We start from the raw sequence: 57,671 nt of genomic DNA, 5'->3' as shown, positions 1-57,671 counted from the left end.
ATCGCAATCGTGAAGACCAACGGTGGTGGAGCGACCTGAACTAAGCACATAGCCAGCGCAATACCATACGTTTCTTCCTTTACCTGGCTCTAATGCCCCCAAACCATGACGCTCTAATTCTTGGTCGATGGCGCGTAAACGCGGACCGTCATTCCATAGGATTCGAGTGTGCTGGGGCAAGCGCGAAAAGAACTCCCGTGCATATAAAAACTGATCCCGGTCTGCCCTGTCCAAACCAATGACAATTTCATTGAGATAAGGCACTTTCACCAGTTCATCAACAATCGCCGACAGCGCAGGCCCTTCCAGTTCAGAAAAAAGCGAGGGTAAGATCAGCCCCATTGGGCGGCGTTTGGCAAACTGGCAAAGCTCTTGTTCAAGGGCTTCAACTGGCCGGCGTGTTAAGTTGTGAAAATCGGTTATCACACCATTTTGATGGAAATCACTCATACGCTAGCCTCCCGTGACTTGTAATCTGATGCAGCGGCGTCATTCACTGGCGTCATTTCTAGACGCCCGTCATCTCGCCCCCACCAGTGGGCTACCCCCTCAGCCCAGCCAGCTGGCCCAGTCGCGTTTGTTCGATATAGCGCGCTGTTGTGCGGCTCAACATTAAGTGCGTGGCAACCTCGAATCACCACCGCTTGATCGACGGTTTCCAGCATCGTGATATCGTTTGGGCCATCGCCCAAGCCCAATGACAGTGGTTGACTGCCTCGTAATGCAGTAAATCGCTTGATTAGCCACTCTACAGCACCACCTTTGTCAGATAAGCGCCCGATCACATGCCAAAAGCGTCCCCCTTGAGTGAGTTCAAGGCCATCGCCTTCAAGCGCAATGCGAAACGTTTCAAGTGCAGCTGCATTATCCTCCCAAATAAGCGGCTCACTCCCCTCCCGCTGCCGCGCTGCTTTCGCACGGATTTCATCAAGCCCAGTTAACGCCATTACCTGCTGAAGACTTAAGTCGCCCATGCGGGTAAACCGAACGCCCAAGCGCTTACGCCAAACGTTTAGTCGCGCTTTAATGAAGCCACTATCAACGCCGGTGTGTTTAATAACGACGCCATCCCGGCCATTACCAGGGCGATCTAAACGCGCATGACACCAACCAGGCGGCAGACCAATAACGGCACCATTTTCAGCAATAAAGGGAGTCGCCGTTAGCCCAAGGGCTTCACGAAGGGGAATGAGTTCAGCGCGAGTTTTACTGGTAACCGGAATGACCGGAACCCCTAGCTGTTTAAGGCGGGCAAGCCAGGGCTTGGCAGGTGAGAAATCATAACTGTGGTGATCTAGTAATGAACCATCCAAGTCGGTGACTACCAAACGCGGTTGAGGCGCTGGGTCTATTGGTGACTGAGCATCACTGGGCAACGCAGTATGCCTTTGTTCGGTCATAGCACCACCTTTTTGCAATCTTAAAAGTCGTTACACACGCCCACTTTTAGATAAGCAACCAAGCAGTTTGTATGCCAATACAATTTTATTGTTAATAATCAGAAGATTGGCTCATAAAAACCAGCTGTCTTTTTATAAGCACCAAAACAACGCAATCATGACGCACCAAAATAGCGCGCAAATAAATTGAAGAAAATTCGACAAGCCCTTGGCAAAAGCCCACAAATAGCTATACTCAAATTGTACCCACTGGCAACCTTGTACACCCCTCACCTGATGCCAGTGGGCTGCAGTGAGACAAGCCCTTTCATACCCGCCTCCCCGGCGGGTTTTTTTGATCTATTCCCTAGTCAACGTGAATAACCACCTCAACGCGACGGTTGCGCGCTCGCCCTTCAACAGTATCGTTATCTTCTAGTGGCTGGGTTGCGGCTAGTCCAACCGCTCGTAAACGCTCCGGAGCAACCCCTGCGGCTTCCAGTGCCTCAACGATCGCAATCGCCCGCGCACTTGAAAGCGCCCAGTTGGACGAAAACTCTGGGGTATTGATGGATTGGCTATCAGAGTGCCCCTCCACCCATACTTCCCCCTCGAAGCGCTGAATGGTATCCATCAACGACCCCACTAGCGTTGAGCCCCCTTCTGTCAACTGAGCATCGGCAGAGGGAAATAGCAACCGATCTTGTACACGCAGGCTGATCCCTTCGGCGACCCGGGAAACTTCAACGCCTTCCAAATTAGGTAGATACGTCGAGGCCTCCACACGCTCAGCCAATCTCTCATCAAGTGCTAATGCGCTATTCATCGCCACATCAGACACTTTTTGTACATTAATAGGTGGACGGTCGGTGAGCACTACCATGTAATCCGCCAACGGTGAAACAGCCTGACGCTCATCGGTAGGCAGCAGCAACTGCGGAAGACTACTAGTGACAGCCGATGTCTGCGTATCTATCGAGTCTTCTTCAATCCGCGCCAATAAAGGTGGCGCCTCCACAACAGCAGTGCGAGCTTTAGGCAACCCTGCCACACCCAACGCAGCGCTAATCGCAAACGGGCTGAGCGTATCACTACTAGGTGATACGCCGAGTACCGTGCGCTGCTGGCGGACTTCAGCAAGCGCATCCGGCAGGGGTATTTCTCTAGCAGGCGATGACTCATAGCCGTACTCATCGGCTGTTTCTTGCTGAAACAATGATGGGCTTGTCACATTTGCCGCAGCAATAATAATAACGAACAAGGCTACCAGTAGCGTCATGATGTCAATATAGCTAATCATCCAACCGCTATTACTTTCATCTTCTGGATAGGCAGTTAGCAGTGAATCATGGCGCGGACCAGCGCGGTGGTCTTCAAGCATGGGAGTTTTCACTCATTCAAGTTTTTAACCTCGTGGCCGATATAGGGTAAGCGTGGCAAACTAGTCTATCAAAAGCCGTTTCGTAGCGAGAAGGAACAATCAGGTGCGCACCCGACCTATGTCATCAAGAACTGCTTCATTATCGACAATGTCACCATCCATGGTTCAACTATTGCGCCCTGCCTGTATTGGACTGGCGAGCCTGATGCTAAGCGGCTGCTTTTATGCCAACACATCGCAGGCCCCCATTGCGACTACCTACCCTTATAGTGAGCAGCAGCGCATGCAAGCGGCTCAGCACTGGGAAGTGCTAGCCCAACACGAAGCGGCAGGCATTCTTCGCAGTGAACGGGTTCGCTTTAGAGACCTCCATATTCCAGCGCAAGAGCATACATCCGTTAGCGCCTACTATGGTGGCGAATTTGAACGTGGCTTTCGTACGCTATTAACAAGCGAACTGGTGTCGCGTGGTGGAAGCGTGATGACACACCCCAGCACTGGCGGCGCCACCGTCCAAGTAGACGTTGAAGTTGTTGAGCATCGTGATCGCGGCTATATACGCCCACCGTTTGGTGCTTACACCGCCCTTGCCGGTGGCGTGACCGTGGCTAGCATGGCACTAGGAAACTGGAGCGAACCTGCACTTGCATTAATTCCCGCAGCGATGGTGGCAGATACGACCAGCGGCAGTTGGACTTATGAGGGCAAAGAGGAGGTTATCATCACTACCCAGATCGTTGATAATGACCGCATTCTCTACTCCTCTTCTAATATTTATTACATAAATGCTGGTGATCGACGTCACTATGCGCCACATCGTGTTCCTCAAGCGCCTGCAACCCCTACTGTTTCTATCACCAATACTTGGTAATTACATGCTTTCACTCTCTTCCTCTCTGTCTCCACTGCGCGGCTTAGCAGTTGGTGCACGCCTACTTATCGCTGCGTTGCTTATGCTGTTTTTGGCTGGTTGCACTGCACTTGGCAATAACAATGGCACGCGAAATGCCGAGCCTCAGCCAGATCTCTCCGAACTAGCTCATGAGGCTGCCGCGCAAATGGTCGCCAGCAACCCGGACCTTACACGCCACAGCCCGATGATTGCGGCTACTTTTGTAAGTATTGATAACTTAAGCCAATCGTCGACATTTGGCCGTATTAGCTCAGAAATTATGGCGTCTGCTCTCGCAAGGCAAGGCATGCAGGTGCGCGAAGTCAAGATGCGTGACAGCATGTTTATTGAAGAAACCGTTGGTGAATTAATTTTATCCCGCCAAGTTCAACGTCTTAGCGCCCAGCACAATGCACGCTCGATACTGATGGGTACTTATGCACAAGGCCAGGACTATCTCTATGTGAGTGCACGAGTCGTTCGCGCTGGTGATGCGATGGTGCTTGGCAGCGCTGACTTTAAACTGCCGCTGGATAATAACACCCGCAGCTTATTGGAAGGTCAAGGCGGCTGGTAATTGATTCACCGCTTGCCGCGATACGAATGAAAAGGATAAACATGCCCACCCGCACAAGCAAACCACTTATCGTGGCCACTAGTCGCTTGATAAAGCTATGCGCAAACATTACCAAGCTGCTTAGCTATATTTTTCATGCCGTGCTGCCGAACAAGCGCTTCACGCTGCCAGCCTATGCCGCGCCCTGGCTGAAACCTAAAAACAAGTCGACTATTCCTCGTATTATTTGGCAGACCAACTTCACTAATAGAGTGACCCTTCCGGTTTACTTGAATTACTTGTTTAATCGTCTCATGGCCCCTCGTTTCGAATATCGTTTCATGATTACCGACGCGCGGAGTGACTTCATTAAAGAAAATTTCGACGACGCCCTGTTCACCAGCTATTCAAAGTTACAAATTGGTGCGGCGCAGGCTGATTTTTGGCGCCTCATGGTGCTTTACAAATACGGCGGCGTTTACCTTGATATTGACGCACATGCCATCTGGCCGCTTTCCCGTGTTGTCCCTGGTGATATTGACGAACTCTACGTCACGACCCGTAAAGGTGAGCTGAGCAATTACTTCATCGCCAGCAAACCAGGTAACCCCAACCTACGCAGATTGATTGATCAAGTGCAGCAAAACATTGAAGAGAACACTCTCACCAACGTGTTTGAGCTCACTGGTCCTGGCGTATTCATTCAGCTATTAGATCAACGCACCGTCCCCACAGTGTCATACCGTCACGCCTGCAACCAAGGCAATTTTACTAACGAGCACTTCCAGTATATTGATAAAAAAGCGGGCAAATGGACAAGGGAGCAGAAAGAAGTTGCAATTGTCGCTTCTGAAACCGTAGAGCAATCCACAACTTCGCCGCATAAAAACGACTCATAAGTTAATAAACGTCGGCCTATATCCAGCCACAGCTGGTAATAAACCGACGTTTAGACGATTCAGCTTTATAGCATTTTTCTAGCCTTGAAATGCTCTACTGTAAGCACTGTAACATCCCCATATAACAGCTAACCAAAACGCATAAAACATAGCGCCGCTATTATGGGCTAAAAAGGTTTGGGATAGCCCAAAGTCAATGAACGCAACCGGAAGCAGCGTGCCCGCCACCGCTAATGTTCGTATTTGCAGGTTCTCGTGCACCACTCCAGAGGCAAACATTTTAAGCGGCACCATGTAGAGCATTACAAGCACAGCCAACCCCACTACCCCTCTCTTAGCCAGCGCATCGATAAATTCATTGTGCGCATGGCCAAATTGAGCCGCCACTGGAGAGATACTGTGTTGCTGCCCCAAATTAAGCATCGCCGCTTCATACCCCGACTCTCCCCAGCCTAGCAGCGGACGCTGAATAATTAATTGCGATGCCCCACGCCACATTTCAAAACGTAGCCCAAGAGAGGTATTGCTCTCCTCGCCTGAAACATAGAGGCTGATATCGCTAATCGCCGAATTAACGCGCTGCTGAACCCCCGTCTGAGGCAGTACAAATACCAACGTAGCCAGTGTCACAACCAGCCCAGCCACACTCACTTTTAGCGCCAACGGCAACTGACGGCCAAAACCACGATAAAGAACATAGCCAATGACAGGCAGACCCACCCAACCACCACGGCTACCTGACATCAGCGAACCCAGCATTCCCAGCAAAGCCCCTAGCAACAGTAAAACTACCCAAATTACGCGCTGACGCTGAAGTACCGCCCAGCCCAAACCTGCTAGACACAACACGCCCATTAACATGCTTAGATTGCCAAACTGGATGGGATGTAAATAGCCGCCAACACGCTCTATTCCATTGCCAAACCGTTGCCATAACGCCCAGCTACCTGCCCCTATTGCCCCCAGCGACAACCCACTCCATAACCATGCTTGGCGTGGCGGAAAGCGTAAAATGAGTAGCAATACCGGAATAGCTAGTAAAAAGCGTAATGGGCGATCAAAGCCTTTAGCGCCTAGATCTATGATGGAAAGCCCCCCCACGACAACTCCGTAGACCACTAAGGTCAGGATTATTCCGTAGTCTTTCGAGGTGAGTGAATAAGGCGATTGCAAAAACAACAGGGAAATGCTGACAAGTAATAACAACAGAGGGCCAATGGAGTAACCAGACGGAACAATGAGAGCCAAGGCTCCCATTAGAAACACTGCAACCCCAGTAACACTTCTTAGTGATTCAGAAGGAAAAAAAAGATGACTAAACATAAAGGTAGGCGACCCAGCGATTATATGGAAACCACAAATAGTAGCATAACCACCCTGAGAGCCTATTTACCACATTGTGTAACTGCCCGTGACTGAGTAATTTTTCAAAAAGATATCATCGCGGATATACAAGTGGACCAATAAAAACTCAAAGCGCCGTCCGCAAAACTGGCCAAAGACATCAAGTCCGAGAAAGACCTCGGAGCCCTCACCCAGCAACTCGAAAACTCACTGTTGAAACCGCGCTCAATGCCGAATCGTATGAACACCTCGGTTATGAGAAACATGCTCCGGCAGGTCGAGGCACCAGCAACAGCAGTAATGGCCTCTCTGCCAAACGACTAACAGGCCAGCATGGCGACGTACCGATTGAGTCACCCCGTGGCCGGGACGACTCTTTCGAGCCTCAGTTCATCCGCAAGGGGCAGTTCAGACTACCCCTTGCGGATGAACAAATCCTGGCATTGTATGCTAAGGAATTGATCAGACGAGATATCGTGGGCATCTTAAAAGAGATGTACAACCCGAGCATCTCGGCAACGCTGGTTTCCAAAGTGGCCGAGTGTGTAATCGATCAGGTTTACGAGTGACAAAACCGACCTGTTGATCCAATCTGCTCCATTGCTGATCTGGACTGCATCGTTCTGAAAATTCGTCAGGACAAGAAAGTGATTAACAAACTCCTCTACCTGGCTCTGGCCATCAACATGAAAGGCCAGAAGGAGCTGTTAGGTGTGTCGCTGGCCGATTCCTAAGGCGCGAAGTTCTGGCTATCGCGACTCACCGAGCTGCGAAGTCTTAGAGGACATCCTAATCGCCGGTGTGGACTGCCTCAAAGGCTTCCCGGATGCCATTGCAGCAGAATACCCTCTACAAGTCATTCATTCCGAATGGTCTTCAAAGCGGGCCTTAAGCCACGAGCAACTCCTGGGAAAGAGACTCAGAGGTACCAATTATGGGCGAAGTTTCCATAGGCGTTTCCAGTCCCGCGACTGCCTCTTCTTGATGAGAATCTTCGCTCTCGCCTGCCCATTCGATCTCTTCTGCATAAATTTCGTCAAACGCGACCCTCTCGCCACGATCAGGTATCAGTGTTGCTAAATTGGGATCAATGCCATCGAAGCCGCTTTGCCCCATCGCCTCTATAACGCTAAGCATGCTCAGCACACCTTCAAGCACTACCGCGCTTGAGACCGCATCAAAATCAAGCTCTAAGCCTTCAAGCGCTTTTAGGCTCAACTCTTCCAGGCCACGTTGCTCAATAAGCAGTGTAAGAATGCCATCAATACCAATTCCGTTTCGAGCTATCTGAGGCATATCACCACCTGGAAAAAGCGACAAATAGCCATAATCAAAATCTTCAAGACCTTGAGATATCGCCACTGCTGCCTGCTGTGCTGTTGCAGTAATAGCAGGGGCAACGTCATCGTTGGTTGGCCACAAAATCGATATCGTTTCGAGCACGCCTGATTCGTTCATATAACTATTCTGGTTATGGTAATCAAGCATTAGTTCAGGCTGAAATGTTTCCAACGTCTGCTGAACCGCAGTAGCTTCTGGGATCAATGATGCATCAATAACTTCACTGGAATCCCATGTACGGTTGAGATCAATATCTTCAGCGTTACGACGCGGATCAATGGTTGTTTCAGGGTCTAATTCACCGGCAACGAGATCCTCCCAGCGCTCAAAACCGTCAGGATTGACTCTTGGCATCACGGCTAACGTCACTTGCTCACGTAACGCTTGAGCAGCTTCGCTGTCACCACTCAACCACTCTAGCAAATGCATAGCGGCTTCTGTCCCGGTTAGTTCATCACCATACTGTTGCGTCACTATCATTAACTTACGCGGCCCTTCTCCGACCGTAGCACTGTATAAAGGCCTACCCTCCACAGACTCACCTTGCGTTGTGTACCGTTAACCTCCTATGGCTTCTTTCCGGCCGGAGCCCCCACCGTTGGGCAGTGACGCCCTTGCCAGCCGGACTGCCGTCCCCTCAGCCGGGGTGACGTCACTTTCTTTCAGGTAACCGGGTTTGCTGGCTTCGCCGGGCAAACAAAAAGCCAGTCAGCGTTAGCTGACTGGCTCTAGACAAGATATCACTGCCTGACCACTAATTATCTTTAATGCGTCTTTTGTGGCTCCGGAAGCTCATCTTTTAATATACGCGCATAGGCTGCGCGAGCCGTTTGCGCGATAGCCAATTGCTGGTTCAAACGCTGAATCTCTTGATCAGTCACGCGCAGGTTGAGTAGCTGGTTGCGTGCATTTTCAGACAGATCTGACACATTGTATTCACTACCGTCGATAGTTACTGTTTGTGCTTTATCCTTCGCCATACATAGCTCCTTAATGGGTAATCATAAAATTAGAGATGAATTATTACAGCTGTGCACGTGAATATCGAAAGCGTACGCATCTCATGAACCTTCGATTATGCGGCTTTTGCTGCAAGCGCTGACAATAGCCCTTCAATATCAGCTGCTGCTGGCAGCAACTGCGATGAACGACTCGGGTGGCGTAGCGAAAACTCTTTTAGTGCTTTAGCAGGCAGCGCTTTATCCAGAGTCGGTACGCTTACTCGCCAGGCCAAATGCCTTTTGGTTGAGTGGATATCTATTTCAACCACTCCCCAACCCACCACCCCATGACCTTTTACATAACATAACACTCTATCTCCTTGCCGATAATGGCCAGTCGATTCAAAGGTGATCAAGCTTAACGTAGCCGTTCTAGTGGGCCAGTGCTTTTGAGCCCATTCTTTTGAAACACTTTGCCAAAAACTTCTGGTGGTTTCGGATACTGAAGGCTGCCGATGGGGTTTTGGCAACGCACTCGCCAGCAGTAATTGATAATGCTCACGAGCAACATAATGATGCGCTAGCCGTTGATGAAGCTCTGCGATATGCGCATCTACACAGTCTAGGTTTATCAGCTGTTTACGCGATTTAGCGCTTAATGCCCACGTAGGGTAACGACGTCCTTCAATAACAATGCTTTTCGGTAATTTCGCCATCACTTCCCAATCTCGTCGCCTAAAACCAACGCGGCATTGTACTTAATTCAACCAGCCTGGTAAAAATATTCATTCCATACCTTTGACGTCGCTCAATAGAATACATTCAATCGAAGTATTTCTAGCCAAATAGGTATGTATCGATATCTTCCGGCACGCCAATAAGCTGCTCCCTCAGCATCTAGGGTCCGCGCTAAACACCGTCCATAAAGGGAGTCGATTAGCATCTCTCTAGCGTTGGCCCTGCCTTATCATCCAAAAACTCATTGCTTGACGCATACCATGCAGACGACCGATATTGCTGGGTTGATTTCAAACCATTGCGACCCACCAACGCCCCAGAACCTGAGACCCGCGTACCATCATTGAAAGTCGTTTTTATGCAAGCCACGCCGAGTAAGGAAAGATATGGCTATCAAGACCAACGAGGCGAGCTATAGGGCTAGCTACTTTAGGCACTGAGTTTGTTCATCCATTACCCAGATGCTCATCACTTGATACTGAACAGCTTCAAAGAACTCGCAGGTGCTGTACGAGGTTTCGCAGTTGGTCAAGGTTTGTAACTTACCGGCAATGGATAACTCCCAGATTGTAAGAATTAACTATCGAAATCGAAGGCAAAGTCGTCATCGCCTTCGTTGAAGAGTTCATCTAACGACATGGGTGGATCAGCCACATCTGGTGTGCGGGTCATTTGCGCTAGCAGGCCATCTTTGAGGTTGTTGAGCGACATCTGGTGTGCGTACACCAGTGCCAGGGCGCCACTGGTGCGCAACTTAGCCAACGTATCGGCATCGAGTGCAGCCAATGCTTTTTCATCCACCAAACGGATACCGGTTAGACGCTTTCCACCCTTGCCTTCCTCGCCCACAAGGATTTGCCGCTCGGCCAGCAGGCCTACCGCTTCTAGCTCAGCCACCAGGCCTAGGGTGCGGTGATTTTCCCGCTCTAGATTGGTAAGCACCTTCTGAATTTGCTGAAGCGTCTCTGTGGCCTGCCCTTGGTCATCAAAAAGCGCCAGGCCATCAGGGCGCTCCAAGTGGCTCGCCTCGGCATCAAACTGAATAATATACTGCCGCTCGCTGCCTGAGCCCTCTGCCCCCGGAACAGCTGCCAGCATAAAAGGGTAGCGGCGAATATGGGCAGGTATATAGCGGCCAATCCAGTGGCCTGTATCCTCTTTCACATGCATATTTTGGCCGTGGTTAACGCCGACCAGCGCCTGGGGCAAACCGCCGCTTTGCGGAAAAACGATAGGCATTTCACGTGCGGAACGTGATGCTTCCGCCGCGACTAACGGAATCAGCATTTGCCCCTTTGCAAAGTCGTAAGGCTGGCGAGGATTAAAGCGCAACTGCTGGTGTTCGCGGGGCTGTAGTGGGGTCAACTGGCGAAACATGGTATCTCCTTGAGTAGTACTATTTGCTCTCGGCGGCATTAAACCAGCCACCAAACAAAAAGGCCACCCCGAAGGGTGGCCTTACTACGACCACAGTGCAGTCAATAAGTTGCCAAAGGCAGCTTACGCGATACCTGCAAAGTTTTCGTTTACGAGGTCAGTAGAGGTAACGCCGTTCAACAGAATGGTGAAATCCAGACCTTCGCTTGAGGTTACAACGGTGTCGCCAGCAGCAAAGTCAGCGGCCGTGTATCCCTGGTCGAAGTAATCTTGCTGTGCAGCGCCATTCAGTGCGGTGAAGAAGTCATTAGCATCTTGAACAACGATGTCTGCTGCACTATCAACACCCAGATCACGAAGATCGATGATTGACTGGTTAGTCAAATCAACACCACCCTGACCAAACACTTGGAAGTTATCGATCTGCCAAACAATACCTGCTTCACTAGCGTCGGCATTGAAGTCAAAGCTAGAGATGAACTCAGAAGAAGTACCGTTACCGCCAACATTGAAGCTAAAGTTATACTCGTTAGCTACAACCGTACCGTTGGTGCCAGTAGTTCCGTCCCACTGTGCATTAAGCAGGTTACCTTCGAAGCCTGACAGGTCAACAGTGCTCAGAGCAGTGTCAAGATCGCCAATATTCAGCGTAGTGGTAACATCACCATTCGCATCTACACCGCCACCAACAATTTCAAGTGTGCGGGCGTAAGTAGTACCTGCGTTGGTGCCGTCTACAGTGTTCAGATCCAGATTGAAGACGTAATTAGTATCTGCAGCCAGATCCAGCGTTACAGTACGGTAGTCTTGAACCGACAGATCGCTTGAGTAATCACCAGCGAAGTTAACGGTGATTTCGTTGCCGTTTGCACGGTCAGCAGCGATCAACGTCAGATTTTGATTAGCGTTATTCGCCGCAACGTTAACAACCTCAGAACCAGACAGGTTGATCAGTTCAGCAGCACCACTTAAAGCTGCGACGTTGTACTGCTCAACGCCGGATACCGCAGCAGCGTTGAATTCGCCAGAGAAGCCGGTGACCGCTCCGTTGAACTGGTTGTTAGCAGCCAGACCCAATTGAATGGTTTCGAAAGCCGTAACTGTTGCCTGAGCACCACCGCCGTATACAGCCAGAGTGTCAGTTTCAGCCGCCGTACCGGTCAGCACGTCAGTTGCGCCAGTCAGCAGACCTCCGTTGATTGCCAGTTCCAGGTCGCCGCCCAGGTCAGAGCCGTCAACTACAGAAGCACCAGACGCCATGCTTGCAATGTGCAGATCAAGGTTCTGGGTACCGTCCAGGTCAACTTTGCCAACACCGGCCAAAGCAGCGCTTTGAACCAGGTTTTCAGAGCTGCGACGACCGCCAGAGGTCAGATCCAGTTCACGAACCGCGCTGGTGCCAGCGCCTTCGATGCTGACGTTAAAAGCTTCAACGGCCAGTTCACCATCCAGACGGGCAGTGTTGTCGAGCAGCACTTCCAAGTTATTCTGGGTCGGAACCGGACGAGTGTTGATCACGTCTACAACGCCAACGAATTGATCGTTGTTGTTGTTGCCTGAACCCAGCGTCTGGTTCTTGCCAGATACAGTCAGCTCGGTATCGATGCGCGCTCGAACGATATCGGTGTCGACACCAGTTCCTGCAATAGGATTGCCAGCTAAATCAGAAGCCAAGTCTGTTGCAATCACAACTTTCTTGCCATCGATAGCGGTCATGTTGCCGGTAACGATGTTCTGACGGGTATCGTTGTCGCCAGCAATAACCAGACGGTCAACGTTTTCAAAACCAGCAAAGGCAGTGTCTTCAGCTGAAAAATCAACGGCATTGCCTGTTGCATAGTTACCAAAGTCGTCAGCTGTTGCACCTGTCGTGGTGTTGATCTCGACTGTATTGACACCCTCGTCACCGTTGACAGAGGTAGAGTCTTTTACTGCCAAGCCAGACAGGTTGACACGGTCGTCTTCGGCACCACCAACGATTTCCAGAGCGAAGTCGCCGTCGGCTGCAACAGTGTTATCAACATCAAGACTGAAGTTGTTACCACCGTCACCCAGCAGGTAGCTGAATTGAACGGTCTCTTCTGCGCCAGCTAGGTACTTGTCAAAAACGCCAGCAGTCAGAGATGCACCGAGCTTAATGCTGGAAGAGTAGCCTGTTGCATCAAAAACGCGAACGTCCAAAAGACCGTTAGTGTTCAGACGGTCATCAAATAGTACCAGACACACCGTCATCGCTTACTGTACGGCTACCTAGCTGGAAATCACCTTTGGCACCGTCAGCAAGATGCGTCAGATAGACTTCTTCCAACTGCTGCTCAGTAGAGAAAGATCCCGTATCATTTGGGTTGTTTTCTGAACGGAGAGAGCGGATGTGGCTATCACGGTCAACAGCAACGTTAATCACTTCAATACCGCGGTCGCCTGACATGGCCGCAATGTTGACGTCACCGCCACGTGAACCATTACCAGCACCGTCAAGAACCAGCGTCGTTTCTGTCTTCTCTTCCTGGGTCTCAACTTCTTGGGTAATGCGGTTACGAATATCGATCTGCTGATCAGTAGTCGCAGTAGCAGTAAAGCCGCCCTGGTTTGAGAAGGCACGGCCTTCAGCATCAAACAACAGGAACTGGCCGTTGTCACCGCGAGTGACTTCCAGGTCGCCCAGACCTGCAGCTTCCAATTCTGCTACCAGTGCTGTTTCAAGTTCAGCCCAGGTGTTAGCAGCAGCCATTTCATCACTAGCCAGCGTTACAGATTCGCCTGCCAGCTCGAAAGACAGCGCGCTAACGCTGATGTTTTTCAGTTCAGCTTCTGAGTTGACGTTGCCACCGTCCAGCTCAGCAATTTGAATAACCAGCTGTGACTGGCTAGTCTGACCGCCTTCCATGAACAGCGGATTAAAGTAAACTTCGAAGCCTACTTCGGGGTCAGTTTCGCGCATGCCCAGGATGGTATCTACCGGACGCGAACGGACGTCTTCAATACGAATATCAGCACGGCTACCATCGGTCCACCACTGTTCAACACCTGCCATCTTCTCAGCGTCTACAGTAGCGCCGAAAGTAGTGTTGTCAGCGCCAGCATCTGCGCGACCAGCTTGGGCGCGCAGATAAACTTCCTGAATATTAGTAGTTTCAGCAGAGATCGCTGGAGCCCAGTTATCAGAAACAGAGCCAGAGGCGATCAGGTCAGCGCGCAGTACGTTAGTACTATCAGCGCCGCCGTCTAAACGGTCGCCAGTTTCAAAGGTGTTGGCCAGTGCGCCAGAACCTGTTTCGTTCTGGGTAACCGGAGCTTCGAAAGTAGTGTCTGAACCGTCGGCACCTTCCAGGTTGTCGGCTTGCTGAGTCAGACTTATAGCGTCACATTCCACTAACTAACTGATTTAATTTAACTAATCACCTTAAAAACCCTCCCCAATCACGCTTTTCTACCACATTTCTTATTTTTGATTCACTTATGCTATCAATGGATCACATACGAAACACTGAGTGATGCGGTTTTGCGTTCATTTGGTAGAAACGCGCTTTTCTATATTTAACCCTCATTTCTTGTCTGTGCCAGCGTTATTTTTCTCTTCTGTCAACCGACTTATGGCTGAAAGGTTGACCTTTATGTCTAAGCTATCGGCAGCCCCCAACAGGTCTATTTCAATCCCATACTCTTTAAATAACCGTGACATAGCAGCCAATGTGTCAGCGCGCATGCTCATATCGAGGGTTTCGTTTCGTGCCACCGTAGACTTCGCCACACCCAACGCATTGGCAAATTCTTGCTGGCTCATCCCCAGGGCGGCGCGCCCTATGCGCATGGCAAGCGCAAACCGCATCGCTTCTTGATTCATTGAATTAATCTCCAAAATATTGGCTAAAAGACTCTTTTATGCTATCAATAGTAGCATTAATGCGTTTTAAAGGGACTGAAAAGCTATGCCAAAGAAAAATCTGACACAACAGTTCGTGGAGAGTACCAAGTCATCTCCACGTGGCAAAGCCAAAATCGACTACTACGACACCAAAGTCACGGGATTGGTGTTAAAAGTCTTAGCATCGGGTAAACGAAGCTATTATCTGCGCTATCGTGCAGATCGGGGCCATCAGGTGGAGAAGAAATTGGCCAATGCCGAGATAGTGCCATTGGCAGATATTCGTGCCCTAGCAAAGTCACACTTGGCGGAAATTGCTTTGGGGCGTGACCCTTATGCCGAACGTGAGGCGCGCAAGGACGTGCCGACCCTGCGGCACTTTATTGAGCATGAGTATTTACCCTATGCTCGCAGCTATAAAAAAAGCTGGAAAAACGATTGGGGCCAACTCAAAGCACACGTTTTGGAGCCATTAGGGGATCTTTATCTTGATGAAGTGACGCCTGCGCGCATTATGAAAGTGGTTCGCCGTCACCGGGAAACCCACAAGCCCAGTTCCTCCAACAAATTGATCATTCTGCTGCGGTTTATCTTTAACTGTGCGCTGCGGTGGAAAACACCGGGAGTCAAGGAGAACCCTACCGCTGTTATTGAACTGTACGTCGAGAACAACGCCCGAGAGCGTTTTTTGTCACCGGAAGAAACCCAGCGGCTTATTGATGTCCTTGAAACAGCCAAACCACCCATGCTCAAGTGGATTGTGATGTTCTTGCTGTTTACTGGGGCAAGGCGGGGGGAGGTATTGAACGCACGCTGGGAGGATATTGATTTGCGTCGTCAGATCTGGACCATTCCGATTAACAAAAGTGGGAAAACGCGGCATGTGTATTTATCACCGCAGGCACTGTTTGTATTGAAGGCACTGAACGAAGCGGGACGCGTCAGCGGCGATTATCCGTTTGGTAACCCTGAGACACAGAAGCCTTATGTATCGATTTTCAAACGTTGGCATGAGGTTCGCTGCCGTGCAGGGCTGCCAGGATTAAGAATGCACGATTTACGCCACAGCTTCGCCAGCTTTATGGTCAATGCGGGACGTTCGCTGTATGAGGTGCAGCGGTTATTGGGGCATCGGGATATCACCACCACACAGCGTTATGCACACCTGACGCAGGCCTCATTGATTGACGCTGCCAGTAGCGTGCCGTGGCAACCCACGGATGCGCCTGAGACGCCCCATACCGGTGAGGCGGTATTGAGGGGAAAGGGGTCGACAGCGGCTAAGACGTGAAAAATAAAACAGGCAGATACAGCAAGGGCAGCCCCATTCGGTGGCTGCCCTTTTTTGTACGTGTGGCGGGGGTTACTGGAATTAATGCAGGATCAGTGCTGGGTCTCGGCACGCAGTTTATCAACTTCCTCTACCGATAGATCGGCGATCTCCGCGATCGCTTGGTCATCCATTTCGGTACGGGCGATCAGCTTACGGGCCGCGTTGCGCTTGCTTTCTAGGGCACGTTGTTCAGCTTCCCTTAAGCGCTGCTCGGTTTCCTGCAGAACCTTTTGCCGTTCTGCTCGGCGCTCTTGCTGTGCCCAATTCTCTAAATTCTCTGCCAACATATCTTTGTCCTCCACCAAACTGTTGAAAGGTGGGATCAGTGCTTATCTTCGATCCGCAGCTTGGCAATCTCATCAACCGCTAATCCTGTGGCTTCGGCAATCTGCTCATCACTGAGCACACCGAACGCCAGTAAATGGCGAACAGTTTCAAGCTTTTCTTCCAAAGCACGCTTTTCAGCTTCCCTTAAGCGCTGCTCGGTTTCCTGCAGAACCTTCTCACGCTCTTCACGACGCTCTTGCTGCGCCCAATTCTCTAAATTCTCTGCCAACATGTCTTTATCCTCCACCAAACTGTTGAGCTGATCCAGGTTGACCTCAGCCCCAAGCCGCTGCAGGTGACGCTTCAACCAGCGGGTAATAATCTTGTCGATACGTTCTTTGTTGGGATCAGCCTGGATAATTGCCACAATCCGATCCACGGCTTGCTGCAGCCCTTTCCTATTTGTAGACGCCTTTTCGATACTGAACACGCCACTGAGTGGTGTCTGGCGTAAGCACAATTCCTCATCAGTGTAGCGCCCTTCATCGACCAAGTAATAGCGCAGATGTGGCTGGTAGACCTGCAGAAACGCGGGCGGTTCCGGGCGCACCATGTCGTAGATATCACGCCGGGCCGTCCAGTTCTCAGAACCATTATAGAGCACGATAGGCAGGATCGGCGGTAAGCCCTTGTGCGGTGTGGTCGTTCCATTCTTGAGCAAGTGGTCGTAAAAACAGGCCACATAGTGCATCAGCCGGATCGGCATGGTGCGATCCACCGAGGATTGAAACTCCAGCAGAATGTAGAGGAACACCTGCTGGGTGACGCCCTGCCAAGTGACCTCCACTGACCAGACCACGTCTTCGAACTTCTCCTCGAACAGCGGCGTGATGTAGTTACCGCTGTGGTTCTTGAGCGTCGAGAAGTCCATCAACTCGGCCATTTCGGCTGGAGCGAAGCCTTCAATGAGCTGTTGCACGAACTCCGGGTAGCTGAATAACTCTTTATAGCCCGTATCATGTTGCTTGTGGGTGGTATCCGCCATGCTGACTCCTTGTCTCAATGTTTTCATTTTACCACAGCACGCGACGCCCAACGCTCATTCCCACGCTCAAACGCCCTTCCGCTCACGCTATTGACCTGATGCTTAAAGAAAAAAAGAGCCCCACCAGAAAAGCCCCCGCCCCACGCTGCCGGTCAGGGCAAGCGTGAGGCAGGAGAGTAAAGAGAGTTCAGTGTGAAGGTGACCTTACAGCCACCCCCGTTCAGCGAACGAGACATAGCCTTCGTGGCCCACCACGACATGGTCCAATACCCGAATATCCACCAATCCCAGGGCGTCTTTGAGCCGCTGGGTAATGCGTCTATCGGCATCGCTGGGTTCGGGATCACCGCTGGGGTGGTTGTGAACCAGTATCACCGCCGCTGCGTTGTGCTCGATGGCGTGCTTGATCACTTCGCGGGGATAGACGCTGGCGGAGTCGATGGTGCCCCGAAACAGCTCATCGAAGGCGATCAGTCGGTGCTGGGTATCTAATAGCAGTGTGCCAAACACTTCGTAGGGGTAGTCGAGCAATAGGGTTTGCAGGCAGCGGTGAACTTCATCAGGACACCCTAGCTTATTGCCCTTGCGAAGCCGCTTGTGGGCGATCATCTTGGCCAGGTGTAATAGCTGAGCGTCAGTAACGTCGCTGGTCAGACGGTAGGTGCCGGGGGTCTCCCCGGCAATGAGTTGCGGTATCTGGCAGGTCATACGGGATCTCCTTATCAGTGGTGGGTGTAGGACGGGAGGCTTGCTCCTTTCAGCTCAGCGAATCGCTCGGTGAGCTTCCATAAGGCGCGGTTTAAACGCACGTCCTCAGCGACGCTGTTGATCGGTCGGGTGCGAGTGGCCCGCCCAGTGGGGGAACGGCCACGTAAGCCGCCTTTGAAGAGGTTTTCTTGGGTGCGGTTAAAAACACTCCACAGCGAGCCGTTGGCGTCTTCGCTGCGTCGAGCTTCGAGTACATCGGTGGGTTGGATGGGGCTAGCCGCTTGCCAGTCGTCACCGTAACGCAGCGACAGAGCCGACTCGGCAAACAGCTGGGCTTCGCCTCGGCTGATTAAGGTGGATTGAAACGCCTCTACCCCTTCCGCAATGCGGGGCACTTGATGGCTGAGTTGAATAGAGCCTTCTAATATCTCATCAACGATCTGCTTACCGTGACGCACGCGGATACCGCCCACGTCGCCTACTGGCGTGACCATGCCGTTAAGACAGATCAACCGAAACAGCCCTAAATCGAGCTGAAAGGCGGCACTGCGGTCGTGGCTATTGGTGAGTACCAGTTCGGTAATGCTGTCACCGACGGCGAGTTGACGGTCAGGGTCTTGCCGGAAGCGGATCATGTGCCGCGCCACGTCACGGCGCTCGGCTTGACGCACGTTGGTTTGTTGGGCGCGAACCGGGTACCAGCCCTCGGCCTGCAGGGCATCGACCACGTTAATCGTCGGCACGAAGCCGTAGCGATCCGACACCGCTTCATCGGGTTGGCTAGCAAAGATGGCGGGGGCAGTACGGTGGAGTTGGTCGTGAGTGAGAATACGCATGGTGTGTTTCCTTATCAGTTTATCGGTTAACCACGGCATAACGGCCCGCGCCAAACAGGCAGCGGGCAACGTTGAGCGGTGGTGGTGTTAAATCGAGAGAGGGGGTGAGTTGCTAACGTTTGAGATCCACACTTAGGCGCGCTTGGCTTCGCGTGGTGGGGTTTGTGGGGGATGGTCGGCAGGCGGTGGTGCTGCCTGGTCGGGACTTTCCGGTTCTGGTGGCTCAGGCTGGCCCTGCTGGCTTTTGGCCTGCAGTTTGTCGGCCAGCGTCACCGGGGCATTGGGTTCCTGCTTGCCCACTGGCGTTTGCGGTGCCTCGGGGTAGAACTCCTCGACCACGTCGATGGATTCCTCGGCACTGTCTTCAAAGGCCCCGTTGGCAAATCCGGCCTTAGCGGCCTTATCCAACGCTTTCTGATCAAACCCGGTGGCTTGGTGGAACTCATTCAGGCGCTGCGCCTCGGCCAGGGTCTCTTCCAGCGTCCAGCCCTCGCGCAGGGTGATATCCACGTAGAAGATCGCCGTGCCCCGGCTCTGGCGGGTGGATTTGCCGCGTAGCCGTAGCTCCAACGGCATACACGCCAGCCGGTTACCCGAAATCGCTTTGAAGTAGGCGAGCCGTGCGGCCAAGGTGCGTATCGAGTTGAAGCCGGTGGTACGGAAGATAAAACTGCCCAGTGGGTCGTCATCGCCAATCAACACGTTAAGCCGCCCGTAGGGCTTGCAAGCGCCGCCCTGGGCTAAAGGACAACCGTCAGGGGAAGGACAGTCGAGCGTGACCATGCCGTCCTGGGTACGCCGTTTACACTGCTCGCCATCGCCTACGCACAGTGGCCTGGCCGTTTGCCGGTCGAACAGCGCGTATTCAGCACGCAGGTTGAGGTCGGGGTCACTGAACAGCAGCCGGATGGGAATCGTTCGGAGCTTGCCCTCCTGAGCGCTGCGTAGCTGTTCATCGAGCGGGTGGCGTATCCAGCCCTCCTTGGTCTGGAGTTGGGACGTGATAGTGAATTGGTCGTCTTTCTGTGGCAGACGCTTGCCGTTGTTCTCGACCAGTTTGCCGATAGTGATCCGCCCCAGGATGGGCGGGGTAATGGCTAAGCCTTTAAGCATAAGGATCTCCTTACTACATCAGCACATCAGTGATGCATGGTTGGCTACCCCATAACGCAAAACGCCCCAGGCGGCCGGAGAGCCGCGCTGAGGCGTGTGCTTGGTTGAGGTAACGTAGGTTTAATTTGATACGGCAACCGCGTACAGCGGCGCTGTGTGACGACATGAGCGCTATTAGCGCACCACCAACCGCCGGGTTCCGGGATGCGCGTGAAGGTAGGCGGCGCACAGGGCCGGGTGTTCCTTTTGGAGCGTTTTAGTATCCAGCCGATTGACAGGTTTGGTCTGCTTCCAGCTCAGCACGCCACTGGGAAAGATCGCCAACGTGGCGGTGCCCATCGCCTGCTGCAGACGGTGCTTGAGTTTGGCTTCTTCCTTCTTGGCATTGTCCAGGGTGTGTCGTACCCGCTGTAGATCGGCAAAGGCTTGGCTAAGGCTCGCGTCTTGGCACAAATCAACCGTCTCGCCATCGTCCTGGGGAAATAGCGCCCGCAGCGCCTGATCCGCCGAGTCCGACCCATCCGCTGGCGGTGGCGTGTCGTTCTCCACATAGTCCCAGAACTGCCGCTCCAACGTGATCAGCTGCGCGATCATCGCCTCGTCGCGTTCGATACGATGGATCTGTAGCTCATGGCCACCGAGCAATACGGCGACATCAGCGGCCTGTTGGCCGGTGACGGCTAACTGGTGCATCACTTGTAGCTGCACGTACTCAGGCACGCCGTCTTTCCATAGCTTGGCGCCGTAGATTCCGGCGGTTTTACACTCCAGAATCTGCACCTCATCATTGCCCACCACTTCACGATCCAGGTTGGCCAACATCCAGGGATGCTCGACGTGTTGCAAAATGGCATTGACGCGTTGTACCCGATGGCCGGTATGTCGTCCGTAGTGCTCCGCCACGATGGGTTCCAGCACCTGCCCCCAGTGCAAAGGGCTGGTGAGGATCTCGCCCCGACTGGGTTCCTTGTCATCGAATTGGCGCCCGGTCTTATCCATCCAGAGTTCCAACGGCGATTTATACGGATGCAGCCCTACGGCCGCCGCCGCGTCACTGCTGCCAATGCCGCTCTGACGAATCGAAAGCCATGCCTTGCGATCCAGGGCGCGGGTATCGACCAAGCGCCGTGCCTGTTCGCGGTAACGCCGGGGCGGCGGTGTAGGGCGCTTCAAGTGGCTTTCACGCTCGACGAAAGCAGACATCTCACGCGAAGGAAGCGCATCGACTTGTCCGTGGGAGAGAACAGCGTCAACGGCGGTTGCTTGAGAGTGGAGGGTGTGACTCATGATAGATACTCCTAAACGGTAGACACGGCATCGCCGCCCTAGCCTGTTGGCGGGCAACCAGTGCTTGTGATCAACGAAGGGAAATGGATTGACGATTTATTGAGAAGGGGGTCGAAAGGAGTAGCCACAGGCCAAACACTCGACGTTGTCGAGCACTTTACTATCGAGCTCTTCACCGAGCCTGGCACCCGCAACACCGCCTGCCGTGCCCCCTGCAAGCGCACCCAGCAGTGCGCCTGCGAACGTACCGATCGAAGCACCCACTGGCCCTGCGACAAAACCTAACGTCGCACCGGTTTTAGCACCGCTTAATGCCCCTAGCGCCCCCGTAGAACCACCCGAGAGAATGCCGGTAGCGGCACCGATTTGGCGACCACGTTGGCGGGGGATGAGCTGCGTCGATGCGCAGCGAGGACAAGGAATGGACATACGCCTCTCCTGCTGAAGGGTCAGACCAAGACCCAGTGTCTTGGCTTCACAGGAGTAGTGTGGGGCTGAGTTTTGGTTCAATCGCATGCCGCTTCACAAAGAGCATGTTACGTCGCTGCCGGAGTATCTTATGGACAACACAACGCGGGATTTTCCCGCGCTATCACATGGGGGATGTGCATTTAACGTCAGAGTAACTACCAAGAGTCGTTTTAATGATAAACAAGCGGCTTTTATTCAACTAAGAGGGTCTGCAGTGCCGTATTCAATAACACAGCTTTAGGATACGTTAGTATTACTTACTCAATATACCAACTGTTATCATCCTTCCCAAAGGATCAATCCTGAAACACGACCAACATTTAACGACTGATCAGTCACTAAAGCCCTCACCTATAAAACGTCATCAATCGCTCTCAACACTCCCATTAGGCTTATGATCGTAATGAAACAAACGACGATCACTAACGCCAACACAGTGCTCAACCAACACCGCTTAATCAGTCCATCATCTGAATCAGTCCTTACCTTCATTCCTGGGTTGATACCTACCCGTTAGCGTCACTTCACCACCGTCGTAGGTTTACACGCCGTGCCGTATCTACATGACCCGTGTACTGACCTAGACACGGTCACCAGACCTTGCCGTTTTCAGCGTAGTGAAAAGGCGCTCCTTTGACTCACTTACTTCCATGAGATGATGTATGACCGCGACGCCGTGTATTAACCGCAATCTAACGCCGATCACCTCCTCGACGTATTGGCCCGCGCCTGGCACCGAGTTACCGGTACTCACCCACCGGGGGCCTTTAGCAAAAGAGTATTTAGATATCCTTTACCGCGTAACGTGGAACGCCATTAGCGAGAGTAAACGGGTGATGGCCTGCCGCTTTGATCTCACCCTCCCCCACGGCGTGACCTTGCCCCACGATGGCCACTCCAACGCCCCGATCAAACGCTGTATGGCCTCCTTCCAAGCAAAGGTAAATTATGATCGCCAACGTCGAGGAAGCCCACATCACTGCCGCATTCGCTATGTGATTGCCCGAGAACAAAGCCAAGACGGCGCACCCCACTTCCACCTGCTGCTGTTTTTTAATCTGCATGCCTACCACACGCCAGGCACCGTGGATTACGAAGGCCGCAACCTGTTCAACATGCTCTCGGAAGCGTGGGCTAGTGCCTTGGGGATTCCGACGGAGATCGCCAAACCTTGTGTTCAGCTGTCCAGGGGCCATCCAACAGAGCAAGAAGTGTGGCATGCCCCTTTACTCAGCCATTACTACCTGGAAGCCAACAACGACTACGCGGCACTGCCTGCCCTATTTTTACGCGGTAGCTACCTGTGCAAGCTCTTCAGCAAGGCTTACGGCCAAGGTCATCGAGCCATCTTATACAGTCATGGATAGCGCCTGGGTGAAGATAAGTGGCATCGACAGGGAACGATGTACGCCATGGTATGGGGCCGTCCATGACGGAACGGCCCATCGCCTTCTTATGGAGTAAGCAATGGCTTCATTTTCGACAAAAACGCAACCCATCTACCCGGTCACACACCTACCGCTCACTAGCATGACGCATGTCCAATTGATGGCAGACGTGCAGGCATGCCGACAGCATCAAGGACTAACTCAGGCCGCGCTGGCCCAGCAATTAGGGATTAGCGTGCGGACGTATCAGGAGTGGGAACAGGGGCGGCGCTGCCCTTCGGGTGCCGCCGTCACCCTGCTGCGGGGGTACTTACACATGACGACATTGATTGATTAAAAACCACAAAAAAGGCCCTTTTTCAGGGCCAATATGGAGAAACCGTGGATCACGATGTCGTGATGTCGTAAGTAAGACGCGTTAGACGTGTCGACGGGCAATGCTGATGGGGGCGATTTCCCAGCGGTAAGTGCTTCCACGCTTGCCATTGTCTAAACACCGATACCCTTGCGCATTAAGCAGCGGCGCAGCTCGTTTAAGGGCCGCCCCCATCGCTCGGGCATTGGCAGGCCAATCACGTTTCGCCACGTCCTGCTCTCGATAGGGTGATAAGAGCGTTAACCATTCCCCCGCCGGGTACTCCACTGCCTCTCGCTGCCCCGATTCATCAAAAAAGCGTTCCACCGCCATTGCCACAGGGTCTTGTTCTATCAACTCTCGGGCACGCTCGTTGCGATAGTCTTCGTATTGTGCCCAGAAGGCCTCATCCGTCCCGGCCACCGCCCGGGAAACAATCATCCCTACTTTGCAGAAGTCTTGCCACCCATCAGGAACATGACGATCTAGGAAGGTGGTATCTATGTGGGCATGTGCTTGGCCAAGCAATCCAAATAACGCCGCTTGTACCATCGATAGATCATTGGGGATGAGCAATCGTCCTATATTGGGGTCGATGTCAGACGGTGCAGATTTACTAGCAGGTGGTGACCGCAAAGGCAACTCAATACTGAGTGTACGCTCCACCAGCGCTGGATCGGTAACGACGGGTTCATCAGCACTGATGAGGGACATACGCTTTGTACGAAGGTGAGAAGAAGACCCTTTTTTCTTCCAAGCAAGGGTCGTACCGTTCAGAAAACCCAGCAAGCGTCGCTGAACAGCCGTCGAAAGCGGCTTCTCCACGCCATTCAATACCAACACATGGTGATGCCATGCCAAGGCATCCAAATCGCTCACTTTACTTGGCGGCTGATGGTTCACATCATCGCTGATGCATGGATCAAGCCATTGTTTGAGGGCCTTTAACCACCGTGTTTTACCTTGATGAGACACACCGGTGATTTCTAATGCCAGCATCTGACGTTCAGGCATCAGTGCTAGCACCATATAGGCGTAGATTAACCACTCCCGATTTAACGGTAGCGGTAAATGTTTTTCAATATACTGAATGTTCCTAACGTCAAACGCGTGAGCGCCTTGAACACCCTCGGTGGAATATGGACAACAGTTGGCGGGCCTCCAATGAGGCTGAAGTGTTGACGTATAGAATCGGCTTTCTTGCCCCCGCTCCCAGACAGAATAATGACCGTCTAAATCAATGTATCGCTCACCTTGCTCACCCAACCATGTACGACCATGGGCGACGTGCCTACGTTCAGCAGGCTCACTACGCAGAATATCCAGCGCATTGCTAATTTGTGTATTGGATACATCACGGTTGAGAAAGTCAGCCGCCCAACGCTTGAGCTCAGATCCTATCAACTCTGGCTCCATCAAGAGCGAACCGCCCAAAGCAAACGGCATCAGGTAATACACCCCATTCATATCCATAACTAACTGGTAATGATCGCGAATCAATTGACGAAGCATATTCGCATTACACGGCCTCACTGGCCTCCCTTGCTTGGCATTTTGCGGAGGCGTAATGGGCATGTTCATCCCTGTCGAATGGGATAAATAGGTGCCTTCTTGAGAGAGAGGAAATGTAGCACGGGTCATAAAAGACTCCTTTAAGAGACGTGGGGAATGGGCTGGGCTTGACGATGATGATAAAACTCATCTAACATTCAGATCATACCCCCGACTTGAAGATGACGGCAATGGCTAGATCACCGAACCCTGCGATAGCGCCCGACGCTCTAGCGCTGTTGGAGTATTGGCTTCTACGACCCGTGCTTGCTCTGAAGACAGCAAGCACCCCTACCTGGAAAGGTACTCTTGTCGATGTACAGGGCGCACTTCTTCCTCTGTTGAAAGCAGATGACGAAATAAAAAGAATACTGAGTTATCGAACGTGGGAAGGTTATGCCGGTGCGATGGTAGATCAACTGCCAACCAAGGCTGCCCCCTTTTCACCAGACCACCCGTCTTATGTATTACCCGTATCAGCTATTCTTGGACCGGCCCTGGTTATCCAAGACATTCTTCTGATCGAGGAATATCGTACCCAGGATAAAGGGCAAATAAGGCGCTTTGATCATAGCGTGACACGCTACTGGAATATCTTCCGCCCACTGCTGGAAAAGTACGGCATAACGTCCTCTGACACACAGCACCTTGACGTTCAGAACGGCTACTTCTTCGATCTCTATAAGGACGTCAAATGCTGCTTTTCTGAACTGCAAGAGGTGACAAAACACGCTGACAACCAGCGACAGATGCAGGCAGCTCGTAAAGCACTTTACAAAAGCACGAAATCATACACGCACTATTTAGATAGTTTGGTTCATCAGCATGCCGCTTTAGAGGTGTTATACATTGGGCTTACTTACACTCCGATGGCGAGTCGTCATCAACAGCCTCCATTGGACTTTTACGGAGCAGATGCGCATTTCAAGCAGTTTGTGCAGAAAAGACGACACTCGCCCTTATTCAAAGGACTGAAGGGGTATATTTGGAAACGTGATGGAAACAGCAGCTATCCCTATCTTTTTCATTTCTTTTTATTTTTTGACCCGGAGGTGTTTAGCATAACGCCTGACCTTAAAGAACAGATTTGTCAGTTATGGATAGAACAGATTACCCAAGGAGAGGGAGCGTGTGTGGATCTGTTGGACGGGCCAGTCACACGTCAACGGTTTTCACCTAAATGGCTGTGTCTCCCTAACCAAAAAGAAAATCGCACCACGGTATTACTTGACCGACAGCACGCCTCGTTTGAACCGCGTTTTCAAGAACTCAAGCGTATGGTTAACGCCCTGCTCCAGGTGGATCGCTTGACCTATCTTGAGTTTCCCGCTGGCTATCCGCGGCTTGGGCGCGGGCAACTACCGGTTTCTTCCTAACCCCCTCAACTGCCCACACCTGGGGCACGGAGCATTTGATGATCATTACCCGCGACGCCTTCTACGCACAGCGCATTACTCCGCGTGATAACCGCTTATTCGCTGCGCAGCAGGCGTGTGTAAGCCTAGTGTTGGCAGACATTACCCCGCTCGCCAACCAGGGCATTCCCATCGTGCTGCCTACTGGCCCAGAGACGCTACCACTCGCCCTTCTCCAACCGGGGCAAGGTAACCCGTTTGGTGATCATACGCCTCGGCTTTGGAAACACTATCCGTTCTCGCTCACGCAGCATGTGGTCGGGCTTGATGCCGATGGCTGTGGTCAACTAGGCAGCGTGTTATGGGGCGACCCTTATGCGCCGCATTGGGGAGATATGACGGGTCACCGGCTTTTCGAACCCGATGGCCAAGCCAGTGATTATTTACAAAGCACACTCAGTGGCTTACGCGAAGCACAACAAGAAACCTTAGTCACACAGCAGCTGGTCTGGCAACTTCACCAACTGCGTGTCTTGCTACCGGACACCATCACACATGCTGGCCAGTGTTGGTGCGTATATCGCATTGACATAGATCATCTACAAACACGCATTGGAGCATCTGATGACCCTATGCACTGCCGCCTACTGATGATGGCACACGCCATCAATGACTCCCAACAGTCGCTGGGGCGCTCTAAAGCCTCGACATGGACACCATGGACTGAGGAATCCCCCACGGCCAAGCTAGGGTAGCGGCAGTCGCCGCTTTTATGCCGTATTAGCGCTTTTTGAAGAATAAAGTATATAGGCCCCTTCTAGGGGGCCTGACAGAGTGAGACCTCGTTAAATCACCCAGCCGCTATCGGTCTCTGCTAACCCTGATAACCACGCGGCATTGTCGATATTTTCCTGGGAAACGGCGAAATAGTTCAGCACCTCGGCTTGCGTTAGCCCGGTGGCCATTTGGTCAAGCCAATAGGTTTTACCAGCGGCATCGGCATTGCGGTCTAGTACGTTCAGGTACATGCGATCAATGAAGTCGTTATTGCTAGGCGCGCCGAAGTTCGTCAAAAACTCATCAGATTGGATAAAGAATCCGGAAATATCAATGGTGCTTTGGCCTTGCATAGCCACATCAATCCAATAATTCAGACCCGCTTCATCGGGCTGGCGGTTGAGTGCGGCTTCGTAAATGAGCGCGATGTTTTCAATCACTTCACGGGGCAGTATGGGACTGGGAGCGGGCGTTGCTGGCAAGTTTTGTTCAACGCCTTCAAACTGACTAGCCGCTAGCTGTTGTGGGCCACCTTGGGCTTGCCACTGCTGCAGGGCGCTAGGTGAAAGCATCGACGTTAATGCATCATTCACGGCGGATGCCACGCCCTGATTGGTTACTTCCCCCTGCTGGGTCACCGCTTGCCATACGCTGCCCCAATCCAGATCGGCCCAGGCTTTATTGATCTCTTTGACTTCAAGGAAATGCTGAGCAGATAAGTTGGGATTGTACTCTGCATAGGAAATATCACCGTACCCATGACTGTATACCCGCTGCTCCATTTCCGCGCTACTCAACACTTCGCCAGAAGCAAACTCAAACGTATCAATACGTCCGCGGCTTTTCGCATCTACGATGAACACCTCTTGGCCCGTCGTCGTATTAATCAGGGTAAGATCCTGACCGTTGACGTAGGCACTTATGTACTGGTGAAGAGCCCCCGACAAGGTCAATTTATCATTTCCACCGGTATCCACGATCACCGCAGCTAAGCTGTTGACGATATAATGGTCGTTGCCTTCACCCCCAACCATAAAAGCTAGGTAAAAATCTGAGACGCCGCTACTAGCAACTAAGGTGTCGTCGCCCGAAAAACCAAATAGATTGCCTGTGTTGTTCAGTGAGAGCTGCTCATTACCCGGCGTACCAAAGATGACGCGTTGCATGATATTTCCTTTTTATCATTCGCTAGCCACAGCGGCCTGAAGGCGTTTCTAAGTATTATTTATCGAACATATCTTACCAGGCATTCAGCTGTTTTTGATAAGCCATAAGAAAGGATGCCCACGGCATCCTTTTTTGACAAGCAGTTGGCATAAGCCACGTGCTTAATGCGTCGTTTGCTCTGGCAATTCCGCCTTGAGCGCATTGGGGCATAAGCGGTACGCGCGGTTTGTGCGATGGCCAGCTGCTGGTTCAAGCGTTGGATTTGCTCATCGGTAGCCCGCAGGTTTAATACCTGGTTGCGGGCGTTTTCGGAAAGGTCGGCAATATTGTACTCGGTGCCGTCAATGGTAAGGGTTCGTGGTTTATCAGCCATGGTCTGGCTCCTTGTGTATTGAGTAAGTAACGGGTGCAGAAAGCTTAACTGTCGAAATCGAAGGAGAAGTCGTCATCGCCTTCATTAAAGAGTTCATCCAGCGACATAGGCGGCTCCGGAGTGTCGGAGGTTCGTGTCATTTGGGCCAACAGGCCATCACGCAGATTATTTAGTGACACGATATGTGCATATACTAACGCCAATGCGCCGCTGGTGCGCAGGTTGGCGAGCGTTTCTGCATTCAGCTCGGCGAGGGCTTTTTCATCTACTAAGCGAATACCGGCCAGGCGTTTGCCGCCTTTGCCCTCTTCCCCTACGTGAATCTGGCGCTCTGCCAGCAGACCTGCCGTTTCAATCTCAGCCACTAATGCAAGCGTGCGATGATTTTCACGCTCAAGGTTCGTCAGGACTTTCTGGATCTTCAGCAGAGTCTCCGTCGCTTGGCCTTGCTCATCAAACAGTGCCAAACCATCAGGGCGTTCAAAGTGAGATGCCTCCGCATCAAACTGAATAATATACTGCTGCTCGCCACCGCTGGCTTGCTGTTCTGGCATTTTAGCCAACATAAAGGGGTAGCGGCGAATATGGGCGGGCATATAACGCCCGATCCAATGGCCGGTGCCTTTTTTAACGTGCAGGTTTTCATCTTGGTTAACACCGACGAGCGCCTGAGGCAAACCACCGTTAAGGGGGAAGACAATGGGCATTTCCCGGGCTACCCGGCTAGCTTCAGCAGCCACCAGCGGAATCAGCATTTGCTCGCGGGCAAAATCAAACGGCTGGCGGGGGTTAAAACGCAGCTGCGCGTGCTGGGCAGGCTGCAGTGGGGTTAACTGACGAAACATGATGCCTCCTGAGTTGCGCATGCGTATTGTGAGCGACTTAATGCTACTCACTAATAAAAAGGCCACCCCGTAGGGTGGCCTTAGTACGACTACAGTGCAGTCAATAAGTTGCCAAAGGCAGCTTATGCAATACCTGCAAAGTTTTCATTTACGAGGTCTGTAGAGGCAACACCGTTCAACAGAATGGTGAAGTCCAGACCTTCGCTTGAAGTGACAACAGTGTCACCAGCTGCAAAGTCTGCTGCTGAGTAACCTTGGTCGATGTAAGCTTGCTGTGCATCGCCATCCAGCGCTGTGAAGAAGGCATTAGCATCTTCAACAACGATGTCTGCTGCGCTATCAACACCCAGGTCACGAAGGTCGATGATAGACTGGTTAGACAGCGTAACGTCTACGTTGTCAAACACTTGGAAGTTAGTGATCTCCCAAACCACACCAGCTTCATCAGCGTCGGCATTGAAGTCGAAGCTAGAGATGAACTCAGAGCTCGAACCATCACCGCCAACGTTGAAGCTAAAGTTGTATGCGTTAGCAACAATCGTACCGTTGGTGCCAGTTTCTGCGGCCCACTGTGCATTAAGCAGGTTACCTTCGAAGCCTGACAGGTCAACAGTGCTCAGGGCAGTGTCAAGATCGCCAATGTTCAGCGTAGTAGTAACATCACCATTCGCATCTACACCGCCACCAACAACTTCAAGTGTGCGAGCGTAAGTAGTACCTGCGTTGGTGCCGTCAGCAGTTTCCAGATCCAGATCAAAGTCGTAATCGGTCTCTGCAGCTAGACCCAGTGTAACTGTGCGGTAGTCTTGAACAGACAGCTCGCTGGTGTAATCGCCTGCGAAGTTAACGGAGATTTCGTTACCGTTAGCACGGTCAGAAGCGATAAACGTCAGGTTTGCGTCAGTGCCATTCGCTGCAACGTTTACAACCTCAGAACCAGACAGGTTGATCAACTCAGCTGCACCGCTTAGGGCTGCAATGTTGTACTGCTCAACACCGGATACCGCAGCGGCGTTGAATTCACCAGAGAAGCCAGTAAACGCGCCGTTGAACTGGTTGTTTACAGCCAGACCCAACTGAATGGTTTCAAAACCAGTAACAGTTGCCTGTGCATCACCACCGTACACAGCCAGGGTGTCGGTTTCTGCAGCAGTACCGGTAATGACGTCAGTTGCGCCGTTCAGGATACCAGCGTTCATAGCCAGATCCAGGTCGCCGCCCAGGTCAGAGCCGTCAACAACAGAAGCGCCAGAGCCCATGTTTGCAATGTGCAGGTCAAGGTTCTGTGTGCCGTCTAGGTCAACTTTGTTAACGCCAGCCAAAGCAGCGCTTTGTACCAGGTTTTCAGTGTTACGACGACCACCAGAAGTCAGATCCAGCTCACGAACCGCGCTGGTACCTGCACCTTCAGTGCTGACGTTGAATGCTTCAACAGTCAGTTCGCCATCCAAACGGGCAGTGTTGTCAAGCAGCACTTCCAGGTTGTTCTGGGTCGGGATCGGACGGGTGTTGATCACGTCGACAACGCCAATGAACTGGTCATTGTTGTTGTTGAGTGAACCCAGGGTCTGATTCTTACCAGAGACGGTCAGGTCTGTGTCAATACGCGCCTGAACGATATCGGTGTTAACACCAGTTTCAGCAATGGGATTGCCAGCTACATCAGAAGCCAAGTCTGTTGCAATAACAATTTCCTTGCCATCGATAGCGGTCATGTTGCCGGTAACGATGTTCTGGCGAGTGTTATTGTCGTCTGCAACAACTAAACGATCAACGTTAACGAACTCACCAAAGGCAGTTTGCGCAGCAGTGAATTTAATATCGCCAGGTGCGCGAGTGAAGTTGCCGAATTCATCAGCGGTAGCACCAGTGGTGGTGCTAACTTCAACGGTGTTCTCTTCGCCACCTTCCAGATCAACGGTAGTAGAGTTCTTCACAGCCAGATCAGTCAGGTTGACGCGATCGCTGCTGTCACCACCGATGATTTCAAGAGCGAAATCAGGGTCGGAAGCTACTTGGTTGTCAACGGTCAGGCTTAGGTTGTTGCCCGCGTCGCCCAGCAGGTAGCTGAACTGAACAGTCTCTTCTGCACCAGCCAGGTACTTGTCAAATACGTCAATTGACAGTTCGGCAGCCAGCTTGATTTCAGAGCTGTAGCCAGTGGCGTTGAATACACGAACGTCACGCAGACCGCTGTCGCCTTGACCATCTTCGTCAACGTCTACAGACAGACGATCGTCGATAGTAGTGGAAACACCTTTCTCGTCAACTGTACGTGCGCCAACCTGGAAAGTACCCTGTGCGCCTTCTGCGACGTGGGTCAGGTTAACTTCTTCCAACTGCTGTTCAGCAGAGAAAGAGTCTTGTACTGAATTAGGGTTGTTTTCAGAACGCAGGCTCTTGATGTGGCTGTCACGATCAACCAGAACATCCATTACTTCGATGCCACGGTCGCCAGACATAGCGGCGATGTTAACGTCGCCACCGCGAGAACCATTACCAGCACCGTCAAGTACCAGTGTGGTTTGAGTCGGGCCTTCCTGCTCTAAACGACCCACTTCAACGCGGTTACGTACGTCAATATCAGCCGTCGCACCGAAAATCAGCGCTTCGCCTTCAACGATTTCGAACGGACGACCTTGCTCATCGTCGATCACGAACTGGCCGTTACCAGTGTGAGAAACGCTCAGACCTTCAAGATCTTGTGCTTCGATCTCAGCAGCAATGGCAGCTTCAAGCTCGGCCCAGGTGTTAGCAGCAGAGATCTCGTCGTTTGACAAAGTGACGTTTTCACCGCCAACAGTGAAGTTAACTTCACGAACAGTGATGTTTTGCAGTTCGTTAGCAGCCAGCACTTGGTCGCCATCGATTTCCTGAATGACGATGCTCAGTTCAGAGTCAGAGCTGACATCACCTTCCAAGAACAGCGGGTTGAAGTAAGCTTCATAGCCAACTTCCGGATCGGTTTCACGCATACCGAAGGTAGTTTCGTCGGTAGCGGTACGAATATCTTCGATGCGGATATTGGCACGGCTGTTATCAGTCCACCACTGCTCAACGCCCGCCATCTTCTCAGCGTCAATAGTCGCCTGGAAAGTGGTGTTGTCAGCGCCATAGTCTACTTGACTAGCTTGAGCACGCAGGAACACATTCTGAACGTTAGTGGTTTCGGCAGAAATGGTAACGCCTTGGCTGCCCAAGAGACCGTCTTGGATAGTGCCAGTCGCGATCAGGTCAGCACGCAGTACGTTAGTACTATCAGCGCCGCCGTCTAAACGGTCGCCAGTTTCAAAGGTGTTGGCCAGTGCGCCAGAACCTGTTTCGTTCTGGGTAACCGGAGCTTCGAAAGTAGTGTCTGAACCGTCGGCACCTTCCAGGTTGTCGGCTTGCTGAGTCAGGCGAATAGTTTCGTCGCTACCCGGCGGCGTCGGCATCTGATCATCGACTTTCTCATCGAACGCTGCAGCGTCTTCGTCAGAAGCGGCAGAGATGAACAGCTGCGGGAGTTCGCTGGCCGGTACGGAAGCACCGTCACCGTTAACCCAGTATTCCAGGCCTTCTGCTTCTGGCTCACGACCGAACATGTTCTGGTAGATAGCGGTTACCAGCTCTTCACGAGTACGGTCGCCGTAGAGTTCTACGTATTCAGGCTGATCGTCATTGGCTAGGGAAACGCTGCATAAATACGGTCGTTGCTGCCTAAGTACCATCGGCAGGGTAAAATAGGGATTTCCATTGTCCGACAGAGTTTCCGATGAAGCAGATCTCGTTTGCTCAGGCTGAGCACCAGAACAAGAAGAAGGTCACTCGCCGGGAACGGTTCCTGGCACAGATGGATGCCCTAATGCCATGGCAACGCCTGATCGAGGCATTGTCGCCGTCCTACTTTCCGAACTCGGCGGGCAAGCGCGGTCGACCACCAATTGGTCTGGAACGGATGTTGCGGGTCTATTTCCTTCAGCAATGGTACGGACTGGCCGACGAAGCGCTTGAAGATGCCATCTATGACAGCCAGGCCATGCGTGACTTCATCGGTATCGATCTTGCCATCGAGAGTGTTCCCGACGCGACCACGTTGCTTCGCTTTCGCCATCTGCTGGAGAAGCATGCCCTAACCCAACGGATCTTCGAAGAGATCAATGCCAGGCTGGCTGACCAGGGCCTGTTCATGCGCGAGGGCACTATCGTTGACGCCACCATTGTGGCGGCGGCGCCTTCCACCAAGAACAAGGTCAAGCAACGTGATCCAGAGATGAAGCAGACCCGGAAAGGGAATCAATGGTTCTTCGGGATGAAGGCCCATATTGGCGTCGATGCCGTGACGGGGCTGACCCACAGTGTGGCCGCCACCTCGGCTAATGTCGCCGATGTCACCATGACAGGGCATTTGGTTCGTGAGGATGACAAGCGAATATACGGCGACGCGGGTTATCTCGGCATGGAGAAATATCTGGGTGAAGGCAAGCATGGCCCGGACACTCGGTGCTGCGCCGCTGCCAGACGCGGCGCCATCAAGCGAATGGAAGACAGCCGGAAGAAAGCGCTGCTGCTGGCCCTCGAAAAGACTAAGGCCAGTATCCGCGCCAAGGTCGAGCACCCGTTTCATGTCATCAAGAACCTGTTTGGCTACCGCAAGGTTCGCTACAAGGGACTGGCCAAGAACCAGGCGCAGCTGTTTAGCTTATTTGCACTGGCCAATCTGGTACTGGCGGGACGATGTCAGAGGCATATTGATGGGGTTAGTGTGTCTTGAATTCGGCAGGGCAGCCGGAAAACAAGGCTGCCAGTTAAAAAACGCACTGACAGTGGCTAAAGATTGATCGCGGTGACAATACTCGGGTCACATTGAGCGCTTCAGTTGCCCAGATACAAATTGATCAGCGTTTCCCTAGGTATGTACGCAGCTCAGATTCGCTAACGCCCTGCTCCTGCCAGTAATCGATCCCTTCTTGATCAGCTGTACGGTTAAAATAAGCCGTATAAAGCTGCTGAATTTGGGTAGTAGTTAAAGCCATTGATGTAACTCCGTGTTTAAGTGTCGAATCGACATTAGCCGCGTTTAGCTCTGTATGGCAAGCGCGGCCGTGAGCGAGGCCTCGCTCCAGAGATCAGGCTGATGAAAAACCATCAACACTGACACTCATCCCTTGCGTTTCGGTTTAGGCATCGCTGAATTATCGGCGAACACTTTATACCGTCACAACATTTCGCAGCTACGTTTTACCCGTAGCCCTTGAGGTAAGTCAATAGGTTGAGCTTAGTAAAAAAACATCATCGGGTGCAATGCAAGATTTGGCAAGACTTGAATTATTTCTATCAATTCTGTTTCTGCTATTTTTGCTTCTACCCGTTTTGTAACGTTTCGCTAATGCTTTCCATATTGATTGCATTTTAAGATAACCTAATGAGGTGTTGGTTACCCTTTGCTCATTCTTTTAACTTAGCATGGTTTAAGCTTGCCATAGATCAAGGCTATTGCCAATAAAAAACAGCGTTTCCTTATGATGTCATCGTTGCATAGCCTTCAATCAGGTGCTTTTTCGAGCATGTCGGCCAGCGTTTGATCCAGTGAATAGCGTTTCAAACTAGGCAACCAGGCGTTTAAACGCTGAGTACAAGCCTTTAGCTCCGGTATTTCATTGCTTCGAACAAACGTCGGGTTAACTTCTATGGTTAATGTATGGTTTGCCAACATTTCCAGTCGGTGAATAACGTCTTTTAGTGACACCGCCTTGCCACTGCCCACATTAACAATGCTGCCGCTTTTGGCCTCAACAGGCCATTCCGTTAATAACCGGCAGTAAATGCTGGCTATGTCGCGTACGTCGCTAAAGTCGCGGCTTACGTGGGTATTGCCCAGCTCAATCACACTCGCCCGCTGCTGTATGTGTTGCACAATTTTAGGCACTAAAAAGTGCGCTGCTTGCCCTGGGCCGGTGTAGTTGAAAGGTCGTGCAATCATTAGCGGTAGGCGTTCGGCGTAGGTGTTAGCAATATGCTCCATAGCCATTTTGGAGTTGGCGTAGTGGTTCACCGGTGCTGGGGACACCTGTTCACTGATCACCGCTTGGCCGTTGGCCCCATACACATTGGCACTGCTGGCCAACAGTACCCTTGGCGGGTCTGGCAGTACACTGACTGCTTTGAGCAGGTTTTCGGTGCCGAGCACATTGACGTGGTAAAAATCCAGCGGCGTGGGGTGGCCCACAAACGACAGCGCCGCTAAGTGGTATACCTGTTGTGGCGCTACGCTGTTGACCAGCGCGGCGAGCGCAGCCGCATCGTTAAGGTCTATCGCGTGGTGCTCATCGGCGCCGCAAGGCTGGCTGGCCAGGGCCACCACGCGGCGCCCCTGACGTTTTAATTCGGCAATCAGATAACGGCCGGTAAAGCCGCTGCCGCCTGTGACTAGGCAGGTTTGCATGGTGGCTCCTTACCGCTTTAGTGGCCCGGGTGGCTTATGCACCGGTGCCATTTTTGACGCGTTCCAAGTCGGCTTCTACCATCATCTTGCACAGTTCTTCCAGACTGGTGTTAGGCTGCCAGCCGAGTTCTTGGGTGGCTTTGGCCGGGTTGCCTATCAGCAGTTCTACCTCGGCCGGGCGGTAGAACTTCGGGTCGATGACCACCACGATGTTACCGGTAGCGACGTCAACGGCGGCTTCCTGTTCGGCTTCGCCTTCCCAACGCAGTTCAATATCCGCCGCTTTAAAGGCGAGCGTGACAAAATCACGCACGGTTTCGGTGCGGTTAGTAGCCAGCACGTAGGTTTCCGGGGTGTCGGCTTGCAGCATGCGCCACATGCCTTCCACGTACTCTTTGGCGTAGCCCCAGTCGCGCTTGGCATCCAAGTTACCCAGAGCCAAGTGGGTCTGTTTGCCGAGCTTGATGCGGGCAACGCCGTCGGTAATCTTACGGGTGACGAATTCGCGGCCACGCAGGGGCGACTCATGATTGAACAGAATGCCGCTGGTGGCGAAGATGTTATAGGACTCACGGTAGTTAATGGTCATCCAGTGAGCATAGAGCTTGGCCACGCCGTAAGGGCTGCGCGGGTAGAAATCAGTGGCTTCGGTTTGCGGCACTTGCTGTACTTTGCCGAACATTTCCGAGGTGGAAGCCTGATAGAAACGAATGGAGCTGTCGACGATACGGATCGCTTCTAATAAATTCACCACGCCCAGCCCGGTGATCTCGGCCGTTGTAATGGGCTGGTCAAACGAGACGCCTACGAAACTTTGCGCGGCAAGGTTGTAAATTTCACGGGGCTTGCACTGCTGCACTAGGCGAATGCTGGAGGATAAATCGGTAAGGTCGTACTCCACCAAGTGCAAGTTGGGGTGGTTTTGTATGCCAAGTTCTTCGATACGCCAAAAATTGACCGAGCTGGTACGGCGGTATGTACCGTACACGGTGTAACCTTTTTCTAGCAGTAGCTCAGCAAGATAAGCGCCGTCCTGGCCCGTAATTCCTGTCACGATCGCGTTCATGACGCAGTTCCTTTCTTCATAGTAAGTTCTGGATTAACGCATGGAGGTACAGGCTGCCGCAGAGGCAGCCGGGTGCGTTAGGTATTGTGGCGGGCTAGCCTTGGGTGTCAACCTGATTTCGCTCATGCCTTTGGCATAGCGCTTGGTCAACCAGGGCTGCTTTCATCAAGCCTTCATAGCGTTTTGCCAAGGCAGGCCAGCTGCGCTGTTCCAGCCATTGATGACGGGCCTGATGATACTCTTTGCGCTGGGTTTCTGAGGCGTTCAATACATGGGTAATGCCTTCGGCAATGTCTTGGCTGTCGAAGCCGCGGGTTTGCCAAACGATATTTTTGACTTCATCAAAAATAGGCGCTGGCGTGGTGAGAATATTGGGGCATGCAGCGACCGCCGTGCGTACAGCAGCACTGCTGGACTCTTGGGTATATTGATAAGGCAGCACTACGGCGCTGCACTCTGCCAGGCGCTGCCGGGCCTCTTCCAGGGGAAGGAAGTCAGTCACCCACTCAATCTGTTTTTCGACCCCTAAGCGCTGCGCGGTTCGCTGGCAGCGGGCCAGTTCCTCCTGGGAGCTGGGCTCATCGCGTACGGAGGTAATCAGTCGCAATATGGCAGCCTTTGGTAACGACTGCTTTTTACACAGCAACGCAAAAGCCTCAATTAAGGTATTGACTCCTTTATGGGGGAGCAAGAAGCCGAAGCTGCCAATCACAGGTGCTTGGCTGTTGATAGACACTGAAGCGTCTTGGCCGGCATCCACTCCCTGTGGTAATTGGGTGACGTTATCGGTTAGGCCGATGCGCTTTAGGTAATTGAGGTCGTCTAACGTGTGAACAAACACTCGATCAAAGGCGGCAAGTGTTGCTGACACTGTGTGCCTGCGGACAGTGTCAAAGTCGATCACTGGGCGGGTCGTATGCAGGGTGATATAGACACGCTTGCCCTGGCGACGGCACTGCTCGACTTGATACTGCAGATCGCGGTCTAGCTCGTAAAAGGCGAAGTGGTGCTGTAGCCAGACTACGTTACCAGCCGCTTCTGCTAACGTAGGGCTTTGGCTGCGCTGCCAGTTACGGCTTACCGGTAACTGGTTTTCCTGTTCGCCTGAGGAGGGGCGCTGGCCTTTGCTAAACTGCGGGGCATTGATTGAAACGCTCAATACTGAGTTAGTTGCTTGCAGCGCTTCTACCAGATGAGCACTGTATTGGGCGATGCCGCAGGGTTCGTCCCATGAGGTATACAAGCTCAGTGAAATAGGCGGCACTTCAGGCTGGGTACTGGCCTGCAGGCGCGCTAGCGCTGCTAACAGGGACTCTACCGCAGCAGGCGAGTAAAAGCGCTGCTGAATAGCGTCGTGGAACTTGCTCACGGCATTCGTTGCCCCTTCCCCCTGTTGGCGCAATTGCTGGATCTGCTGCTGCACTTGTCGGGTAAGACTTGCCACACTGGGCTCTACCCATACGGCCTGCCCGGCACTGAAGTGCGATTGGGCATGGTCGAAACAGTAGTTCACCCAACCGGCATGCTGCGCCGGAGTGAAATCGGTGTGGGCGCCGTAGCCGGTAACGATCAGTGCGCGGGAGAACTCCCCGGCTTCGATGGCCGGCATATTGAGTCCTTCGCCACGGGTGGGCAACACGACTATATCGGCCGCCTGATAGAGCGCAGCCATTTGTGCGGCGTCATAATCATCAATAATGATGTGCAGACGTTCGCGGTATTTTGCACTGACGTATTGCTCTACCCAGCCTTCCATCTGGTTATGGGGGTTGGGGAAGGTTTTAACCGTGAGCGTCAGCGTTGGGTCGACGGCGGCCAGCTGCTCAAATGCTTGCAGCAGCACGTCTACGCCTTTACGCGGAAAGGCTGATGAGACATGGAGTAAATTAACGGTTTGCTGCTGAGCGACGCGTACAAGATCATGTGCACTGCTCTGGGCAGCATGCGGATTTGCCACCAGCGGTAACGCGACCACGTGAATAGGCAGTTTACAGCCGCTATCCATAAGTACTTTTTTAACAAACCAAGCGGTGACGATTACGCCTGCGTAATGCTCATTCAGGGTGGCTATCATCTCTTCCGGCACCCATGACTCTTCCCAGAAAAACAGCGCAATGGGTAGCCCGTGGCTTGGCTCAGGCTCAATGAGCGGGTAATGATGATAAAGCGCAATGCGCTGCTGCTCTGCCACGGTCTGCCACTCGATGGGGTCGGTCAGTGCATTCAGTTGAGCCACTTCTGCTTCGCCCCCAGGTGTGCTGCGTACGCTGGGTTCTGGGCTGCCCTCGTGGGGCGCCAGCCATAGTACGGGCGACTGCTCACTGGTCATTAAACGCGTCAGCAGGTGGCGGTTTACCGCGGCCAAGCTGTAGCTACCGTTAATATGGCCTTCCAAGCGAATGCCTTTTGGAACGTCAGCGTTTCCGCCCAAGGGGGCATCGCGCAGGCTGAGCGCTTCGCTACGTACCGCGGCGGTGACATCGGCATCCAGGTTCTGGAAGTCCTCTTCCCGGAATTGCCCTGCTCGGCTAAATAAACCATCACTTGCGGCCATGCGCTTTAAAATGCGGACTTTTAGGCCAGGAAAGCGATCCAGTACTTTTAGCGCTAGTCGTTTTAACCAGGGTATTTGCGCTAGGCGACGTAGTAACTTCCCACTTGCCTGGGCGGTTTGATAGTGGAAGTGCATCGCGCTGCGCAGCGGCTTGGTAATACGCCAGGAGCGGCTGTTATAAATGCTGTCTATTTCTTGCTGAAGACGCTTGGTTTGCTGCAGGTAGTGCTGGCGTTCTTGCAGGGCGGATGCGCGTTGATTTTCGGACTTAGCAAGTTGTTCGGTTTGTGCCTCGATCTTGGCAGCCAGAGTTTCTAGGGTGCCTTGCTGAGCCTCTGTGAGCTTATCAAGGTAGTCGAACCAGGGGGCGCTAAGATCATCGGCTTGCTTGTGCGCCACGAGTGCATAGTCAGGGTAGGCGGAAACCACCCAATCCAAGTATTGGCGCAGCGGTGCGTTTTCAGGGGGCGGCGTGGGGCCGTTTAAACGCAAAATATTGGCTTTTGCGTAGCCGCTGTCAGTGGCTACAAAATGCAGCAGTGGCGGAGGCAGCGGGTGCAGGTGGGTGGGGTCAAGGTAGAAACTCCATAGCCCAACGGTTAGATTTTCTGGGTTGGGTGTCTCTAGGATGAGAACTCCCCCTGGTTTGAGCGCGCGATGCACCTCTTGAATCAGGGTTACTAGGCTGTCAAAAGGAATATGCTCTGCAATGTGAAAGCCGGTGACCGCCGCCAGCGTATTGGTTTCGATTTGCTGCAAAGCCGTTAGCGCGTCGTTAACTTCAACGTGCAAGCCGCTTGCGTTACAGGCGCTGGCCATGCTTTCGTTGGTATCGATACCTTTGGCGGGCCAGCCATTTTCCTGCATGAGTTCGAGCCATTCGCCACGGCCTGAGCCTAGGTCAACCACCAATGCTTCTGGGTAGCGCGCCATAATCGGCGCCAGTAACGGTACGTAAACTTTAAGGCGTTCTTTAATAGCGTCTTTTTCGCCACGAAAGTGGTTGGTAAACCGGGTATAAAAATCCATTACACTGACTCGTTAGGTTCTGAACTTATCGCGGCTTGGCGCTCACAGTCGATAGTAGGCATGACCCAGCTGCTCCCCAAGAAGAAGTCTTTTTCCATATTAACCACTTGGAAGACTAGCGCGTGGTCGACCCATTGATAGTTATGGGTTAGGTGAGTGTCGCTGCTGTGCAGAGACGTTGACACCGAATAACTTCCTGGCCCTAAGTTAGCGCTGAAACGCATGCGATAGATGAGTGTTTCGCCTGCGCTTAGCTGATGCTCTACTTGGTGTGTGTGCCAGGTATTGGTACCAAATATTTCTTGGCCTACGCGGTCTTTGAGCTTGTAGCCCACCACCAGTTGCGGCAAATCAGCCTGGATAGATATATGGATTCGCAGCTCTACTTCCTGACCAACGTCAACCACTTCCAGCGGGTTGCCGTTTGTTGCATGCAGGCTTAACTGGGAAACGCGGGCTTCTCCGGTGCCTGACCGGGTTTGAATTTGACCACTGGCTAGTGGCGTCACCTCTACCTGAGCATTCTCTTTTTTGGCAATGATCGCATTGTAGTAGTCCATGATGTCTTGAGGCAGGCCGTCTTGCAGCACTTCGCCTTGCTCTAACAGGATCGCGCGGTCGCACAGGCTTTGTATGGCGGCTTTGTCATGGGAAACAATCAGCAGCGAGGTGCCTTGGCGCTGGAATTCGCGTATGCGGTCAAAGCTTTTATGCTGGAAATAGGCATCCCCGACCGAGAGCGCTTCATCCACAATCAGTATGTCTGGCCGGAAGGCGGTCGCTACCGAAAAGGCCACTCGCATTTGCATGCCGCTTGAGTAAACCCGCATGGGTTTGTCGAAGTAGTCGCCTATTTCGGCGAACGCTTCTATGTCGGCCATCGCAGCGTCTATTTGGGCGTGAGTGAAGCCCATCAGCCCTGCGGAGTGGATAACATTTTGGCGGCCGGTCAGCTCACCGTTAAAGCCCATGCCTAACTCTAAAATAGCGGCAACGCGGCCATGGGTGCGTATGTAACCTTCGGTGGGGCGCAGCGTGCCGGTGATCATTTTGAGCAGTGTGCTTTTACCCGCGCCGTTTTGACCAACAATGCCGACGGCTTCGCCTTGGGCAATATCAAAATTGATATTGCGCAGTATCCAGGTCTCTTCCTCAGGTTGAATAGCACTGAACCAGCTGGCCACGCGCATTATTTCGTTACGGTAACGGCGATAAGCTTTGCCCAGTTCGCGAACCTCCAGCAGGGGTTTAGGGGACGTTGGCGATACCTGGTCTGGCAACGGCTGGTTTGTTTGTGATTGGTTTGACTGTGAATCGGTTGATTGACTCATAGAGCATCCACCATTTCCGGGCTGGCTTTACGGAACAACATCGCGCTGACAACCACAAGCCCTGCTCCCAACAGGGTTAAACCGGCCAGCGCCATAAGGGAAGGCGAGTGGCCATAGGCCAGCACAGCGTGGTAGGCGCCAACTAAATGGAATAGGGGATTAAACGCTAAAATTGCCTGTAATGATGGCGGTACTATTTCCGCTGGGTAGACCACTGGGGTAAACCAGAAAAGAAACTGCATTACTATGGGCATTAGCTGGCCAATATCACGAATAAAGACGTTTAAAATACCCAGCATCAGCCCTAACCCTAGCGCCAACAGTATGGTAATGGCAGTCAGTACTGGCACCCAGAGCAGCGTTGCTGGGGTGAAGTGACCAAGTACGGCAAAGACGACCAAAATGACCACAAATAAGGCAAGGTTATTTATTAAGCAGGAGCCCGTGATAATCACCGGTAAGGCGATTTTGGGGAATACTAGCTTTTTCATTAGGTTGGCGTTTTCAATAAAGACGCCAAGGCAGCGGTTAAGAATCTCGCTAAACAGGCTCCACCCCAGCATACCTGCAGTTAGGTAGATAGCGTAGGCGTATTGGCTATCGATACCCGGCAGCTTCGCTGCCAGTACAGCAGATAGGATCAGCGCGTAAATCAGTACCATTGACAGCGGATGAATGATCATCCAAGCGCCGCCGATGCGGCTACGGGCAAACCGTGTCACCAACTCGTGGCGGATAGATGTGGCAATAAACTGGCGATAGCGCCATGCCCCTTTTAGGGATTCCAGCATTCCGTTACCTTTTTGCGCGTCGTGAGCCATTGTTGATTCAAAGGGAGTAATGGTAAGCCAAGCGCTTATTGGACACCACCGTTACTGGCAGCGCCATGTGGGTCAGCTCCCTACTGACGCTGCTATCCCTCGCCACTGAATTGCTTAGCAACGGCGAAGGTACAATACTTTTCAAGCAAGTATATGGCCGCATCAATAGTGTCTAACATTCCCACAAGCCATGCATTGGAAACGTGTATAAACTGAAGTGGCAGCGGGTCGGTCAATACGTTTTGACCAATGAGGCCTTTTTGGGAGCCATACATTACCAATAGCTGTTGTATGATGTACATGACACCGCCCTATCGGCAGCGCTTGAAGCCCATGAGCTGTGGTATGCTCCTGCGCATTTAATCCGCAGTTGAATGAGCGTCTTTTTGCATGATCTTTAGCACGCCTGAGTTTCTATTTATTTTTTTACCTACTGTTTGGCTAATTTTTTGGCTATTGTCATTTTCTGGCAAGCAGCATTTACTACTTGGCTGGTTGGGACTGGCATCCTTTGTCTTTTACAGCGTATGGGATATCACGCTACTGCCACTTTTACTGGGCAGTATTGCCGTTAACTATTGGCTGGCTGGCTATGTAGCTAGACCAAGCCGTGCTTGGTTATGGCTTGGCGTTGGTTTTAATCTTGGCTTACTGGGCTGGTTTAAGTATTCCATCTTTTTTCTTTCATTAGCCGACCTTCCGCCTCAATCTTTTAGCCCATTGGTACTGCCTCTGGGCATTTCTTTTTTTACCTTTCAGCAGATTGCTTTTTTAGTGGATGTGCGCCAAGGCGCTGTTCAACGGGGACCGCTGTCACTTTACGGCGTGTTTGTTAGCTTTTTTCCGCAGTTGATTGCAGGCCCTATTGTTCATTACCGTGACTTAGCACCACAGCTGGCAATTTTACAGCGACCAAGCGCTTCGGCCGTTCGTTGTGGCTTACTGCTGTTAGCGCTAGGGCTAGCTAAGAAATTATTGATTGCTGATAATCTTGCGCCCTATGTGGATCGCCTTTATAACGCGCCAGCGGACTCTATTGTTGCGGGCGATACACTGATGGCGGGCTGGTCTTATGGCTTACAACTCTATTTTGATTTCTCAGGCTATGCGGATATGGCTATCGGGCTAGCGTTACTGTTTGGTATAACGCTACCTAATAACTTCGCTTCACCCTATCGTGCCGCCAATATCCAACTTTTTTGGCAACGCTGGCATATAACGCTTTCCCAATTTTTGCGTGACTACTTGTATATTCCGCTTGGCGGCAGCCGACATGGTTTACCGCGTCATTTATTGGCGTTAATGGTGACGATGCTACTAGGCGGGCTTTGGCATGGCGCGGGCTGGCAATTTTTAGTCTGGGGCGGCTTGCACGGGGCGTTATTGACGATGATGGTGGTATGGCGGCGGCTCAGCGTTTTTCGATTCCCCTTCGCGGCGAGTTGGGCTTTTACCTTTGTGGCCGTTATGTTGGCTTGGGTGCCGTTTCGGGCAACCGGCCTTGAGCATACCTGGTCTTTGTATTCAGGCCTTGCCGTTTGGCAATGGGGGGCACTTGGCGATCTCGCTAACGCCTTAAACCAAGGCGTTATGTCCCTGCGCTCGCCTGAGCTACTAATACTCGTGGCTACGCTCATCGTGCTAATCATGCCGAACAGCATGACCTGGGCAAAGCGATTAACTCAGCCACATCACTATTTTTGGCAGGGTGCCTTAGTTGGCGGGCTGCTGTTAGTGGTGTTCAAAGCAATGATAGACTTGCCTAGCCAAGCTTTTCTTTACTTCAATTTTTAGCTGCACGCCATTCTGAAGGGATACTAAATGGTACGTTTTCTGAAAGGAGTGGCCGCTGGCGGTTTTGCTGTACTCGCGCTATGGGTCATTTTTTGGGCCGGGCAATTAGGACGGCCACACCCTAACAATGAGTGGATTAATGGGGCAATCAGCTATAAACAGACAATCGCTGGCACGTTACCTTCTCCTAAAATAATCGTGCTTGCCGGTTCGGGAGCGATGTTTGGTATTAACAGCGCCCTCCTCGAAGAAACTTATAACCGCCCTGCGGTTAATCTTGGTGTGAATGCTGGTATTTCTTTGCCGGTTATCTTGAGCACCGCTAAAAATATTGTGCGGCCTGGGGATCTGGTGCTTTTACCACTTGAATACCCTCTTTATAACCGGGAGGAAGCGGTTTCAAGCTCGCTAATACATTGGGCCAATAGCCACCCTGATACTTTTTTTCAACTCCCTTTAAAGCGCGCTATTGAGGTGTTTGCCAAAACTTCCTATACGCGAATTTTAGAGGGTTATCGTGGGCTTCCTGAAGGGTTTACGGTAAGCGGTGATTATGGCGCTCAACGTCTGGATAAACATGGCGATCAAATACTGACGGAGCGAGCGTTACGCGAAGAGCGACATTGGAACTTTTTGAACGCTTTACCCGATGAAACGTATGGTAAAGCGTTACGTGAAGGGAGTTTCGATTGGGGGCGGCTGCGTCAATTCCGTGATGAGCTACTCACACAAGGGGCATGCCCAGTGTTTATGCCGCCACCACTGCTGTTTCAGCGTAGCTATGTTGATTCTCTAACCGAGGCGCACTTTTATGAAACGTTGCCCCATAGGGCTACTTCTCAGGGGCTCTTTTGGTTAGGTAGGCCAAGGGAAGCAATGCGTGCTGCCAACGATTTTTTTGATACTAATTTCCACTTAGTCGATGAGGCGCGGCAAGACTATACGCAACAGATCATCGGCTGGCTAGGCAATCAGCCGATGATGAATTGTCAGCAGTTTTATCAAGCTTTAACGGAAACCAGCTAGCGGGCAAGGTGTCTATTTACCAGTGACTTGACTGCTTGAGTGAAATTAGCAGTGGCAAACCGCTCTGCATTTTTCCTGCACACTTTAGGCGAAAACGCTGCTTCATCTTCGCGCTTACATGCTTCAAATTGTTGGATTCTCTCCATCAGTGCCTGACTACTCTGTTCTTCAACCCATAGGCCTGAGACGTTATCCAGCGTTGTTTCAGTTAAACCACCGACACCATAGCCAATGACAGGAGCACCTGCGGCCTGAGCCTCTACCGGCAAAATACCAAAATCTTCTTCTGCCATGAATATAAACGCTTGGGTGCGCTCTAGATGGTCGACTAAAACGTTGTCAGGTTGGTAACCCATAAGCGTTACATTCGGGCCTGCTAGTGATGCAAGCTTGGCATAATCCGGCCCATCGCCGATGACAATGAGCTGCCTTTCTGGGGTTTTATTGAAAGCTTCTATGACCAAGTCGATACGCTTATAGGGCACCATTCGCGAGGCGGTTAGGTAAAAACTTTCTCTGGGACGGTCATAGCAAAACTTATCCACATCTACCGGTGGATAAATCACTTCAGCTTCGCGGCGATAGCAGGTTTCAATGCGCCGCTTTATATAATTCGAAATGGCGACAAAGTGATCAACGCGCTGGGCGCTTATATAATCCCATTGGCGAAGTCGATGCAGTTGCCAGCGCATCAGCCAGCTCATAACACCTTTCTCTTTTCCTGACTGACGTAAGTATTGGTGCTGCATGTCCCAGGCGTAACGCATGGGGCTGTAGCAGTAACAGATATGAACGGCATTGGGGTCAGAAATAACCCCCTTTGCCACCGCATGGCTGCTGGATAAAATCAGGTCGAACCCTTTGAGGTCGAACTGCTCTACCGCTAACGGCATGAGTGGCAAATATTGCCTGTAGCGCTTTTTGGCAAAGGGTAATCGCTGAATAAAACTGGTGTGGATAACATGACGCTCAAGAGCGGGATTAGCGCCCTGCTCAAGAAAATTGACGGTAGTAAATATCTCAGCTTGAGGGAAACAGTTGAGCAACTCGGCCAGCGCTTTTTCGGCACCAGCCCAGGTGGTCAACCAGTCATGGACAATGGCGACTTTCATTACAGCATTGTGCTCCTATTTTTGCCCACGCTTACTCCCGTCCGTACTTATCGTTATAGCGGACGATGTCGTCCTCCCCAAGGTAGGAGCCGGTCTGAACCTCAATTAGCTTGAGAGGTATCACACCTGGATTTTCAAGGCGGTGTACGGTACCTAACGGTATGTACGTTGATTCATCTTCCGACAGCAGAAAACTACGCAACTTCGATATATCGCCATGGCCTTCCCCTTGAGTAACCTGCGCGGTGCCTTGCACAACCACCCAGTGCTCAGCGCGATGGTGATGCATTTGCAAAGAAAGTTTGCCGCCTGGATTAACGACTATTTCTTTCACCTGAAAGCTATCCGTTAATACCATAGTACGGTAATGCCCCCAGGGTCGATAAACCTGTTGATGCGACTGAAACTCTTTGCGACCCGCCGCTTTAAGGGCGTTGACTATTAGCTTGGTGTCCTGAGCCTGATGCCGGTCAGCTACTAACACTGCATCGTCGGTTTCGACAATGATCAGATCTTTAACGCCAACAGCTGCCACTAAACGTGAATCGCTATAAACTAAGCTGTTCTGGGTTTCATGAAGCATTACATCGCCATGCACGACGTTGCCGCTCTGTTTGTCCTCGATAGAACGCAGTTCATGCAGCGCGTCCCAAGCGCCTATGTCACTCCAGCCAGGAGACATAGGCACAACGGCCGCCTGTTTGGTGTGCTCCATCACCGCATAATCTATGGACTCATTTCTGCATTGGGCAAACGCTGCCTCTTCAATGCGCAAAAAGTCCATATCTTCTGTACGCGCTTGGTAGGCGGCTTGGCAAGAGGTTAAGATATCAGGCGCATACTGCTTTAATGCTTCTAAGTAGCTGCTAGCTTTAAATAGAAATATTCCACTATTCCAGAGGTACTCACCGGTTTTTAAGTAGCTTTCAGCCGCGGCTAAATCCGGCTTTTCGACAAACGCTTCAACGACAAATCCTTCACTCAGTGCTGAACCACGCTTTATGTAGCCATAACCTGTATGCGGCGAAGCTGGCGTAATACCAAACGTCACGAGCTTACCTTGCTGGCTCAGTGTATGGCCCTTTTCTACTGCATCAGAGAATGCTGTTACATCTTTGATCACGTGATCAGCTGGCATTACCAACAATTCGGCTTCTACATTTACTTCAATTGCGGCCAACGCGGCAATTGCTAAAGCAGGCGCTGTGTTCCGACCACAAGGCTCTAGTATAATTTGGCTGCCTTTAAAGCCGACCTGCTGCATTTGTTCGGCAACTAAAAAGCGGTGTTCTTCGTTACATACAATAATGGGGTCGCCTGCATTGGCGACACCTTTCAGACGAAGTGCCGCTTCTTGCAGCAAACTAACATCATCTTTATGTAGGTTCAGAAACTGCTTAGGGTAATGCTCACGAGATACTGGCCATAGGCGCGAACCTGCCCCCCCTGATAAAATTACGGGTAAAATCATAAATTCTCCTTGAGACAAGTAACTTAGTAGCTATCAGCATCCAAACTTAAAAAACTTCATTTAGTATTTTCGCACATACCGTTAAACACTAATCCGCTTCAATTTTTCAAGCAGAGCACTCATTGCTAGCCATAAGCGTACTTTTTTAAGGCTGACCATTAACAAAACCTTTAGTCAAGGTCATCGTTAATATTTTCAAGTCAAATCCTAAAGACCATCGTTCAATATAATATAGGTCGTACTCTACACGCTTCTCCATAAGCTTTACATCGTCAGTTATTCCTCGTAAACCATTGACTTGCGCCCAACCTGTCATTCCAGGTTTTACGCGGTGCCTTTGCATGTAGATATCAATATGATCTTTGTAATGATCGTTGTGGTCCATTGCATGGGGCCTGGGGCCCACCAGTGACATGCGACCTTGAAGAACATTATAAAGCTGAGGCAATTCATCCAGGCTAGTACGCCGCAGAAAACGCCCTAACGGGGTTATCCGCTCATCACGATATAATGCTTGTTTTGTTTGGCTACCATCGTGCAAAAGCATTGTTCTAAACTTGTAGATTCTGAAACGCTTACCATCCAAACCATGACGCTCTTGTTTAAAAAGCACTGGGCCACCCATACTCCACTTGACCGCGACAGCCACAACTAACATTACAGGAAGAAAGATTACAAAAAGCACTAGGCCCAGCACACGATCTTCCAAAGCTTTAATTAAACGCATGGGGCCATTGAGAGGCGTATAATTGAGCTCTAATGAGTAAAGACCTGCCACTTGCGCAATACGATGATTCAGAAACCGTATATCAGGTAGGTCGGGGAAAAAGCGAATACTGGATGGAATACCGGCAAGTAAACGCATTAAGTGGCGAACACGATTACCTTGAATCAAAGGATAACCTAGCCATATTTCGTCAAAACCACGTTGAAATATATTCTCTTTCGCGAAAACAGCTATTCTGTGAAAAAATGTTGCATCGCCCTCATCCACGTAATGCCCTACTACTACATAACCAGCATGGGGCATTTCTACGATTTTTCTTTCTAATAGCACGATATTATCTTTTTTACCGATTAGCAGCACGCGCTTTAAATTGTGCCCTTTTGCACGTAGGTGTCTTAAATACCCATACAACAAGGTACGCATTACACTGCCCACTGCCAAAACTGATAGTGCGGAAACGCCCATCCATAACCGGGAAAAACTCTGTGTGCCCTGAATAGCGACAAGCAATAGGCTGAGCAGGCCTATAGTAGCAATCCATGTGGCGAGATAAATGCCGAGCATGGTGTAAAGACTGCGGCCCCGCCATGGTTGGTAGAGCCCAATTAGCTCACCTACTGCTGGCAGTAATAGACTGCCAATAAGTATTAAAAAAAGATAATCATTGCCATCGGAATCGATATCCGACATTAACCAAAGGGCAACCAATGCCACTAACGTGGCGATACCCGCGTCAAAGCAGCGCATAGCGCGCCGCAACCATTCACTACCCTGGCTTGTTTTAATAACGGCCATAGTTGCTGACTACCGCGCTACCTGCGATGACGTGGACAACGAGGCCAGTAACGACATAATGCGGTCGAGGTCGTCGCTCTCTAAACTACCCACTGAAGAGTTGAGTGCTAGCATATCCAGTGCATAGCTACCGACGGTATCTACATACTGAATACGCTGGTCATAGAGGCTTGCTCTTGCGTCAAGCACATCCACTAGATCTCTCAGCCCCAGTTGCTCGCCCTTCTCGGCAGCTTCTAAAAACAACTGACTTGAGGAAATGGCTTGATTTAGCGCCTCAAGACGGCGTTCACCTCCATTTAGTGCTCTGATACGCTGACGTACCTCCTGGATGGCGAGGTTGCGTTCGTTATCGACGGCTGCTAACCCTGCTTCTATACGCTTTTCACCTTGACGGACGCTAGCATTGGTATAGCCGCCCCGATATATGGGCACGCTAACCTCAACTGTTGCCCGGTAGTCTTCACTCTCCCGTACAGAGTCGTCGCTAACACGATCTGAATAACTAAGATTTAAGTTTAGCTCAGGGTAGTAACCAGAACGTCTGACGCCTGCATCCGCTTGCGTGATTTGCTGCTCTTGTTTAGCCAACAGGACGTTTAGGTTTTGATCGGTGCGTGAAATCCATTCGTCAGCATCACCAATATCACCGTTAAGGGTAACATTGGTCAGCTCACCAGGAGCCGAGCTTTGAAACCTTGGCATTACACCAGTTAGGCGTTCCAGTTCGCTAAGCGCGTTGTCCAACTCATTTTCAGCCTCAACGGCATCAGATACTGCTTGATCGTATCTCGATTGAGCTTCGAGTAGGTCAACACGATTACCAATGCCTAAATCAAACGCCCGACTTGCTTGGCGTACCTGCAGTTCAAGGGAGTCTTGCTGAGACTCTAACAAACCTAATCGCTGCGACGCTAAATAAGCTTTTATATAGGCCTCACTAACTTGTAATGCTAGCTCTTGTTCAACCACAGCCAATTGAAGTTCAGCAGAGCTTACTTGGGCGTTGGCAACATCCATCTTTCGCCAGCGCTCCAAGCTAAAAAGCGGTTGCTGTAGCTGAATTTGATAGTAGGTTTCATCAATTTCAGCAGGGCGTGCTGTATTTCCGAACTGGTCTATTTCATCAACCGTTTGAGTATTTGTTGAATCCTGCCACAAGTACCCGCCCGATGCGCTAACCTGCGGCAATAGCTGCGAACGCGCCATGGGGACTTCTTCACGGGTGGCATCAAGCTCATACCGCTGGCGCGAGAGATCCGCGTCATGGCGTAAAGCCCTGGAAAACAGATCAGGCAACGAGGGCAACGTTTGAGACGTCGACTCACTATTAGCAAGCGCCTCTAATTCAGTAAGGGCTTGCTGACCAGCAGGCACATCATTCTGTGCCAGTGCCGACTGACTTATCAGTGTGACAGCAATTGCGAGCGCACTGAGGGCAAAACGTGGCGTCCGTGTCATTAATCCTCCCGGATAGCGCGAGCTAACATGTCGGTAACAGGCTTGGCAATGTAACTGGCAAAAGTGCGCTCACCGGTTCGAATCATGACTTCCGCTGGCATACCTGAAAGCAGGTGCATTTGCTCTGTCATGTCTTTTTTGCCTTCGTCGCTTACCCGAATGCGCGTTTTGTAATAACGCTGACCGGTGGCCTCGTCTTCAAAGCTGTCCGCGCTGATATGAATGATTTCGCCATCAATAATATTGGTTAACCGTTGATTGAAAGCGGAGAAACGAATTTCAGCAAGCTGCCCTATAAAAAGACTATCTATATCCCTTGTGGGCACACGAGCTTCTACCACGAAACCGTCGTTCGAAGGCACGACTTCCATAATGGAGTCACCAGGGCGAACAACTGCGCCTACTGTATGCACTTGGCGACCAACAACAGTACCTGATACGGGAGCCGCAATAACGGTTCGGTTCACCTGGTCGGTCAGCGAGGTTATACGCTCTTCTGCCTCTGCGATTTGTGCTTGGGCATCGCGCAACTGCTCACCTACTTCAGCTTGAAACTCTTGCAGCGTTGTCTCTTTTTGCATGCGGTTTTCGCTAATTTGCGACCGGAGCTGGGCAATGTTCGATTGAAACTCGGCATTATCACCCTGGTATTGCAGTATTTGCCGTTCAAGCTCACGCAGGCGCTGATTGTCGCCTAGCCCTTCACGATATAGCGAGCGGAAGTCTTCCGCTTCAGAGCGCAGCGAATTAATACGCTGGTTATTGACACTGATCCGTGATTCTAGACCATCGATCTGCTCTTGCATCTGGATAATCTGCTGATCCATGGCATCCAGAGTGCCTTGTAACGATTGACGGCGGGCATGGAACAGACTTTGCTGAACAGCCGTTACCTGTTTAGCTCGGTCATCGTTGACCGACTGAAGTTCTTCAGGCATTTCGAGCGTTTCGGCGCCCTGCTGCTCGGCCAGCAAGCGCACCTCCATGGCACGGTTTATATAGTATTGTGACTGGGCAATTTCTAACTGAGAGCGTACTTGGGTGTCGCTCAAGATAACCAGTGGCTGCCCCGCCTCTACCTTGTCTCCATCTTGCACCAATAATTCTCGTACAATACCGCCTTCAAGGTGTTGAACGGTGCGCTTAAACGATTCCATGGAAACATTACCAGGGGCGACCACGGCGACTGCCAGCGATGCTGTCACAGACCACAATACGAAGCCGCCAAGCGCTATGCTTAAAATTGCGTAACCGAGTTTTCGATAACCTTTATCACTCGTTGGCAATGCCTCTTGGGCCTCGCCATCTAGAGTAACCGGACCTTGGGGCGTTACATCAATTTCCCTATTGGCTGGAACCTTGCCTTTCTGCTGGCTCATGTCGTCTCCTCGCTGCCATTTCCACGACCGCCTGCAATAGCAGAAAGGCGAGTGGCGTTTTGTTGGCTAACCTGGGGGCGCGATTTTTTAGCAAACTGGGCAAGCACTTGGTCTCTAGGTCCAAACATGCTTACTTGGCCTTCCTTCATTACCAATAGTTTATCCATGTTTTTCAACACGCTGGTTCGATGACTTATCACAAACAGCGTTGTGCCTTCTGCTTTTAATTGAGCGATTGATTGGCCTAACGCTCGTTCACCAGCATCGTCTAAGTTGGCATTAGGTTCGTCTAGCACCACGAGTACGGGATTACCATACAAGGCACGGGCCAACCCGAGACGCTGGCGCTGACCTCCGGATAGCGCTCCACTGTTAGAGCCAATAACGGTGTCGTAGCCATTAGAAAGCTCTAACACCATTTCATGAACACCCGCTTTTTGGGCCGCAGCAACCACTTTTTCAGCATTAATCTCCCCAAAACGGGCAATATTTTCACTGATGGTGCCATCAAAGAGTTCGATATCTTGTGGCAAATAACCAATGTGGGGGCCCAGTTCGTCACGGTTGTATTGGCTAATCGCACCACCATCAAGTCGTACGTCTCCAATCTGCGTTGGCCATATCCCCAACAGTACGCGGGCAAGCGTTGATTTACCTGCCGCACTTGGGCCAATAATGCCAACATGCTCGCCTTTAGCGACGCTAAAGTTAATACCCCGGATGGTAGCCATACGTGCACCGGGAGGAGCAGCCGCTACGTTCTCCACATCGATAATGCCTTTCGGCGCTGGCAGAGACATATGACGCTGCTCGTCAGGTATCTGCGTCAGTAGCTCGTTTAATCGGCTGTACGAGCCACGCGCGGCTACAAAGCCTTTCCAGCCACCGATCATTTGATCAATAGGTGCCAGCGCACGTCCCATTAGAATAGACCCGGCAATCATCATGCCGGGAGTCATCTCCCCTTGGAGCACTAAAAGCGCACCTAGACCAAGAATTAATGACTGAAAGAGCAAACGCATTACTTTAGACGTATTGGTCAAAGCGCCTGCACGGTCACTCGCTTGTGACTGTTTAGCAAGGAATTCATGGTGGCGCTTTGACCAGCGTCCCATAATGCCGGGCAGCATGCCCATAGCATGCAGTACTTCAGCATTTCTCAGGTTAGAGTTGGCTAGGTTTTGTGCTTGAATTTGCTCGCTATTGGCTTCGGCAAGTAAGGTCTTAGTAGATTTTTCATTAGCAACCGCAAGCGCAAATAGAATAATGCCCGCACAGGTAGCAAACACCCCTAACCAAGGGTGAAAAATAAACAGAATACCTAAATAAACGGGCACCCAAGGGGCGTCAAAAAAGGCAAACAATCCATTCCCAGTTAGAAACTGTCGTAAGCTGGTCAAGTCATTTAGCGGCTGAGCACTTTGAGCCCCTGGTGCAACTAAACTACGGCGAAACATGGCACCATAGAGGCGCTGATTAATCGTAGTATCTAATCGGTTCCCTATCCTAACCAGCATTCTTGACCGAACTAGCTCAAGCCCACCCATCACCATAAAAAGAAAGACGACGACAAGCGTCAGCATGATGAGCGTATCGAGACTTTGCGTGGTAAGCACGCGGTCATACACCTGGAGCATGTACATGGGGGGAACTAGCATGAGCAAATTGACGAACATGCTAAAAAAGCCCACCGATACAAACGAACCCTTACAGGCGCTTAATGCACGCTGCAGATCCGTTGCTTCCTGTTGCTTTGCCATGGAAGGGTCACCGTTGAATCAAAGAAGTCACGCGAGGATTATCGCGGCATCATAACAGAAACGCCCCTGCCTAGGGTAGGGGCGCTGGAAGCACTGGGTGTTGAGTGAGATAAATAACGTGCTTACCCAATAGAATTAGGTTTCTTCACTAGCCAAACAGCATCACGCTCTCTGCTGACTCTGTGAAACCAACCATAACAGCACCACGCTCAGCTCCATTATCTAGCTTATCAAGCCAATATGCTTGACCTGCCGCATCTGAAGCCCTTTCGAGTACATTTTCATACATTAGTTCAATATAGGCATCGTTTTCTATACTACCGTATTGCCTTGCAAACTCCTCTGATCCCACAAAGCTATCAGCAATATCATTCAGATTGGCCGACTCACTCACGTCAAGCCAATAGCCTAACCCTTTGCCATCCGCTGTGCGGTCAAAAGCGGCATCGTAAAGGCGTAGCAGCGGATCGACAGGGGCATCAAAGACAGCATCGCTGCGCTCACCAAGGTTTTGGATTCGTAGATCTTCGCTAGCAGGAGTTTCTTGTTCACTAAACGGCGTTTCGCTGAACATGCTGGCCATGTATTCAGCGAAGGCATCCTGCTCTGTGCCTTTTTCGGCGAAGTCAAAGAGGCCGTCATCCTCGAAGGCACTCATAAGATCTACCCGGTCTTGGTAGCTGTCTTCACCTAGTGGATAGCCGTCGCCGCCATCGGCCAAAAAGCCTAGCGTGACGACTTTGACAGCCTCTTCAGCACTACCTACCAGGCGGCCACTGGCGGCGAGTACATCGTTGGTACTGCCATCGTCATTAACAATGACCGCATTTTGGATGCGCTCGCCAGCGGGCTGGCTAAGATCATAGCTGTACTGAATACCGCCCACCTGGGCAAACTGACCTGCGGTGACCCCCGGTGCCGATGCAGCAACCGCATGCTCCAGAACCTCCAGCAGTTTGCTGCGTGTGATAGTGATTATGGCTAGGTCGTTGTTGAACCGAAGTGATGACGCTGCATCCAGCTGAGATACGCCGCCCTCTGGTTTACCAATGGCGGAATTGGCACCTGGGGCTTGGTAGCTTGGCTCACTGTCGCTTCCTTCTACGACGACATTACCAATCGGTTCACGGATACCACCGCCGTTTTTGAACGATACTACGACATCTTCGTCAAGCTGCTTGGCATACCAGAGGTTGGCATCCGCGGTTAGGTTACCCAAATTGGTTTCTTCGGTGCGCACCGCTGCCCGCTCACCGACCAGGTATACATCGGTCAAACCAAGGATATTGCCGTCTTGCTCAGCAACAAACTCACCCACCGAGCCGACTAAATCATTAGCAATATTACCTTTAGTGCCTTCGGCGAAGGCGCTTACCAGGTCTCCCCACAGCGCTTCTACCTGCTCATCGGTAGAGGCGTAAATACCAGAAGAGTTTTCATCGATGGCGTCAGCAATCACACGTCCCTGTTCGTCAAACTCTACCACCAGTTCGGCAACATAGCGCCAGCCCCCGTCGGTATTAACGACGACTACATCGTTACCTGCAGCATCTTGAGTAACGATGGGGTAAGTGTCATAGGGCTCGCCTGCCCCTGGGAATAAGCCACGATCCTGGTCTTCTTGATCTGCCAGAAGACTATTAGAACCACCGGCAATGACGATATCGACGCCGTCCAGCAGTGTCGCCAACTCTTCTTCAAACTGAATTTGCTGAAGGTGCGAGCTGAGGATGATTTTATTGATGCCCTGCGCCTCAAGGTCATCAATGACGGGCTGAATAAGCTCGGCCAGGGCTTGCATGTCATTGCTGCCACCGGTCAGCACATTGACATCGCCAGGTGAAGAGATGCTCTCCAGAATTTGGGTAGTCACGCCAATAATGCCGATTTTCTCTCCGCCACGCTCAGCAATGACCGCCGGAGCTAGCTTAGGCTTATTAGCGCCTGCCAACAGTTCCTCCAAGGTGGCTTGGAAGGCGTCTTGGCTTAATATTTCTTCGGTCGCTAAGCCGCTTAGAGCGGAATCGCCTGAGAAATCCAGGTTGGCGGACAAATAAGGAAACTGCGAACCTAGCCACTCAACGTCTGCCGTAGTACCGCCGTTCACGACCGACGCAATCATTGCTTCGATCAGCCCGGTACCCAAATCAAACTCATGGTTACCCAATGTCACGGCCGCCGCGTCGACCAGATCCATCAATAGAGTCTCAACGCGCCCAGAAGCGGCCGTAATACCGCTCATGGAGCCAGCTTCCAACCCATAAATCTCTTCAACTGCTGCTTGGAAGGCTGCCTGCAGGCTTGAATCAGCGGCAGCGTTCAAGTATGGCCCAGGCAACACTAAATCTCCCGAGCTAACAAACAACGAGTTAGCGTATTGGTCTTCTAAGTGATCCACGATAGAGATGAAATTGGGTGCATTAAGCAGGTCTCCCCCTCCCCCCTCCATATCGGCTGCGTGCAGGAGTTGAAGTTGGAAGTTACTCATGGCGTTTCCCTTTTTTAATCGATGGAGAAAATAGGCAACCATGAGATTACGCAGCTAGCCATTGCAAATACATGACGCTTTAAAGAAAAAGTTTTTTCACGTTGCTATAAGTCGCTTAGCCCCTAAGTATCATAAAAATAAAACATTTAAGTAATTTAATTGCTATGACTCAGTAATAAATTCACCCCTTCTATTCATTCTGTAAGGGCTGGTTAAATGACCAATTTTGAGCTTGTTTCTACGTTATATCACGATATTTTGTTGCGTGAGCCGGATGAGGCTGGCGCTAATTATTGGACTGCCGCCCTGGATAGCGGGACTGCCGATGTTGCAACCACTATTAACTCAATGGTGGCCAGCAATGAATTTCAGCTGCAAATCCAGACTATTATTACGCTCTATAGTGTTCACCTATTACGTACGGCCGATCCTTCAGGCCTCAAGTACTGGGTCAATGAGTACCGCAACGGCTTAGCATTAGAAGAGATTTCCAATAGTTTTCAAGCGTCTAATGAGTTCGAAGCCACCGTTTCTAACTTGAACGATACCACTTGGCTAACTCAACTCTACAACAGTGTTTTGAACCGTGAGCCTGACCCTGAAGGCTTAGTGTACTGGTCAGCGCTGCTGGCGGATGGGCTGCCTCGTGAGGAGCTTGTCACAGCATTTATGAACAGCAGCGAAAGCATTGAACAGCAATCAGCACGTGTATTAGCTCCTTTACTCGGCGATGGCTCCAGCGTAGATGATGTTGAGTCGCTACTGAGTCGTTATATTACGCAGCTCGAGAGCGAGCCAGAAGCCCCCGAAGTACCAACAGAGCCTGAAGAGCCAACAGAACCTGAAGAA

At 51.6% G+C, this 57,671-nt stretch carries 48 protein-coding genes and 1 pseudogene (1 of these 49 only partly in view); 13 read left to right on the top strand and 36 right to left on the bottom strand.

Translation table 11 applies throughout. The features are described 5' to 3' along the window. The 3 genes from INT21_RS17750 to INT21_RS17740 all read right to left on the bottom strand — a co-directional run. A protein-coding gene (locus INT21_RS17750) for a glycosyl transferase (RefSeq protein ID WP_193085556.1) crosses the window boundary here: on the bottom strand, positions 1-450 show its 5' portion. 771 nt of this gene lie to the left of the window's left edge; the window shows 450 of its 1,221 coding nt (coding positions 1-450); its start codon is at positions 448-450; the stop codon falls past the left edge of the window. Beyond that, positions 447-1,400 (bottom strand): HAD-IIB family hydrolase, encoded by a 954-nt coding sequence (locus INT21_RS17745; protein WP_193085555.1) that lies wholly within the window; start codon positions 1,398-1,400, stop codon positions 447-449. Before INT21_RS17745 ends, INT21_RS17750 begins: the two co-directional genes overlap by 4 nt. 346 nt (positions 1,401-1,746) lie before the next feature. Beyond that, a complete protein-coding gene (locus tag INT21_RS17740; protein ID WP_193059372.1) occupies positions 1,747-2,760 on the bottom strand; it encodes an OmpA family protein in 1,014 nt (337 codons plus the stop codon). A gap of 160 nt (positions 2,761-2,920) precedes the next feature. On the opposite strand from INT21_RS17740, the gene INT21_RS17735 reads away from it, so the two are divergent. From INT21_RS17735 to INT21_RS17725, 3 genes are read left to right on the top strand one after another with little or no spacing between them, the layout of a single operon-like run. Then, entirely contained in the window at positions 2,921-3,631 is a 711-nt protein-coding gene (locus INT21_RS17735; protein WP_193059371.1) for a hypothetical protein, read from the top strand. 4 nt (positions 3,632-3,635) lie between these two features. Next, positions 3,636-4,229 (top strand): FlgO family outer membrane protein, encoded by a 594-nt coding sequence (locus INT21_RS17730; protein WP_193059370.1) that lies wholly within the window; start codon positions 3,636-3,638, stop codon positions 4,227-4,229. A 41-nt stretch (positions 4,230-4,270) separates the two neighbouring features. Continuing rightward, positions 4,271-5,107, top strand: coding sequence for a glycosyltransferase family 32 protein (locus tag INT21_RS17725; RefSeq protein ID WP_193059369.1), 837 nt, complete (start codon positions 4,271-4,273; stop codon positions 5,105-5,107). Positions 5,108-5,185: 78 nt separating this feature from the next. Here INT21_RS17725 and INT21_RS17720 read toward each other — a convergent pair whose 3' ends face one another. Further along, positions 5,186-6,364 (bottom strand): O-antigen ligase family protein, encoded by a 1,179-nt coding sequence (locus INT21_RS17720; protein ID WP_226912304.1) that lies wholly within the window; start codon positions 6,362-6,364, stop codon positions 5,186-5,188. A 234-nt stretch (positions 6,365-6,598) separates the two neighbouring features. On the opposite strand from INT21_RS17720, the pseudogene INT21_RS17715 reads away from it, so the two are divergent. Next, positions 6,599-7,345 (top strand): annotated as a pseudogene (locus INT21_RS17715) (IS256 family transposase); the annotation flags it as partial. On the opposite strand, the gene INT21_RS17710 reads toward INT21_RS17715, so the two are convergent. The 7 genes from INT21_RS17710 to INT21_RS17680 form a co-directional block, all read right to left on the bottom strand. Next, positions 7,340-8,326, bottom strand: coding sequence for a M14 family zinc carboxypeptidase (locus INT21_RS17710; RefSeq protein WP_442311588.1), 987 nt, complete (start codon positions 8,324-8,326; stop codon positions 7,340-7,342). The pseudogene INT21_RS17715 and the gene INT21_RS17710 sit on opposite strands and share 6 nt — an antisense overlap. 230 nt (positions 8,327-8,556) lie before the next feature. Further along, positions 8,557-8,772 (bottom strand): DUF6447 family protein, encoded by a 216-nt coding sequence (locus tag INT21_RS17705; RefSeq protein WP_193059442.1) that lies wholly within the window; start codon positions 8,770-8,772, stop codon positions 8,557-8,559. Positions 8,773-8,867: 95 nt separating this feature from the next. After that, positions 8,868-9,449, bottom strand: coding sequence for a hypothetical protein (locus INT21_RS17700; RefSeq protein ID WP_193059443.1), 582 nt, complete (start codon positions 9,447-9,449; stop codon positions 8,868-8,870). Positions 9,450-10,047: 598 nt separating this feature from the next. Then, complete coding sequence (locus INT21_RS17695) at positions 10,048-10,848, bottom strand: SapC family protein (protein ID WP_193059444.1); 801 nt, start codon at positions 10,846-10,848, stop codon at positions 10,048-10,050. A 123-nt stretch (positions 10,849-10,971) separates the two neighbouring features. Next, positions 10,972-13,074: a hypothetical protein gene (locus INT21_RS17690; protein WP_226930690.1), complete on the bottom strand. Its 2,103-nt coding sequence runs from the start codon at positions 13,072-13,074 to the stop codon at positions 10,972-10,974. Continuing rightward, complete coding sequence (locus tag INT21_RS17685) at positions 13,055-14,221, bottom strand: hypothetical protein (RefSeq protein ID WP_193085553.1); 1,167 nt, start codon at positions 14,219-14,221, stop codon at positions 13,055-13,057. Before INT21_RS17685 ends, INT21_RS17690 begins: the two co-directional genes overlap by 20 nt. 171 nt (positions 14,222-14,392) lie before the next feature. Beyond that, the gene (locus tag INT21_RS17680; RefSeq protein ID WP_193059446.1) at positions 14,393-14,692 is read right to left on the bottom strand and encodes a helix-turn-helix domain-containing protein; all 300 of its coding nucleotides are present in this window, start codon (positions 14,690-14,692) and stop codon (positions 14,393-14,395) included. Between the two features lie 85 nt (positions 14,693-14,777). Here INT21_RS17680 and INT21_RS17675 point away from each other — a divergent pair, with 85 nt between their 5' ends. Further along, positions 14,778-16,004: a tyrosine-type recombinase/integrase gene (locus tag INT21_RS17675; protein WP_193085552.1), complete on the top strand. Its 1,227-nt coding sequence runs from the start codon at positions 14,778-14,780 to the stop codon at positions 16,002-16,004. 92 nt (positions 16,005-16,096) lie between these two features. On the opposite strand, the gene INT21_RS17670 is transcribed toward INT21_RS17675, so the two are convergent. The 7 genes from INT21_RS17670 to INT21_RS17640 all read right to left on the bottom strand — a co-directional run bounded on the left by INT21_RS17670 (position 16,097) and on the right by INT21_RS17640 (position 21,731). Next, positions 16,097-16,333 carry a hypothetical protein gene (locus INT21_RS17670; protein ID WP_193085551.1) on the bottom strand — a complete coding sequence of 79 codons (237 nt, stop codon included), beginning with the start codon at positions 16,331-16,333 and terminating at the stop codon, positions 16,097-16,099. A gap of 35 nt (positions 16,334-16,368) precedes the next feature. Beyond that, positions 16,369-17,358, bottom strand: coding sequence for an Rpn family recombination-promoting nuclease/putative transposase (locus INT21_RS17665; RefSeq protein ID WP_193059449.1), 990 nt, complete (start codon positions 17,356-17,358; stop codon positions 16,369-16,371). Positions 17,359-17,562: 204 nt separating this feature from the next. Beyond that, positions 17,563-18,066 (bottom strand): RadC family protein, encoded by a 504-nt coding sequence (radC, locus tag INT21_RS17660; RefSeq protein WP_193059450.1) that lies wholly within the window; start codon positions 18,064-18,066, stop codon positions 17,563-17,565. Positions 18,067-18,080: 14 nt separating this feature from the next. Next, positions 18,081-18,902, bottom strand: coding sequence for a DUF932 domain-containing protein (locus INT21_RS17655; protein ID WP_193059451.1), 822 nt, complete (start codon positions 18,900-18,902; stop codon positions 18,081-18,083). 132 nt (positions 18,903-19,034) lie between these two features. Further along, on the bottom strand, positions 19,035-20,015 hold the full coding sequence (locus tag INT21_RS17650; RefSeq protein ID WP_226912573.1) for a recombination directionality factor: 981 nt from the start codon (positions 20,013-20,015) through the stop codon (positions 19,035-19,037). Between the two features lie 174 nt (positions 20,016-20,189). Continuing rightward, entirely contained in the window at positions 20,190-21,302 is a 1,113-nt protein-coding gene (locus INT21_RS17645) for a YqaJ viral recombinase family nuclease (protein ID WP_226912572.1), read from the bottom strand. Between the two features lie 96 nt (positions 21,303-21,398). Then, complete coding sequence (locus tag INT21_RS17640) at positions 21,399-21,731, bottom strand: hypothetical protein (RefSeq protein WP_193059452.1); 333 nt, start codon at positions 21,729-21,731, stop codon at positions 21,399-21,401. Between the two features lie 704 nt (positions 21,732-22,435). On the opposite strand from INT21_RS17640, the gene INT21_RS17635 reads away from it, so the two are divergent. Both INT21_RS17635 and INT21_RS17630 read left to right on the top strand, forming a co-directional pair. Further along, positions 22,436-23,140: a YagK/YfjJ domain-containing protein gene (locus tag INT21_RS17635; protein WP_193060308.1), complete on the top strand. Its 705-nt coding sequence runs from the start codon at positions 22,436-22,438 to the stop codon at positions 23,138-23,140. 100 nt (positions 23,141-23,240) lie between these two features. Next, the gene (locus INT21_RS17630) at positions 23,241-23,498 is read left to right on the top strand and encodes a helix-turn-helix domain-containing protein (protein ID WP_193085550.1); all 258 of its coding nucleotides are present in this window, start codon (positions 23,241-23,243) and stop codon (positions 23,496-23,498) included. 81 nt (positions 23,499-23,579) lie between these two features. Here the strand turns inward: INT21_RS17630 and INT21_RS17625 are convergent, their stop codons facing one another. Beyond that, positions 23,580-25,157: a hypothetical protein gene (locus tag INT21_RS17625; protein ID WP_193085549.1), complete on the bottom strand. Its 1,578-nt coding sequence runs from the start codon at positions 25,155-25,157 to the stop codon at positions 23,580-23,582. Positions 25,158-25,258: 101 nt separating this feature from the next. Between INT21_RS17625 and INT21_RS17620 the strand changes: the two genes are divergently transcribed. Further along, on the top strand, positions 25,259-26,443 hold the full coding sequence (locus tag INT21_RS17620) for a hypothetical protein (protein WP_193060310.1): 1,185 nt from the start codon (positions 25,259-25,261) through the stop codon (positions 26,441-26,443). Between the two features lie 38 nt (positions 26,444-26,481). Next, positions 26,482-27,177, top strand: coding sequence for a SapC family protein (locus INT21_RS17615; RefSeq protein ID WP_193085548.1), 696 nt, complete (start codon positions 26,482-26,484; stop codon positions 27,175-27,177). 90 nt (positions 27,178-27,267) lie between these two features. On the opposite strand, the gene INT21_RS17610 is transcribed toward INT21_RS17615, so the two are convergent. The 4 genes from INT21_RS17610 to INT21_RS17595 all read right to left on the bottom strand — a co-directional run bounded on the left by INT21_RS17610 (position 27,268) and on the right by INT21_RS17595 (position 33,294). Continuing rightward, a complete protein-coding gene (locus INT21_RS17610) occupies positions 27,268-28,365 on the bottom strand; it encodes a DUF4214 domain-containing protein (protein WP_193085547.1) in 1,098 nt (365 codons plus the stop codon). A gap of 59 nt (positions 28,366-28,424) precedes the next feature. Continuing rightward, entirely contained in the window at positions 28,425-28,739 is a 315-nt protein-coding gene (locus INT21_RS17605) for a DUF6447 family protein (RefSeq protein WP_226930689.1), read from the bottom strand. 44 nt (positions 28,740-28,783) lie between these two features. Continuing rightward, a complete protein-coding gene (locus INT21_RS17600; RefSeq protein WP_193085546.1) occupies positions 28,784-29,584 on the bottom strand; it encodes a SapC family protein in 801 nt (266 codons plus the stop codon). 122 nt (positions 29,585-29,706) lie between these two features. Then, the gene (locus INT21_RS17595; RefSeq protein WP_193085545.1) at positions 29,707-33,294 is read right to left on the bottom strand and encodes a DUF4214 domain-containing protein; all 3,588 of its coding nucleotides are present in this window, start codon (positions 33,292-33,294) and stop codon (positions 29,707-29,709) included. Between the two features lie 44 nt (positions 33,295-33,338). On the opposite strand from INT21_RS17595, the gene INT21_RS17590 reads away from it, so the two are divergent. Next, positions 33,339-34,337 (top strand): IS5 family transposase, encoded by a 999-nt coding sequence (locus INT21_RS17590; RefSeq protein ID WP_193085295.1) that lies wholly within the window; start codon positions 33,339-33,341, stop codon positions 34,335-34,337. A gap of 124 nt (positions 34,338-34,461) precedes the next feature. Here INT21_RS17590 and INT21_RS17585 read toward each other — a convergent pair whose 3' ends face one another. The 6 genes from INT21_RS17585 to INT21_RS17560 form a co-directional block, all read right to left on the bottom strand. Then, positions 34,462-34,599: a DUF4214 domain-containing protein gene (locus INT21_RS17585; protein ID WP_193085544.1), complete on the bottom strand. Its 138-nt coding sequence runs from the start codon at positions 34,597-34,599 to the stop codon at positions 34,462-34,464. A gap of 509 nt (positions 34,600-35,108) precedes the next feature. Continuing rightward, positions 35,109-36,008: an NAD-dependent epimerase/dehydratase family protein gene (locus INT21_RS17580; RefSeq protein ID WP_193085543.1), complete on the bottom strand. Its 900-nt coding sequence runs from the start codon at positions 36,006-36,008 to the stop codon at positions 35,109-35,111. 34 nt (positions 36,009-36,042) lie between these two features. Continuing rightward, positions 36,043-37,074, bottom strand: coding sequence for a GDP-mannose 4,6-dehydratase (gene gmd / locus INT21_RS17575; RefSeq protein ID WP_193060317.1), 1,032 nt, complete (start codon positions 37,072-37,074; stop codon positions 36,043-36,045). A gap of 94 nt (positions 37,075-37,168) precedes the next feature. Continuing rightward, entirely contained in the window at positions 37,169-40,657 is a 3,489-nt protein-coding gene (locus INT21_RS17570; protein WP_193060318.1) for a glycosyltransferase, read from the bottom strand. After that, positions 40,657-41,988: an ABC transporter ATP-binding protein gene (locus tag INT21_RS17565; RefSeq protein ID WP_193085542.1), complete on the bottom strand. Its 1,332-nt coding sequence runs from the start codon at positions 41,986-41,988 to the stop codon at positions 40,657-40,659. The genes INT21_RS17570 and INT21_RS17565 overlap by 1 nt, the downstream gene beginning before the upstream one ends. Next, on the bottom strand, positions 41,985-42,779 hold the full coding sequence (locus INT21_RS17560) for an ABC transporter permease (protein ID WP_193060320.1): 795 nt from the start codon (positions 42,777-42,779) through the stop codon (positions 41,985-41,987). Before INT21_RS17560 ends, INT21_RS17565 begins: the two co-directional genes overlap by 4 nt. A gap of 420 nt (positions 42,780-43,199) precedes the next feature. Between INT21_RS17560 and INT21_RS17555 the strand changes: the two genes are divergently transcribed. Both INT21_RS17555 and INT21_RS17550 read left to right on the top strand, forming a co-directional pair. Further along, positions 43,200-44,603 carry an MBOAT family O-acyltransferase gene (locus INT21_RS17555; RefSeq protein WP_193060322.1) on the top strand — a complete coding sequence of 468 codons (1,404 nt, stop codon included), beginning with the start codon at positions 43,200-43,202 and terminating at the stop codon, positions 44,601-44,603. Positions 44,604-44,630: 27 nt separating this feature from the next. Further along, complete coding sequence (locus INT21_RS17550; protein ID WP_193060323.1) at positions 44,631-45,629, top strand: hypothetical protein; 999 nt, start codon at positions 44,631-44,633, stop codon at positions 45,627-45,629. On the opposite strand, the gene INT21_RS17545 is transcribed toward INT21_RS17550, so the two are convergent. From INT21_RS17545 to INT21_RS17515, 7 genes are all read right to left on the bottom strand, one after another. Continuing rightward, positions 45,626-46,741, bottom strand: coding sequence for a glycosyltransferase family 4 protein (locus tag INT21_RS17545; RefSeq protein WP_193060324.1), 1,116 nt, complete (start codon positions 46,739-46,741; stop codon positions 45,626-45,628). The two genes, INT21_RS17550 and INT21_RS17545, sit on opposite strands and share 4 nt — an antisense overlap. 31 nt (positions 46,742-46,772) lie before the next feature. Then, positions 46,773-48,212, bottom strand: coding sequence for a mannose-1-phosphate guanylyltransferase/mannose-6-phosphate isomerase (locus INT21_RS17540; RefSeq protein ID WP_193060325.1), 1,440 nt, complete (start codon positions 48,210-48,212; stop codon positions 46,773-46,775). A gap of 145 nt (positions 48,213-48,357) precedes the next feature. After that, positions 48,358-49,734, bottom strand: coding sequence for an undecaprenyl-phosphate glucose phosphotransferase (locus INT21_RS17535; protein ID WP_226912954.1), 1,377 nt, complete (start codon positions 49,732-49,734; stop codon positions 48,358-48,360). Positions 49,735-49,743: 9 nt separating this feature from the next. Beyond that, positions 49,744-51,195, bottom strand: coding sequence for a TolC family outer membrane protein (locus tag INT21_RS17530; RefSeq protein WP_193060326.1), 1,452 nt, complete (start codon positions 51,193-51,195; stop codon positions 49,744-49,746). Further along, a complete protein-coding gene (locus INT21_RS17525) occupies positions 51,195-52,574 on the bottom strand; it encodes an HlyD family type I secretion periplasmic adaptor subunit (RefSeq protein WP_193085541.1) in 1,380 nt (459 codons plus the stop codon). Before INT21_RS17525 ends, INT21_RS17530 begins: the two co-directional genes overlap by 1 nt. Further along, a complete protein-coding gene (locus INT21_RS17520; protein ID WP_193060328.1) occupies positions 52,571-54,334 on the bottom strand; it encodes a type I secretion system permease/ATPase in 1,764 nt (587 codons plus the stop codon). Before INT21_RS17520 ends, INT21_RS17525 begins: the two co-directional genes overlap by 4 nt. A 148-nt stretch (positions 54,335-54,482) precedes the next feature. Next, complete coding sequence (locus INT21_RS17515; protein WP_193060329.1) at positions 54,483-56,822, bottom strand: DUF4214 domain-containing protein; 2,340 nt, start codon at positions 56,820-56,822, stop codon at positions 54,483-54,485. Between the two features lie 216 nt (positions 56,823-57,038). Here INT21_RS17515 and INT21_RS20515 point away from each other — a divergent pair. After that, positions 57,039-57,671: DUF4214 domain-containing protein (locus INT21_RS20515; protein WP_226930688.1), on the top strand; the 633-nt coding region annotated here is incomplete at its 3' end.

Origin of the sequence: Halomonas sp. 3F2F (assembly GCF_014897805.1) — a bacterium.
In the GTDB taxonomy this organism is placed as follows: Bacteria; Pseudomonadota; Gammaproteobacteria; order Pseudomonadales; family Halomonadaceae; genus Vreelandella.
The sequence above is the reverse complement of the archived record's forward strand: the minus strand, read 5'-3'. Positions and strand labels throughout refer to the sequence as shown.

Bases quoted from the DNA above. Each gene is read 5' to 3' on its own strand.
- INT21_RS17670 (WP_193085551.1), bottom strand. From the start codon at position 16,333: ATGTTGGCAGAGAATTTAGAGAATTGGGCACAGCAAGAGCGCCGAGCA.
- INT21_RS17555 (WP_193060322.1), top strand. From the start codon at position 43,200: ATGATCTTTAGCACGCCTGAGTTTCTATTTATTTTTTTACCTACTGTT.
- INT21_RS17540 (WP_193060325.1), bottom strand. From the start codon at position 48,212: ATGATTTTACCCGTAATTTTATCAGGGGGGGCAGGTTCGCGCCTATGG.
- INT21_RS17610 (WP_193085547.1), bottom strand. From the start codon at position 28,365: ATGCAACGCGTCATCTTTGGTACGCCGGGTAATGAGCAGCTCTCACTG.
- INT21_RS17700 (WP_193059443.1), bottom strand. From the start codon at position 9,449: ATGGCGAAATTACCGAAAAGCATTGTTATTGAAGGACGTCGTTACCCT.
- INT21_RS17735 (WP_193059371.1), top strand. From the start codon at position 2,921: ATGGTTCAACTATTGCGCCCTGCCTGTATTGGACTGGCGAGCCTGATG.
- INT21_RS17745 (WP_193085555.1), bottom strand. From the start codon at position 1,400: ATGACCGAACAAAGGCATACTGCGTTGCCCAGTGATGCTCAGTCACCA.
- INT21_RS17730 (WP_193059370.1), top strand. From the start codon at position 3,636: ATGCTTTCACTCTCTTCCTCTCTGTCTCCACTGCGCGGCTTAGCAGTT.
- INT21_RS17550 (WP_193060323.1), top strand. From the start codon at position 44,631: ATGGTACGTTTTCTGAAAGGAGTGGCCGCTGGCGGTTTTGCTGTACTC.
- INT21_RS17675 (WP_193085552.1), top strand. From the start codon at position 14,778: ATGCCAAAGAAAAATCTGACACAACAGTTCGTGGAGAGTACCAAGTCA.
- INT21_RS17640 (WP_193059452.1), bottom strand. From the start codon at position 21,731: ATGTCCATTCCTTGTCCTCGCTGCGCATCGACGCAGCTCATCCCCCGC.
- INT21_RS17650 (WP_226912573.1), bottom strand. From the start codon at position 20,015: ATGCTTAAAGGCTTAGCCATTACCCCGCCCATCCTGGGGCGGATCACT.
- INT21_RS17520 (WP_193060328.1), bottom strand. From the start codon at position 54,334: ATGGCAAAGCAACAGGAAGCAACGGATCTGCAGCGTGCATTAAGCGCC.
- INT21_RS17680 (WP_193059446.1), bottom strand. From the start codon at position 14,692: ATGAATCAAGAAGCGATGCGGTTTGCGCTTGCCATGCGCATAGGGCGC.
- gmd (WP_193060317.1), bottom strand. From the start codon at position 37,074: ATGAACGCGATCGTGACAGGAATTACGGGCCAGGACGGCGCTTATCTT.
- INT21_RS17590 (WP_193085295.1), top strand. From the start codon at position 33,339: ATGAAGCAGATCTCGTTTGCTCAGGCTGAGCACCAGAACAAGAAGAAG.
- INT21_RS17705 (WP_193059442.1), bottom strand. From the start codon at position 8,772: ATGGCGAAGGATAAAGCACAAACAGTAACTATCGACGGTAGTGAATAC.
- INT21_RS17605 (WP_226930689.1), bottom strand. From the start codon at position 28,739: ATGGCTGATAAACCACGAACCCTTACCATTGACGGCACCGAGTACAAT.
- INT21_RS17530 (WP_193060326.1), bottom strand. From the start codon at position 51,195: ATGACACGGACGCCACGTTTTGCCCTCAGTGCGCTCGCAATTGCTGTC.
- INT21_RS17655 (WP_193059451.1), bottom strand. From the start codon at position 18,902: ATGCGTATTCTCACTCACGACCAACTCCACCGTACTGCCCCCGCCATC.
- INT21_RS17525 (WP_193085541.1), bottom strand. From the start codon at position 52,574: ATGAGCCAGCAGAAAGGCAAGGTTCCAGCCAATAGGGAAATTGATGTA.
- INT21_RS17565 (WP_193085542.1), bottom strand. From the start codon at position 41,988: ATGAGTCAATCAACCGATTCACAGTCAAACCAATCACAAACAAACCAG.
- INT21_RS17630 (WP_193085550.1), top strand. From the start codon at position 23,241: ATGGCTTCATTTTCGACAAAAACGCAACCCATCTACCCGGTCACACAC.
- INT21_RS17585 (WP_193085544.1), bottom strand. From the start codon at position 34,599: ATGGCTTTAACTACTACCCAAATTCAGCAGCTTTATACGGCTTATTTT.
- INT21_RS17625 (WP_193085549.1), bottom strand. From the start codon at position 25,157: ATGACCCGTGCTACATTTCCTCTCTCTCAAGAAGGCACCTATTTATCC.
- INT21_RS17645 (WP_226912572.1), bottom strand. From the start codon at position 21,302: ATGAGTCACACCCTCCACTCTCAAGCAACCGCCGTTGACGCTGTTCTC.
- INT21_RS17615 (WP_193085548.1), top strand. From the start codon at position 26,482: ATGATCATTACCCGCGACGCCTTCTACGCACAGCGCATTACTCCGCGT.
- INT21_RS17600 (WP_193085546.1), bottom strand. From the start codon at position 29,584: ATGTTTCGTCAGTTAACCCCACTGCAGCCTGCCCAGCACGCGCAGCTG.
- INT21_RS17740 (WP_193059372.1), bottom strand. From the start codon at position 2,760: ATGCTTGAAGACCACCGCGCTGGTCCGCGCCATGATTCACTGCTAACT.
- INT21_RS17535 (WP_226912954.1), bottom strand. From the start codon at position 49,734: ATGGCCGTTATTAAAACAAGCCAGGGTAGTGAATGGTTGCGGCGCGCT.
- INT21_RS17545 (WP_193060324.1), bottom strand. From the start codon at position 46,741: ATGAAAGTCGCCATTGTCCATGACTGGTTGACCACCTGGGCTGGTGCC.
- INT21_RS17570 (WP_193060318.1), bottom strand. From the start codon at position 40,657: ATGGATTTTTATACCCGGTTTACCAACCACTTTCGTGGCGAAAAAGAC.
- INT21_RS17665 (WP_193059449.1), bottom strand. From the start codon at position 17,358: ATGGCGGATACCACCCACAAGCAACATGATACGGGCTATAAAGAGTTA.
- INT21_RS17620 (WP_193060310.1), top strand. From the start codon at position 25,259: ATGGCTAGATCACCGAACCCTGCGATAGCGCCCGACGCTCTAGCGCTG.
- INT21_RS17725 (WP_193059369.1), top strand. From the start codon at position 4,271: ATGCCCACCCGCACAAGCAAACCACTTATCGTGGCCACTAGTCGCTTG.
- INT21_RS17515 (WP_193060329.1), bottom strand. From the start codon at position 56,822: ATGAGTAACTTCCAACTTCAACTCCTGCACGCAGCCGATATGGAGGGG.
- INT21_RS17635 (WP_193060308.1), top strand. From the start codon at position 22,436: ATGACCGCGACGCCGTGTATTAACCGCAATCTAACGCCGATCACCTCC.
- INT21_RS17595 (WP_193085545.1), bottom strand. From the start codon at position 33,294: ATGGTACTTAGGCAGCAACGACCGTATTTATGCAGCGTTTCCCTAGCC.
- INT21_RS17695 (WP_193059444.1), bottom strand. From the start codon at position 10,848: ATGTTTCGCCAGTTGACCCCACTACAGCCCCGCGAACACCAGCAGTTG.
- radC (WP_193059450.1), bottom strand. From the start codon at position 18,066: ATGACCTGCCAGATACCGCAACTCATTGCCGGGGAGACCCCCGGCACC.
- INT21_RS17560 (WP_193060320.1), bottom strand. From the start codon at position 42,779: ATGCTGGAATCCCTAAAAGGGGCATGGCGCTATCGCCAGTTTATTGCC.
- INT21_RS17580 (WP_193085543.1), bottom strand. From the start codon at position 36,008: ATGCAAACCTGCCTAGTCACAGGCGGCAGCGGCTTTACCGGCCGTTAT.
- INT21_RS17720 (WP_226912304.1), bottom strand. From the start codon at position 6,364: ATGGGAGCCTTGGCTCTCATTGTTCCGTCTGGTTACTCCATTGGCCCT.